Origin of the sequence: Microcoleus sp. T3_A4, from assembly GCF_036700465.1 — a bacterium.
Taxonomy (GTDB): Bacteria; Cyanobacteriota; Cyanobacteriia; order Cyanobacteriales; family Microcoleaceae; genus Microcoleus.
The window spans coordinates 1-57,671 of sequence record NZ_JAUBOY010000044.1 but is presented as its reverse complement, the minus strand read 5'-3'; the positions used below and the strand labels follow the sequence as shown (position 1 = coordinate 57,671).

The 57,671-nt window shown below is 46.2% G+C and carries 47 protein-coding genes (1 of these 47 running past the window's edge); 21 read left to right on the top strand and 26 right to left on the bottom strand.

Going from position 1 to position 57,671, the window contains the following annotated elements; all coding sequences use genetic code 11:
* Window positions 1-826: the 5' portion of an O-antigen ligase family protein gene (locus QUA07_RS22720; protein ID WP_333329539.1), read on the bottom strand. 653 nt of this gene lie to the left of the window's left edge; the window shows 826 of its 1,479 coding nt (coding positions 1-826); it begins with the start codon at window positions 824-826; the stop codon falls past the left edge of the window.
* 43 nt (window positions 827-869) lie between these two features.
* Window positions 870-1,715: a YaaW family protein gene (locus tag QUA07_RS22715; RefSeq protein ID WP_333329537.1), complete on the bottom strand. Its 846-nt coding sequence runs from the start codon at window positions 1,713-1,715 to the stop codon at window positions 870-872.
* A 469-nt stretch (window positions 1,716-2,184) separates the two neighbouring features.
* Between QUA07_RS22715 and QUA07_RS22710 the strand changes: the two genes are divergently transcribed.
* The 3 genes from QUA07_RS22710 (at window position 2,185) to QUA07_RS22700 (ending at window position 4,336) form a co-directional block, all read left to right on the top strand.
* A complete protein-coding gene (locus QUA07_RS22710; RefSeq protein WP_333329533.1) occupies window positions 2,185-2,937 on the top strand; it encodes a class I SAM-dependent methyltransferase in 753 nt (250 codons plus the stop codon).
* Window positions 2,938-3,001: 64 nt separating this feature from the next.
* Window positions 3,002-4,069 carry an FAD-dependent oxidoreductase gene (locus tag QUA07_RS22705; protein ID WP_333329530.1) on the top strand — a complete coding sequence of 356 codons (1,068 nt, stop codon included), beginning with the start codon at window positions 3,002-3,004 and terminating at the stop codon, window positions 4,067-4,069.
* Between the two features lie 39 nt (window positions 4,070-4,108).
* On the top strand, window positions 4,109-4,336 hold the full coding sequence (locus tag QUA07_RS22700; protein ID WP_333329527.1) for a Uma2 family endonuclease: 228 nt from the start codon (window positions 4,109-4,111) through the stop codon (window positions 4,334-4,336).
* A 20-nt stretch (window positions 4,337-4,356) separates the two neighbouring features.
* Here the strand turns inward: QUA07_RS22700 and QUA07_RS22695 are convergent, their stop codons facing one another.
* The 3 genes from QUA07_RS22695 to QUA07_RS22685 all read right to left on the bottom strand — a co-directional run bounded on the left by QUA07_RS22695 (window position 4,357) and on the right by QUA07_RS22685 (window position 8,696).
* Complete coding sequence (locus QUA07_RS22695; protein ID WP_333329524.1) at window positions 4,357-5,292, bottom strand: polysaccharide deacetylase family protein; 936 nt, start codon at window positions 5,290-5,292, stop codon at window positions 4,357-4,359.
* 492 nt (window positions 5,293-5,784) lie between these two features.
* On the bottom strand, window positions 5,785-7,401 hold the full coding sequence (locus tag QUA07_RS22690) for a bifunctional pantoate--beta-alanine ligase/(d)CMP kinase (protein WP_333329553.1): 1,617 nt from the start codon (window positions 7,399-7,401) through the stop codon (window positions 5,785-5,787).
* A gap of 194 nt (window positions 7,402-7,595) precedes the next feature.
* A complete protein-coding gene (locus tag QUA07_RS22685) occupies window positions 7,596-8,696 on the bottom strand; it encodes a septal ring lytic transglycosylase RlpA family protein (protein ID WP_333329521.1) in 1,101 nt (366 codons plus the stop codon).
* Window positions 8,697-9,167: 471 nt separating this feature from the next.
* On the opposite strand from QUA07_RS22685, the gene purM reads away from it, so the two are divergent.
* On the top strand, window positions 9,168-10,196 hold the full coding sequence (gene purM / locus QUA07_RS22680; protein ID WP_333329518.1) for a phosphoribosylformylglycinamidine cyclo-ligase: 1,029 nt from the start codon (window positions 9,168-9,170) through the stop codon (window positions 10,194-10,196).
* A gap of 779 nt (window positions 10,197-10,975) precedes the next feature.
* Here purM and QUA07_RS22675 read toward each other — a convergent pair.
* Both QUA07_RS22675 and QUA07_RS22670 read right to left on the bottom strand, forming a co-directional pair.
* Window positions 10,976-11,161 (bottom strand): Uma2 family endonuclease, encoded by a 186-nt coding sequence (locus QUA07_RS22675; RefSeq protein WP_333329515.1) that lies wholly within the window; start codon window positions 11,159-11,161, stop codon window positions 10,976-10,978.
* A gap of 298 nt (window positions 11,162-11,459) precedes the next feature.
* Window positions 11,460-12,083 (bottom strand): DedA family protein, encoded by a 624-nt coding sequence (locus tag QUA07_RS22670; protein ID WP_333329512.1) that lies wholly within the window; start codon window positions 12,081-12,083, stop codon window positions 11,460-11,462.
* Window positions 12,084-12,434: 351 nt separating this feature from the next.
* On the opposite strand from QUA07_RS22670, the gene QUA07_RS22665 reads away from it, so the two are divergent.
* On the top strand, window positions 12,435-12,779 hold the full coding sequence (locus tag QUA07_RS22665; protein ID WP_333082637.1) for an STAS domain-containing protein: 345 nt from the start codon (window positions 12,435-12,437) through the stop codon (window positions 12,777-12,779).
* Window positions 12,780-12,823: 44 nt separating this feature from the next.
* On the opposite strand, the gene QUA07_RS22660 is transcribed toward QUA07_RS22665, so the two are convergent.
* From QUA07_RS22660 to psbN, 7 genes are all read right to left on the bottom strand, one after another.
* Window positions 12,824-13,474 carry a hypothetical protein gene (locus tag QUA07_RS22660; protein ID WP_333329509.1) on the bottom strand — a complete coding sequence of 217 codons (651 nt, stop codon included), beginning with the start codon at window positions 13,472-13,474 and terminating at the stop codon, window positions 12,824-12,826.
* The gene (locus tag QUA07_RS22655; RefSeq protein ID WP_333032327.1) at window positions 13,467-14,021 is read right to left on the bottom strand and encodes an Npun_F5560 family protein; all 555 of its coding nucleotides are present in this window, start codon (window positions 14,019-14,021) and stop codon (window positions 13,467-13,469) included. The genes QUA07_RS22660 and QUA07_RS22655 overlap by 8 nt, the downstream gene beginning before the upstream one ends.
* A gap of 409 nt (window positions 14,022-14,430) precedes the next feature.
* A complete protein-coding gene (locus tag QUA07_RS22650) occupies window positions 14,431-15,030 on the bottom strand; it encodes a class II aldolase/adducin family protein (RefSeq protein ID WP_333329506.1) in 600 nt (199 codons plus the stop codon).
* Between the two features lie 866 nt (window positions 15,031-15,896).
* Entirely contained in the window at window positions 15,897-16,820 is a 924-nt protein-coding gene (locus QUA07_RS22645; RefSeq protein ID WP_333329504.1) for a hypothetical protein, read from the bottom strand.
* 633 nt (window positions 16,821-17,453) lie between these two features.
* Entirely contained in the window at window positions 17,454-18,365 is a 912-nt protein-coding gene (locus tag QUA07_RS22640; protein WP_333213683.1) for an MBL fold metallo-hydrolase, read from the bottom strand.
* 1 nt (window position 18,366) lies between these two features.
* On the bottom strand, window positions 18,367-19,467 hold the full coding sequence (aroC, locus tag QUA07_RS22635) for a chorismate synthase (protein WP_190659307.1): 1,101 nt from the start codon (window positions 19,465-19,467) through the stop codon (window positions 18,367-18,369).
* Between the two features lie 244 nt (window positions 19,468-19,711).
* Window positions 19,712-19,843, bottom strand: coding sequence for a photosystem II reaction center protein PsbN (gene psbN / locus QUA07_RS22630; protein ID WP_190742515.1), 132 nt, complete (start codon window positions 19,841-19,843; stop codon window positions 19,712-19,714).
* Window positions 19,844-20,055: 212 nt separating this feature from the next.
* On the opposite strand from psbN, the gene psbH reads away from it, so the two are divergent.
* The 4 genes from psbH to QUA07_RS22610 all read left to right on the top strand — a co-directional run bounded on the left by psbH (window position 20,056) and on the right by QUA07_RS22610 (window position 21,600).
* Window positions 20,056-20,259: a photosystem II reaction center phosphoprotein PsbH gene (gene psbH, locus QUA07_RS22625; protein WP_333082642.1), complete on the top strand. Its 204-nt coding sequence runs from the start codon at window positions 20,056-20,058 to the stop codon at window positions 20,257-20,259.
* Between the two features lie 151 nt (window positions 20,260-20,410).
* Window positions 20,411-20,674 carry a TatA/E family twin arginine-targeting protein translocase gene (locus tag QUA07_RS22620; protein WP_333213679.1) on the top strand — a complete coding sequence of 88 codons (264 nt, stop codon included), beginning with the start codon at window positions 20,411-20,413 and terminating at the stop codon, window positions 20,672-20,674.
* Window positions 20,675-21,337: an aminoacyl-tRNA hydrolase gene (gene pth, locus QUA07_RS22615; RefSeq protein ID WP_333329500.1), complete on the top strand. Its 663-nt coding sequence runs from the start codon at window positions 20,675-20,677 to the stop codon at window positions 21,335-21,337. It abuts the gene before it with no gap.
* Complete coding sequence (locus tag QUA07_RS22610; RefSeq protein WP_332958583.1) at window positions 21,334-21,600, top strand: DUF3146 family protein; 267 nt, start codon at window positions 21,334-21,336, stop codon at window positions 21,598-21,600. The genes pth and QUA07_RS22610 overlap by 4 nt, the downstream gene beginning before the upstream one ends.
* 81 nt (window positions 21,601-21,681) lie before the next feature.
* Here the strand turns inward: QUA07_RS22610 and QUA07_RS22605 are convergent, their stop codons facing one another.
* Together QUA07_RS22605 and QUA07_RS22600 are read right to left on the bottom strand one after the other, a co-directional pair.
* Complete coding sequence (locus QUA07_RS22605) at window positions 21,682-22,056, bottom strand: S-layer protein (RefSeq protein WP_333329497.1); 375 nt, start codon at window positions 22,054-22,056, stop codon at window positions 21,682-21,684.
* An 84-nt stretch (window positions 22,057-22,140) separates the two neighbouring features.
* Complete coding sequence (locus QUA07_RS22600) at window positions 22,141-22,971, bottom strand: CPBP family intramembrane glutamic endopeptidase (RefSeq protein WP_333329495.1); 831 nt, start codon at window positions 22,969-22,971, stop codon at window positions 22,141-22,143.
* Between the two features lie 215 nt (window positions 22,972-23,186).
* Between QUA07_RS22600 and QUA07_RS22595 the strand changes: the two genes are divergently transcribed.
* The 3 genes from QUA07_RS22595 to QUA07_RS22585 all read left to right on the top strand — a co-directional run bounded on the left by QUA07_RS22595 (window position 23,187) and on the right by QUA07_RS22585 (window position 27,481).
* Window positions 23,187-25,295: a hypothetical protein gene (locus QUA07_RS22595; protein ID WP_333329493.1), complete on the top strand. Its 2,109-nt coding sequence runs from the start codon at window positions 23,187-23,189 to the stop codon at window positions 25,293-25,295.
* Window positions 25,296-25,409: 114 nt separating this feature from the next.
* A complete protein-coding gene (locus tag QUA07_RS22590; RefSeq protein WP_333329490.1) occupies window positions 25,410-25,832 on the top strand; it encodes a hypothetical protein in 423 nt (140 codons plus the stop codon).
* Window positions 25,833-26,011: 179 nt separating this feature from the next.
* Window positions 26,012-27,481, top strand: coding sequence for a GTP-binding protein (locus tag QUA07_RS22585; RefSeq protein WP_333329487.1), 1,470 nt, complete (start codon window positions 26,012-26,014; stop codon window positions 27,479-27,481).
* 356 nt (window positions 27,482-27,837) lie between these two features.
* On the opposite strand, the gene QUA07_RS22580 is transcribed toward QUA07_RS22585, so the two are convergent.
* Window positions 27,838-29,046 (bottom strand): argininosuccinate synthase, encoded by a 1,209-nt coding sequence (locus QUA07_RS22580; protein ID WP_333329484.1) that lies wholly within the window; start codon window positions 29,044-29,046, stop codon window positions 27,838-27,840.
* Between the two features lie 566 nt (window positions 29,047-29,612).
* Between QUA07_RS22580 and QUA07_RS22575 the strand changes: the two genes are divergently transcribed.
* The 4 genes from QUA07_RS22575 to QUA07_RS22560 all read left to right on the top strand — a co-directional run bounded on the left by QUA07_RS22575 (window position 29,613) and on the right by QUA07_RS22560 (window position 37,448).
* The gene (locus QUA07_RS22575; RefSeq protein WP_333329481.1) at window positions 29,613-30,551 is read left to right on the top strand and encodes a glycosyltransferase; all 939 of its coding nucleotides are present in this window, start codon (window positions 29,613-29,615) and stop codon (window positions 30,549-30,551) included.
* Window positions 30,552-31,120: 569 nt separating this feature from the next.
* Window positions 31,121-34,273 (top strand): PAS domain-containing protein, encoded by a 3,153-nt coding sequence (locus QUA07_RS22570; protein WP_333329478.1) that lies wholly within the window; start codon window positions 31,121-31,123, stop codon window positions 34,271-34,273.
* Window positions 34,274-34,650: 377 nt separating this feature from the next.
* Window positions 34,651-36,765 carry a bifunctional arginine dihydrolase/ornithine cyclodeaminase gene (gene argZ / locus QUA07_RS22565; protein ID WP_333329475.1) on the top strand — a complete coding sequence of 705 codons (2,115 nt, stop codon included), beginning with the start codon at window positions 34,651-34,653 and terminating at the stop codon, window positions 36,763-36,765.
* A gap of 176 nt (window positions 36,766-36,941) precedes the next feature.
* A complete protein-coding gene (locus tag QUA07_RS22560; RefSeq protein WP_333329472.1) occupies window positions 36,942-37,448 on the top strand; it encodes a DUF29 family protein in 507 nt (168 codons plus the stop codon).
* Window positions 37,449-37,777: 329 nt separating this feature from the next.
* Here the strand turns inward: QUA07_RS22560 and QUA07_RS22555 are convergent, their stop codons facing one another.
* The 5 genes from QUA07_RS22555 to QUA07_RS22535 form a co-directional block, all read right to left on the bottom strand.
* The gene (locus QUA07_RS22555) at window positions 37,778-38,923 is read right to left on the bottom strand and encodes a citrate synthase (RefSeq protein ID WP_333082657.1); all 1,146 of its coding nucleotides are present in this window, start codon (window positions 38,921-38,923) and stop codon (window positions 37,778-37,780) included.
* Window positions 38,924-39,156: 233 nt separating this feature from the next.
* On the bottom strand, window positions 39,157-39,651 hold the full coding sequence (gene sixA, locus QUA07_RS22550; protein WP_333224681.1) for a phosphohistidine phosphatase SixA: 495 nt from the start codon (window positions 39,649-39,651) through the stop codon (window positions 39,157-39,159).
* Window positions 39,652-39,718: 67 nt separating this feature from the next.
* On the bottom strand, window positions 39,719-43,360 hold the full coding sequence (locus QUA07_RS22545; RefSeq protein WP_333329469.1) for a diguanylate cyclase domain-containing protein: 3,642 nt from the start codon (window positions 43,358-43,360) through the stop codon (window positions 39,719-39,721).
* An 871-nt stretch (window positions 43,361-44,231) separates the two neighbouring features.
* The gene (locus tag QUA07_RS22540) at window positions 44,232-45,506 is read right to left on the bottom strand and encodes a bifunctional oligoribonuclease/PAP phosphatase NrnA (protein WP_333329466.1); all 1,275 of its coding nucleotides are present in this window, start codon (window positions 45,504-45,506) and stop codon (window positions 44,232-44,234) included.
* 246 nt (window positions 45,507-45,752) lie between these two features.
* A complete protein-coding gene (locus QUA07_RS22535) occupies window positions 45,753-46,250 on the bottom strand; it encodes an HNH endonuclease (RefSeq protein ID WP_333082663.1) in 498 nt (165 codons plus the stop codon).
* A gap of 345 nt (window positions 46,251-46,595) precedes the next feature.
* On the opposite strand from QUA07_RS22535, the gene QUA07_RS22530 reads away from it, so the two are divergent.
* A complete protein-coding gene (locus QUA07_RS22530; RefSeq protein WP_333213399.1) occupies window positions 46,596-47,060 on the top strand; it encodes a COP23 domain-containing protein in 465 nt (154 codons plus the stop codon).
* Window positions 47,061-47,290: 230 nt separating this feature from the next.
* Here QUA07_RS22530 and QUA07_RS22525 read toward each other — a convergent pair whose 3' ends face one another.
* Window positions 47,291-50,065 carry an AAA-like domain-containing protein gene (locus QUA07_RS22525; RefSeq protein WP_333329462.1) on the bottom strand — a complete coding sequence of 925 codons (2,775 nt, stop codon included), beginning with the start codon at window positions 50,063-50,065 and terminating at the stop codon, window positions 47,291-47,293.
* A 114-nt stretch (window positions 50,066-50,179) separates the two neighbouring features.
* Here QUA07_RS22525 and QUA07_RS22520 point away from each other — a divergent pair, with 114 nt between their 5' ends.
* Entirely contained in the window at window positions 50,180-50,938 is a 759-nt protein-coding gene (locus QUA07_RS22520) for a 5-formyltetrahydrofolate cyclo-ligase (protein ID WP_333329459.1), read from the top strand.
* A gap of 13 nt (window positions 50,939-50,951) precedes the next feature.
* Here the strand turns inward: QUA07_RS22520 and QUA07_RS22515 are convergent, their stop codons facing one another.
* Both QUA07_RS22515 and QUA07_RS22510 read right to left on the bottom strand, forming a co-directional pair.
* Complete coding sequence (locus QUA07_RS22515) at window positions 50,952-51,548, bottom strand: Uma2 family endonuclease (protein WP_333329456.1); 597 nt, start codon at window positions 51,546-51,548, stop codon at window positions 50,952-50,954.
* A 298-nt stretch (window positions 51,549-51,846) separates the two neighbouring features.
* Entirely contained in the window at window positions 51,847-53,712 is a 1,866-nt protein-coding gene (locus tag QUA07_RS22510; protein WP_333329452.1) for an AAA-like domain-containing protein, read from the bottom strand.
* Between the two features lie 276 nt (window positions 53,713-53,988).
* Here QUA07_RS22510 and QUA07_RS22505 point away from each other — a divergent pair, with 276 nt between their 5' ends.
* From QUA07_RS22505 to QUA07_RS22495, 3 genes are all read left to right on the top strand, one after another.
* Entirely contained in the window at window positions 53,989-54,162 is a 174-nt protein-coding gene (locus QUA07_RS22505; RefSeq protein ID WP_333329449.1) for a hypothetical protein, read from the top strand.
* Window positions 54,163-54,193: 31 nt separating this feature from the next.
* Entirely contained in the window at window positions 54,194-54,526 is a 333-nt protein-coding gene (locus tag QUA07_RS22500; RefSeq protein ID WP_333329446.1) for a hypothetical protein, read from the top strand.
* 290 nt (window positions 54,527-54,816) lie between these two features.
* Complete coding sequence (locus QUA07_RS22495) at window positions 54,817-56,148, top strand: serine hydrolase (protein WP_333329443.1); 1,332 nt, start codon at window positions 54,817-54,819, stop codon at window positions 56,146-56,148.
* Window positions 56,149-56,234: 86 nt separating this feature from the next.
* On the opposite strand, the gene QUA07_RS22490 is transcribed toward QUA07_RS22495, so the two are convergent.
* Window positions 56,235-56,606, bottom strand: coding sequence for a DUF4342 domain-containing protein (locus QUA07_RS22490; RefSeq protein WP_333329440.1), 372 nt, complete (start codon window positions 56,604-56,606; stop codon window positions 56,235-56,237).
* Between the last annotated feature and the right edge of the window lie 1,065 nt (window positions 56,607-57,671).

Genomic DNA, 57,671 nt, shown 5'->3' with positions numbered 1-57,671 from the left:
CAGCTAATAATTTTTTATAACCCGCATAAAGTGCAAAAGCCAAAACTGCCAAAACTGCCAGTCCCCAAGCATTGCGAGAATTAGTATAAATCAAAGCAACAGCATTTCCGATCACTGCAAAACTTAAAAATAGGAATTGGGAATTGGGAATTGGGCATTGCGCATTGGGCATTGGTAAGTGGTGACGACTGACAACTGACAACTGACAACTGACTTCTGCCATCCACAGTCCCAGTGCTAAAATAAAAGCAATTGTCAGATAGCAAGCTAAAATATTAGCGTACATAAATACAGAAGCCATACGGCCGGGGGGATTGCCTTGGGATGCGAGTACCCAGCCAAAAACTGGCTGCAATTGATCGATGCCGCTCCAGCCTAAAAATTGCTGTCCCAGACCTAAAATTATCACTGGAATTGAACTAATTACAATCATCCAAGACAATTGCCATAATTGAGCCGAAGTTTGAATTAAACTGCTGAAAGCGGCAAACAATATAAAGAACGGCAAGAAATTGTACAACCCTATAAAAGCCTCGATGCGGTTGTGGGCAAAAACGGCTGTGATGACTAGCAGCACGCTCAGAATTGCGAATCCTCGATTCAACGGGCGGCGACTAATTTGACGGAACTTTTGTTTACAAGGGCCGGCCAATCCCAGGAATAAACCTAAGGCTCCCAAAATCGGAATTAAGGGAAAAATCAGCATCCCCACTTGGGCGAAATTCCAAGGGATTTGCAGGCGGGGATCTGGATGTTTTTGGAGACGAGACTTGAGATTTTCGGCTGTCTGTTTGGCAGCCAATTTCAAGCGATTTTTGATATTCACCCACACTCCCAATCTCAAATCTAAAATCTACAATTTACCATCGTTAAGCTAGTTCCCAAACGCATTCCGATCGCGTCAAGCGTATTTGAGCTAGGGCAAAAATGGTGGGGATAATGCGGCCGTAGTTCGTGGAAATCGATCGCCAACCCAAATCCGCTAAAAACCAAGTCCACATCACCGGGCCTATCAACGAAAATACGCTCCGCGTCGCACCGTAACGAGCTGCACTCACCGCCATACCACGCCGCGCGGTCTGAAGTGCGACATAATTTTGAAACTGGGTTGCTGCAGTTGCAGTGCCTGCAAGCAGTCCTTGTTTTGCCATTTGATAGGTGGCAAAATGCAGCGCAAATTGATTAGCCATTAGTTTGAGCAGCATTGGTTTTAAGATGGAACTAACAGCTAAAGCGCTGCCGCCTTTGAACAGTAAACCCAGCGGGTCTTTTTCAGCAGAAATTGGCAGGGGTTCTGAGAGTTTAGAATCAACGATCGCTCGCTGTACGCGCAGTGTCAGCGCTTGCTGTTCGTCTGCAGGTAAACGCTTCCACGCGCGACCCATTAAGTGCAGAAACACTTCTGCCTCTAAGTCGGTGGTTGACAACTGTCTGGGATAAGGGATTTTGAGATAGCGACAAACTTGAATTAGTGCTTGTCTGTAAGTTACTTGTTGGCTTCGCCCTCGGAGTACCGTCAACCCGTCCGCTGCAAGGTAGCGAAACCGCTGTTCTACGGCGTCGAGCCATGCTTCGCGATCGCGACTTTGTACATCTATCGGTGCGGGGGTTTGCACATAATCTAAAGGGTTAAACTTGCGGCTGAACAGAAGTTCTGTTAGTTGCTGCAATTCTTCTTCTGTTGTCAATTCGAGTGCTGCTCTGAGTTCGTCCAAAATTTTGCCCTCCCGTATTCGATTTTAGATTTTAGATTTTAGATTGCTGCTGATTGACAACCAGCGGGATTTAGTATTTACCTACAGTGGCTTTTTTTATTTTGTCTTAATCATGGATTCGTGCTGTCCCTTATTCTACTACCTGGCGCAGGACGATCGGCAGGATTGGCACAGAAGATCCGACTGCTAGAAGCTATAACCTCAGCAGCTACATTGATCGGCGGACGCGCATCTAAATTTTACAGTCAATTTTGGTGTCCCGCCGATCCTAAAAATACAATTTAGAGGCCCAACAGCAAACCCGGAAGCCCTCGGTACGTCTGCAACCCCGCAGCTTGAGGAGTCAAACCGTCGCCCTGAACCCCCACTATTTTATTCGCTATAAACAAAGGAAAAATAATTTAGTGTACTTCTGTTCAAAAATGTCAGTTAATCCTATAATGAGTTTGGTTTTTTTAGAACAAAGTAAATGATGTATTCTTCTGTCGCACCGTCTTTTTTGCAGGGATATTGGCAAGATACTTTCAATCTCAAGCAGCATCTACAGGATTTTTTAAACTTAGATTTAGAAACAATTGAACAAGAGCTGGCACTCGGTCAACAATCCCTAAAAGAAATAGGGCATCGGGATTTTGATTGGGAAAAAGCTAGCGAGTTTTATCGCGATCGAGTCGGACAAGCTTACCTATTTGACCTCGGAGCTTGGCATATGTCCAATCAGGATTACATAGGAGGCACTTTAACCTTAATATCAGATATGGCTGTCGGTCGAGTTTTAGATTTTGGCGGCGGTATTGGCACTCATGCTATTGCAGCAGCTCTTTGTCCTCACGTAGAACAAGTAGTCTATTGTGATCTTAACCCCATAAATTGCAATTTTGTTCAAAGCCGAGCTGCTAAGTTAGGATTGAGTGAGAAGATTTTGTGTAGTCTAGAAGTATCTCCTACAGAGGCTTTTGATACGATTATTTGTTTAGATGTGATGGAACATTTACTCAATCCCAGTCAGCAACTGATGGATTTTCACAAAATGCTAGCTCCGTCAGGGAAGATTATCCTTAACTGGTATTTCTTTAAAGGTTTTAATCAAGAATTTCCTTTTCATTTAGAAGATAAGCAAGAGATGAACACATTTTTTACTAAACTTCAGTCTAATTTTATGGAGGTTTTTCACCCTCATTTAATCACCGCTCGTTGCTATCGCAAATTAACTGCAAGTTAAAAAATCAGCTTAAGGCTTATTTCCTAGAAAAAGTCCGGTAAGTAATGTATCTGAAAGTCCAATTATGTTCGATGTTGCGGTGATTGGTGCGGGTATGGCGGGGCTCAGTTGCGCTCAACGGTTGCGTCAAGCTGGTTATTCTGTGGCGGTTGTTGAGAAATCTCGCGGCGCGGGGGGACGTGTTGCTACCCGCCGCGTACAGGGTACGAGGGCCGATCACGGGGCGCGGTATCTGGAACCGCAGGGGGATGCGGTGCAGGGGTTAATTGAGGTTTTGGTCGATCGCCACATCCTCAAACTCTGGACTGATAGTGTCTGGGAATTCAGACAGGGGAAACTTTCTGCTATTCCTAATTCTTGTTATGTCGCACCTGCGGGTATGAATGCTGTGGGTAAGTATCTAGCGGAGGGTTTAGAAATTTGGTTTGGCCGCCGCGTACAAGCTATTTCTACTACAGATAACCAAATGTGGCATCTTTCCCTTGAAGTCACTGATGACAATTTACAGAGGCCTCAAGAATTGATTGCTAAGGCTGTGGTTGTGGCAATTCCTGCACCTCAAGCTTTAATTTTTTTGGATGAAAAAATCGGTTTGTCGCCTGATTTTACGGACAAATTGCGTTCGGTCGAGTACGACCCTTGCATTAGCGTTATGGCTGGCTATCCTCCGTCAAAACAGCACGATTTGAGCAATCTAAATCCGCAGTGGAAATCTGTTTCTTTTTCCGATAATTCTGATTTAGCTTGGGTTGGTTTGGACAGCAGCAAGCGGCTCGATCCGCAGCAACCAGTGTTTGTGGTTCACAGCAGCGCAAATTTTGCAGAACGCCATCTAGAATCAATTGATTTGCCAACAGTCGGTCAAGAATTGCTCGATCGCACTTCTGGATATTTAATCCCTTGGCTGAAAGAGCCGGAATGGTTGCAGGTTCACCGCTGGCGCTATGCTTTTTGTCGAAATCCTTTGCCTGTTTCTTGTTTGGCTGCGGAGGGGACTTTGCCGCTGGTTTGTGCAGGAGATTTGTGCGGGGAAGGTCAAATAGAGGGGGCTTTGCGATCGGGTTTGGCGGCGGCTATTTGGGTGAATTCTCAGTTGCAAAATTTGCAGTTAGATTCAAGCCTAAATTGGTAATATGGCTACAATTAAGGTATCAATTTTGCCTCTAACGCTATGATTGCCATCCCGTCTGGGTTTAGCCCGGAAGATTACCTTGCCCTAGAACGTGATAATACCGTCCGGCATGAATATCGGCGCGGTTTGGTGTACGCGATGGCGGGAGGTAGCGATGACCACAGCCGTCTCTGTATTAATTTTATAACTGCGATTAACCTTCACCTGCGCGATAGAGTTATAAAAAATCCATCTAACGACTTACGAAAAAATGGAAAAATGGTGTAAATTCCCACTTTTCCAAATTGTTACTTTTGTGCTGTTTCCTGTTGTTGTAAGTCTTGTTCTTGCATCTGCAATAATTCGGGAACTGTTACGAAACTGTACCCTTCATTTCTCAATCGAGCAATAATATCAGGCAAAGCTTTTACAGTTCTTGCTCGATTGCCGCCGCCGTCGTGCATCAGCACAATGCCACCGGAATTGGCCTGCCTCATCACGTTGTCTATCAAAGATTCCGTAAGCGTGCGCCAATCAAAAGAATCAGCAGACCACATCACAACTGCATAATTTTTCTTTTGAGCATAAGCTGTCAATCCATTGTTTAAAATGCCTCCTGGCGGGCGGAACATCGATGTTTGGATGCCGGTCAAGTCCTCAATTAAGGATGAAGTGCGATCGATCTCGCGAGCGGCACCGTCTTCGTTATACTGAAGGTATTGATGGTTCCAAGTGTGATTGCCGATCGCGTGACCGGCTTCTGCGACCTGTTTGCCAATTTCGGGAGAATTTTGCAGGTATTTTCCTACCCAGAAGAATGTAGCCTTAATATTATTTTCCTTGAGAATATCTAGGATTTGTGTAGTTGTTTTTGGCCAGGGGCCGTCGTCAAATGTCAGGGCGATCGCCTTGTGCTGGGAGTCGAGTTTCGCGTGACGAATGGTTGTACCTTGAAACTGCGACGGTACGGCTGATTGAAATCGGATTGCCTGCAATTGGGTTAGAGCATTTTGGGAAAAGTCAACTCGATGGGCGATCGCCTCGGAGAACTTATTAATATTGGACATCGGCGGTTGTTCTTGCGACTGGGATACGGCCAAGACTTGCGCCTGAATCGGTTGCAATGGCTGACTGGCCCGCAAGTTAATCGGCCATGTCACACCCAGCAAAAAACTTCCTGTTGCTGCCATAAAAGCAACGATTAAAGTTTTTCGCCGCCTCCACAGCAGTTTCAATTTTGTCACGTCATTCTCTCCTTCACACCTTGCACAGTTAATTTGAGATTTTATGTTGATATCAAGTTAATCCACTTAAGAGGATAATCTTAAATTGGACAGTCCGTAAAAATGCTACTGGAAATAACCGATCGCGGGGAAGTCCGCCCGGATAAAAAAATTTAAGATTTGTGTGCCACAAATCCCCTAACCCATAAAAACGTGGGATGGGTGAACTTTTTCCCTAGCCAGGGGGACGGCCCTCAAGTCGGATTCATGGCACGATATTCTTAGGGAGTCAGCCCGCATCAGCCCGCGTCCCTACCGGACACTGCAAGTTGATTTAACCTGAGATGTTGCACCATTCTCAATAAGCTTTTTATGAACAGGCTTTTCGGCCTGTTCCACAAGAAAATTTACTCTTTGTGGAACAGCCATCTTGCCTGTTCTTGAGAATGGTGCAAGATGTGAGGTTAACCGGATTTGATATGAGGGCGATCTCGCGCCCCCAGCGTCGTAAAATTAACTTTTAGGGCCGATTCTCTCTTTGTACAAGCCGACAATCCGATCGATAACTTCAGCAACAGTCAGATTGTCTGTTTGAATTTCCACAGCATCGGCCGCTTTACGCAAAGGTGCAACCTCGCGGGTGCTGTCTTTTTCGTCCCGCAGGGCGATGTCTTGTTCCAATTGGGCCAAGCTAGTATTAGCCCGATCGGTATCTTTAAGTTCTAACAGCCGCCTGCGCGATCGCTCTTGTACCGAAGCCGTCAAAAAAATCTTTAGTTCCGCATCGGGAAAGACGTTAGTGCCGATATCGCGGCCTTCTGCTATAATTCCGCCTTTTGTGCCGCAGCGCCGCTGTTCCTCCACCAGAAACTGCCGCACGGCGGGAAGCGCCGCCATTTCCGACACGCGGGATGTCACTTCCAAACTGCGAATTGCCTCGGTTACGTCTTCGCCGTTAATCTTCAACATCTTTGATGCGGGATCGAGGTTGTATTCCAAATAACTGGCACTGATTAATTCGGCGATCGCACATTCGTCGGAAATTGGCGTGTCTGTTTTCAATGCCAGCCAAGTCAGCGCCCGATACATCGCACCGGTATCCAGATAAAATAAGTTCAAAGCAGTTGCGGCAAGGCGAGTTACGGTAGATTTGCCAGCTCCCGCCGGGCCGTCGATCGCCACAATGGGCCGGCGATTCCTGAGAATTATATTGTCAATCAAACGAGTAGAGCCAACTCTGGCGGCCACGGCTAAAAGTCCCGCTGTTTCCACAACCTGCAACGGCGTCAAAGTGTCGGGATGGACGAGTTCGGCGTATTCGAGCTTGACTGCGGGTTCTCCTGCGACTGCTGCGTGGGCGGCCGCGAGTGCGGCTGCTCCGGTGCGGTCGCCTGAAGAAAAAGTTTTCGAGGCTTGTTGCAGCGCGCGGTAGAGTACGGAGGCTTGCTGTTTTTGCTCTGCTGTTAAATACTGATTGCGAGAACTCATTGCCAGTCCCGACTCTTCGCGGACGATCGGACAAGCGACAATCTCTACAGGCAAGTTAAAATCCAAGACCAGCTTCCGAATAATTGCTAGCTGCTGGGCGTCTTTTTGACCGAAATAAGCTTTTGTCGGCTGCACCAAACTCAAAAGTTTAGTAACAATTGCCGCGACGCCCTGAAAATGACCGGGCCTTGCTTTGCCGCACAAAACCGATGTCATCGCCGATGGCGGCACTACTTGAGTTAAGGATGAAAGGTGAATCTCTATCTGTTTTTGGGCGGTTTGCTCTGTTTCTGTACGCGCGGCGAAGCTATCCCGTAGGGAATCGAGCGCTTGGTTGCCGAACATTTCCGTTGCTGAGGGAGCAAATATGGCATCAACCCCAACTTGTTCGCACAACAGCCGGTCTTGCTCGATATTCCGAGGATAATCTTGAAAATCTTCTGTCGGCCCAAATTGCAGCGGGTTGACAAAAATGCTGACCAGGGCGATCGCATTTTCTTGCCTTGCCCGCTGGATCAAGCTGAGATGCCCTGCGTGCAAAGCTCCCATCGTCGGCACCAAACCGACTGTCAAATGAGGTGCAGTAGATTTTTGTGAATTTAAGTAGCAGCGAAGTGCTGCAATGGTAGTAAACAGGGGCACCGGTAGAATCTCCTGAAGGCATTCTGCAGAAGGCAGAATTTGTTTGTCGGAATTTGTTCGACTTGACATCTTGCATCATCCTCAAGAACAGGTAAGATGCCTCTTCTACAAATAATGGTGCAAGATGTCAGTTTTATTCTACTTTCTGCCTTCTACACTTCGGATAACTTTTGTATTCGGCCTTAGACTACCGTTCAGCGTCCAACAGTTGTTTGCTGCGGCGGTTCGATCACTTCGATTTCCACTCTGGCTACGCCACTGCTGATCATTCCTAGCACGTTGGCGGCGCCGGCGGACAAGTCAATGAGCCGATCGCCCACATAGGGGCCGCGGTCATTAATACGGACGACTACGGTGCGGCCGTTGTCGAGATTTCTCACCATGACTCTAGTTCCAAAAGGCAAATTTGGGTGGGCTGCGGTCAAATCATTTTGGTTGAAACGCTCGCCGCTGGCGCTGAGGTTGCCGTCAAATCCCGGGCCGTACCAGGAAGCCCAGCCGCTGAGGCGCACTTGAATTGGGCCCAGAGACAGCACAGCGGGTTCTGGTTGGGGTTTGCCTGCGACTTCTTCCAGGGGTGGGGCGTTGCCCAGAAGCCGGCGGAGGCGATTGGTTGCTTGCAGGGCGTCTCGGCTAAAGTTGCTGGTGGTGTCGGGGAGGATTGTTTCGGCGTTGATGTTTACCAAGTCCTCGCCGTTTGCCTGGATAATGTAGCGATCGCCTTTTTCCCACTTAACGGTAATGCTGTTGGGATCGATGTTGTTGCGGGCTAGCTGATTGAGTCTTGCTGCTAAGCTTGATGCCCGCCAAACTGAATCAGGTTCTTGGTTGCTGTCGTTGCTGGCAATGTTTCCGACTTTGGGATTTTCTCTCGCGCCCGCTACTTTTGACGGACTGCTAGCACTGGGTTGGCTGTTGCCAGTTTCTCCCAAAGGCGTGTTTGTTTCCGGATTCGCGTTCAGAAAGGTGATGACTGGAATGTTTCGCACGTAGACTGTCGCTGCTTGTCGCCCGCCTAAGTCGTGGGGCTGAATTTTGGCGATCGAGTCTCGGGCAATTTCAGCTCTTGCTTGATACTGATACTGTCCGACTTTTTGCGCTTCGACCCGAGTAGCGTTTAACTGTCGGGACGGTTGGGTGGCAATTACTTGCTCGGAAACCTGAGAGTTTTGGTTGTCGGCACCTGTTGCTTGTGCGTGACAAGAGGATGCCGTTCCAACCATAGGAACTAACAGGACAGCGAGTAGACCACCAACAAATTTTTCCTTCATACGTCCATTTTTGTGAATAGCCATTGCCAACCGAGATTGGAGGATTGGCCATTTGGCGGCGGGCGTCAAGGATTTCTCTCTTGCCCGTCGCCATTCCCCCGTGAGTCAAAGCAAAGTATCCGGGTGCGTTTTTGCTTTAATGCTTCTACCCCAAAAAAAATTGGCGGAAACTTCCCTGACACTTGACAACTCATACTCGATTCGCAATTTGTGTTTTGTTCACGAACTGCAACAGACTACCACAAACTTTTGTGCTTGGGGATCGCTGGGATCGCGATTTTCACCCAATCTTCATCAAATTTTCTCAAAACCCTCTATCATAAAATCCTTTAGTGCCAGGGGTTACAGCCGTTTCAGCCATTACGGAAAACTTTACAAAACTTTACAAAACTTTAGTGTATTTTGTGAGCTACGGAATGGCTAGTCTTAAAAAAGCTGTTTGTCAACTGTTATGGGAATAAACTAAAAATTAGAAGAAATCGATTTGGCGGACTTATGGATTATCGAGAAGCAGGTGTGGATGTTGAGGCGGGCAGAGCTTTTGTCTCGCGCATCGGGAGTATGGTTAAGAGCACGCACAGATCGGGAGTTTTGGGCGGATTCGGCGGGTTTAGCGGGTTTTTCAGCGTTCCGGAGGGTTTAAAAGAACCGATTATGGTTTCCGGTACTGACGGCGTTGGGACTAAGTTGAAATTGGCCCACAATCTCGATCGGCACGACACGGTAGGTATCGACTTGGTGGCGATGTGCGTCAACGACGTGCTGACATCCGGGGCCGAACCCCTCTTTTTTCTCGATTATTTAGCCACGGGAAAGTTAAATCCCGAACAATTAGCTGCGGTGGTGGCCGGCATTGCTGACGGTTGCAAGCAAGCGGGCTGTGCTTTACTCGGAGGGGAAACGGCAGAAATGCCCGGTTTTTACCAAGCGGGTGAGTACGATTTGGCGGGGTTTTGTGTGGGAATTGTCGAAAAGAGCAAATTGTTGGACGGTTCGCGGGTGCAGGTGGGAGATGTGGCTGTGGGGCTGGCGAGTTCGGGCGTGCACAGCAACGGTTTTAGTTTGGTGAGAAAAATTGCGGGCGATTGCGGTTTTGACTGGCATTCCCAACCCGAAAAGTTAGGTGGCAAAACTTTAGGAGAAGTGCTGCTAACTCCGACTACAATTTATGTTAAACCAGTCCTCGAAGCAATTAAGAGCGGTCTAGAAATTCACGGCATGGCTCACATTACGGGCGGCGGTTTGCCGGAAAATTTGCCCCGCTGTTTGGGGGTTAATCAATCTGTGAAAATTGACAGCAATAGCTGGCCAAATTTGCCAATTTTCCAGTGGATTGCTGAAGCCGGCCAAGTTGCCACAGCAGATATGTTCAATACTTTTAATATGGGGATTGGCTTTGTGCTGTTGCTCGATTCCAGGGAAGTAGAACAGGCTGTTAAATGGTTTGAATCTCAGGGAATTGGTGCTTGGGCGATCGGGGAAGTGATTGAGGGGAAAGGAGAATTGATCATGGATAACGGTTAATGGGTAATTAATAAGAAGCAATCGCATGGGGTGAAGATTGCTTTGCTTTGTTTTATGCGTTAACAGACAATCTCAATCTGCATTCATCTGTGTATATCTGCGGTTAAATTTATACTTTTCAAAGTAACCGCAGAGGACGCAGAGGAGACAGAGGAAGAAAGATAAAAAGGAATTCACAACAGATGACTCGTTGCTTTAATTTTAAAGGAAATTGAAATCAGCTATTGTGCCTTTAAGTACGGTATAATTCCAGATTATTTCCGTCAATGAGTGCAAAACTAGCTTTTCAAAAGTCTCGGAATCCCAAACAAATATAGCAACTGCAATAAGCATTAAAATAAAAAAAAGGATATAATAGAGTAAAAATTATGATTTTGTTATTGCTAAATAACCGAAATAATCAAAAATTGGTGATTTTTTTGGTTATATCGTAAATAATGTGTTTCATTGGTGTATTCAGGGATATCCATAGAATCTAGACACTTACTACTATTTTCTGTCCGAAGAGAACCTAGTGAAGCAATCTCAAACCCTTGATTACGTAAGTCCTGAATATATTGCTAATGGACTGTTTAAAGTAATTGAAGAGCTAGAATATTTATTACATCGCCTTTCAGCGAACACGCTGATTATTGCGCTCGCACTTCTTCTCCTCTCTTGTTTGCAGCATTCTGTGAATTATAATTATAGCGATCGAGTTTTTGAAATCCTATTTCATTCAATCCAGGAACATCCTCATACTAAACAGAGATTGGACAGTGAAAATTCATACTAGCCAACTATACACATTCCCCCTCGCCGCAGCAAGAAAAAACCCAACGTTCGGTCACATCCCGACGGTAGCAATCCACATTTATCATTGGGTGACTGATGAATACATATTTTTGTATAGTTGAGAGCGATCGATAATCCGCAAATTTATCTCCTCTGTCAAACGCCTCAGTAGTCGGAGATAAGACTTCCACTTTATATGATGTTATTTTAATTACCAATAAAACAGGTTTGGAGTAAGGACTTTAGCCATCATTGAGTAATAGTTTCGCTATTCAGGACAGAATTACTCACTACCAAATTGATTGTTTTACGGGCATAAGTGAGCGCTACAAACTTGATGATTTTGAGGACAGAAGTCCTGACTTATTAATAGGCGATCGCCAATCATTAGACTTTTTGCAAAAATAGATGATATCTGCGTTTATTTGCGTTTATCTGCGGTTAAAAACAGAAAATCCAGAACTCTTGCAAAAAGTCTAACCACTAATCTTACTTAGTCTTGTCCAAACTCCGCGCTTCCAACCAAATAGGAATTGCAATCCAAGCAATTGCTAACAGCAAAGCAAATACCGCAAATTGAGCAGCCCAAGCTACCAATTTCTCTAAAGACACAACTTGTCCCAAGAAGTAGGATAAACTCACCATTACAGATGCCCAACTGGCAGCACCCAGAACATTGAACAGCGAAAATTTCCAAAAAGGCATTTCTGCAATACCTGCTAGGGGGCTAGCAAAAATTCGCAGCAATGCGATGAAACGGCCCAAAAATACGGCTTTAGCTGCATTTTTGCTAAACTGTTCTTTTAAGTCAAACAGTTGTTCTTCTCGAAAGCGGAAAAATTGTCCCAGCTTCAGCAGCAGCGGCCAGCCGCCGTACCTGCCGATCGCATAACCAAAATTTCCCCCCAATGTAGCACCGGCGATCGCACTGCCGAGCACAAACCAGTAATTCAGTTCCCCGCTGCCAGCTAAAAACCCGCCAGCAATCGTAATTGTCTCCCCTGGAAGAGGAACTCCCAGATTTTCCAGCAAAATTCCCAGAAATACTGCCCAGTAGCCGTAATCACGCGCAAACTGCTGAATAGTCTCTAACGATAAAAACTCAAAAGACATTCGATACTGCCTTCGTAAACTTTTGCAAAGCTCAATACATTTATATATTGGCTCGATTCAGCCAATAGTGCAATCTTTCGCTGTGATGAAGAACACACTGTTGTCGCGATCGCTGGCCCACCTAAAAATTAAGCTTTCAGGCATACTAGATGATATAGAGAATTGTTGCGGTTGCGTTCCGCGCGATCGCTAGCCAGTTTTCCTACTAAAATTTATCACAACGGCTCTCCCCACCAATTCCCACAAGGGCGATCGCCAATCCTAAAACATACGCTGAAATTCCCTGAGTCTCTCAACAGAGTCAGCAACTAAACTAACTTATTTATACTTTACGCTCGTAGGATAACTGCTATGGAATTTCCCAACTTCAACCAACCCATCGTCCTTCAACCTCACAACTGCCTCGACTCCCAAGCCGGCAGCCTCCTCCAGCAACAGCTAGCCGAGATTGTTCCCGATCGCCACAAACTCTGGGTAATAGACATGGCCGCCGTAGATTTCATCGACAGTTCCGGGATCTGCGCCTTAGTCGGCGGACTCAACGCCGCCCGCCACCGGGGATGCCGCCTCGTCATCTGCAACCTCTCAGCCACAGTCAAGCTAATTTTTGAAATTACTCAACTCGACCAACTCTTTGAAATCTTCGACAGTTTCGACCAAATAGTCTCCCCTGAAACTCCCGCTTTAGTTGCTTGATTAAAATGAGATCCCCAGTTTAAATCTCAAGTTTGCAACAGACTTCAAGCAACCCCAGAGTTAATTTGTATATCATAAATAGGTTTATTTGTCAAGCAATACCAATGACAAACAAATAAATCCGGCACTTGAACGCCGACAGAAGCGATCGCAGGTGCAGCCGGAAAAGGCCAAAGTCGATCGAAACAAATCCTTTCCCCCACAAACCCGAACTGCATCAAATAAGTCGCCGGCGGCGCATTTAAAAGATTCAGCAAGCGGTAAGCCAACTCATACAACTGCTGTCGCCAAACATCCGACAAATGCACCGGTTGAGAGTAACTCAACTCGCCAGACTGCTTATCAGGTTCGCCACCGATCACCTCAGCATACAGTGGGCCCTTTGCAGTCAACACCACAGGCAGCCAAAAATTGCCACCCCCGACGGGACAAAGCAACTCCTGAGCCACTCGATCGCGCGCCCCCGAAACATTGGCACAAAATCGAAACACATCTTGAGCCGGAAAAACCAGATTTTCTGGTACATCCAGCGTCAAAGGACAAACGATCGCCCCACCCGGAGCGATCACGCCCGAATCGAGTTCAGAAACCCCACAAATATTGACTTCAGTTAAAGGATGAGATTGAGCGATCGCCGCCTTGAGACTTGCCGCCGGACTTTGCTCACCACCCGCCACAATCAAAACCTTAGACATTGCCAAAGCTCGGCATTTGAATTCCCCGATCGTCCGTTTCATCGACGCTCGGCAGATCCAAGCCCTTAGCCTTGCGGCTCCGCACAGCGAGACGGTAAGTGACGCTTTGCAACTCAGTGTGCAACTGGCGGTTTTCTTTTTGCAGTTGATCCAATTTTTCCTTAATTGGCTCGATCCGCTCGGCAAACTTCTGGCGGTAAACCCCCGGCAATTCCTGAACCACCTGTTCCAGCATCCGAGAGCGATCGGTCAATTCTTGCACCGATTGCCGCAGTTGGTAAACCTCAGCATCCCGCTCGGCGATTTGTTCCTGATAAAAACCCACCTGTTCTTCAACAGCTTGGAGTTGTTCCCGCATTGCCTGCATTTGAGCTTGGTGGCGATCGGAAACTTCCGGCGCCGGCACAAAACTAGAATTGCCCTTCACCAGCCTGAAAAGTTCTTGAGACAACTGCTGCACCAATTGGTCACGCATTTGCAGCTCTTCGGTGAGACGAGATACCTCTGATTGCAATTCTTTTGAGCTTACAAGTTTAGTTTGATTCACGATGACTCTCAGCTTTTGTTATATAATCTGTTTCTATTTAAAAATATCTTTCCCTTACCGCAGAGGCAAGAGGTACTTCAAAAGTTTTGAACCCATTAGGCTAAATCGAGCCAGCGGCCCGAGGTCAAGGGTAAAACTCAGTCTAACTCAAATCAGGCATCCACGTCATCACCTTAGTTTCTTGTCACTGAGATGTTGCACCATTTTCTCTTAACAGGCTTTCCGGCCTGTCCCACAAAGAATTAATTTGTTGTGGGGAGTAGGGGTTGAGCAGGAGAACCCGCCCAAAAAAGGATTAAGGACTATTGATATTGGTGCAACATCTCAGTTCCCATAGACACAGGTAAAATCCTAGGTTTTTTGTCAATAAACCAAGTTTATTAGCTTTTTTTGAGAATAGTTCAATATCTCATGTGTAACCAATTACAGCAGAAAGCACTTTGCCAGCTTCGTCCACTGTGCTGCCAAAACAGATAATCCCGTCCTCGTGACCGGCCATGGCCAGAATTTTGCGCTCGGCCAACTTCTCCTCCTCAAAAAGTCTAAACATTTCTAAGGCCATCTGGGGAGTGCCGTAAGGTATTTCTTTTCTAGTAGTAGGAATCTTAAACAGCAGTTGCTGCCATAGTTTAGGATGGTGGACATGAATTATCGCGCCCACATCCTGTCTCTGAAAGTAGAGGGCCCCGTGAGTCAGGGACTCCGACGAAGCTTGTACGGGGCCCCGGCAGCCGAGGTAATTTTTTTCTAAGTTAAATTCGGTAACAGTACAGTAGAATTCTGGTCCCAGAGTCTTCAAGTGTGCAGTCTGGGTTCCCGAAATCACGAATTGGCCGGAATTGCCGAGTCTGACGCTGGCGTTGCCAAACCCTATGCCATTTTCGTAGACGCCAATTAATCCCCAAGAGTGGAGCCGATCGCGCCAGTCCATCAAATCTGCTATGTTCCGGGCAGCTACAGGGTCTGCTTTTTCCCAGTCACAGCGGTACTTAACGACTCCTTCATCCATTTTTTTGTTTGATCAGACACGACTCTGACACGACAGACCTTGCCGAAGCTGAGACTTAATCGAAGTTGTCAAGAAGTTGTCAAACAACTTTTTTTGGCTGCTGCCTTCTGTCTCCGTGCATCAGTGCCTTAACTAATCTACATTCCAGTGTCGCCGTAATTAGCGACCGACATTAGCAAAAAGTAAGCTAGGAAAGAAGAACCAATTATTCCAAAAATCATGATTTAGCCTCTAGGTGATTACAAAAGTTCAATATGAATATGTACGCTTTCAGTCGGGGAGTTTAATTTCAGGCTATTGCCCGATCGAGTTTCTGATGTGAAACTACATAACATCCTTGAATCGCTTATTGTCCTATACTACAGCATTTCTACTGAGGTGAGCTCTACCTTAATAAATATTTAAGGATAAAGTACCCTTAATTCGGTAACTCCGGCAAAAAGCAACCGTACATTTACTGATTTTTTATCATTATACATATAATGAAGCAAAAAGCAAGCGGAACACAAAAAATATTTTTTCGCCAGTCTGGGAGGAACTGGCACAATCTTCGGGTGATCTACGTTAGTCCACACCTCTGTCGATCGAGCAATTTTTAGCTCCGGGGCATCCTACAAGCTAAGAAAGCGGGTTGAGGGTAATATCATGTCGAGTAAAATCACCGCCACGCCAGCTCGCGTCGGCGGGTTCACCAAAATCTGTAGTATTAGTATAAGTTATACATCCCCTCAACCCGCGCCTGCCTAAAGGGGGATAGTCGATCGACCGAACCTGATATAAATCCTATTAAGAAACAAACAAGCCGATCGAGCAGTGAGGGCCCGATCGGCTAAATTTTTCTGTGAAGCGCGATCGCCCCCAGCCCTTTAAATGTGGAAGTGATACAAGATGCTGCCGTCGTCTTTAATTTCGCAATTGGCATTAAAGACTTCAGCTTGTTGGTTCAAAAAACGCTGAGCCACATCCGGCGACAGCCGCGTTTCCATCGCAAACCGCACCAGAGTTATTTCGCCGCGGCCTTCTTTGATCAGTCGGTACAAAGCACTTTGGAGCCTTTCGCTCTCTTCTCGCTGAAAAGCTGCTTTGTACTTCCAATCGGCCACCGAAGGAATCAAACCCCGGCTGACCAAAATCGCCAACAGCAAGCCAATTCCCAAAATCAGAGGTACTGTCGGATCGCTCGTGGGCGTCGCCACAATTTGCGGCACTGTAGCGGCGGCCAAACTGCTAACCATTTCTTTTTCCGAAGCTTGCGTATCCGCCATTGCAAGCTGAGTTTTGTTGTAAAAGTCTTGCTGAAGCTTCATTTGCTGCAACAGGCGAGCGCGTTCTCTTTCGTATTGGTCGAGTTTTTGCTGAGCTTGTTTCAGGTCTTGAGTGACTTGTGCCAAGCGTTGGTTGAGCGACTGATTGACTGATTGCCACCGATATCTGTTAATCAGGCGGCTTTTTTCAACCATGCCCTTCATCAACATATCCGCCGTTTGGATTGCTTGCTCCTGATCGAGCGAGCGATACCCAACCACAATTTCTAGGGGTTGTTCCGGCTTAGAAATTTTGACACTCGCATTTTGTCGAACTTGCTGGGGCGACAGCTTAACTGCATCTGCCACTGCTTTGACAACATTATCTGCTAGGAGAACCTCCGGGGTGAGTTGCTCTCCCTGCTTGAGAATTGTCGTGCCGGTGGTCGAAAATTTGACTGGCGGATTATTAGAAGTGAGAGTGCCTTGAGCCATGAATCCGGGGGGCGGGGCGAGGCGGTAGGCCAGGGCGCCTGAAATACCCATAATTACAGCAAAACTGCCTAACGCAATCCATCTGTATTGATGTGCTGAAGATCTAAAACGTAAATTTCCCATTTTGATAGTCAAGTCATAACATTCGCTTGCCGCAGCTACTGCCAAACGCCAGAGCGATCGTTTCTTTCTGGTTAGTCAAATTGACTGCTGAAAATTTTCTCAGTTTGTACCTAAAAGCTATTAGCTTTTGAGAGTTGTCAATATTCATGATCCCAAAAAACCGATCGCGCTTTTATTTGATCCGAGCTATAACTTCAGTTTTTGTCCTTAATAATTAATCTGTAACAAGGCTTCTGGAAGTCTACTCGCATCAGACTAGCACTCAGGCGTGCGATATCCTCGCCTCCCCGTGTTTGTTGACATTCAAAAGAGTCACCTTTTCACCCTTGGCAATCCTCCAATTATCTTACGTCTTGGCGTCTTGCGGACGCGGTTGAAGAATAAAAAAAACCTTAAATAATTTGCCTAAAAACTTAACAAGCAAGAATTATACCATGCAGTTAAGAGTTTGCTGCGTATTAAAAAAAATTGTGGATCGGGGCGCGAGACCAGATCCACATATTCACATAACAATTATGGTTCGATCAGTTGATGGTTCGATCGAGCCTCAGAGGCGAATGTTCACAAGCCGATCGGCAAAATAAGACCCTCGCGGGCCATGACAGCCTTCGGAAAAGCGATTTGCACATCTTCGGCGATGCGATCGAGAAAATCGTCAGTATGAGCCGGATCATGGTGAAAAATCACCACTCGTTTCACCCGCGCCTCCTTAGCCATTCTCACCGCTTCCTGCCAAGTCGAGTGTCCCCAACCCACCTTCGGAGATTTGGGGTTGTGATATTCCTCGTCTGTGTACATCGCATCGTAAATCAGCACATCAGCGTCGAGGGCTAAATTGTAGACATTCTCATCTAGGCGATCGGGAAAATGTTCAGTATCGGAACAATAAACAACAGATCGTCCCTGCCAAGTCACCCGATATCCCATAGCAGTATTCGGGTGATTCAGAGAACCCGTCCTAATCTCAATATCGTCCAGCATCATCGTCTGGTTGTGATTGAGTTCGTAGAAATTCAAATCTGCCTGCAAACCCATCAGCGGCACCGGCGAATTCGAGTGGAGCACCCGTTCAACAAAGTGCCTTTTCATGCAATCTCCATCCGGCGGAGTCGCCCCATAAATATCAAAGCTATTGCCGCGGATGAAAGCTGGGGCGAACAGCGGGAAACCTTGAATGTGATCCCAGTGATAGTGAGTAAAAAACATATAAGCTTGCACAGGCATTTCTTGCACCAACTGGTCTCCCAGCATCCGCAAGCCTGTTCCGCCGTCAAAAATCAAGCGTTTGCCAGCGACTCGCATTTCCAAACAAGAAGTATTGCCGCCGTAGCGAACAGTTTCCTGTCCGGGTGTCGGAACACTGCCCCGCACGCCCCAGAACTGTACTACAAAATCATCTATGCCTTTTATTGATTCGGAGGGTTGAGGGCAATCAACGGGAGTTGCCGCTACAGAGGACAAGCTGATTTCCATTTTAAAATTCAGGCTTTAAGGTTCCACATTGTCCGTGATGGCGCAGCAGATGATCGCACAACACTAAAGCTACCATCGCTTCCACCATTGGCACAGCTCTTGGCAAAACGCAAGGGTCGTGCCGTCCTTTGGCAGCCAGCAGCGTTTCTTCGCCTTCTCGGGTAACGGTGCGCTGCTGCTGGCGAATTGTCGCAGTCGGCTTGAATGCCGCCCGCAAAATGATATTTTCGCCGTTAGCAATCCCACCCTGAATTCCGCCAGAGCGATTCGTCACTGTACGAATTACACCCTTATCATCAGTATAGTATTCATCATTATGTTCGCTGCCCTTGAGCAGAGTCCCGGCAAACCCGGAACCAATTTCAAAGCCTTTGCTGGCGGGCAAGGACATGATGGCTTTGGCCAAGTCGGCTTCGAGTTTGTCGAATACGGGCATTCCCAGACCTTTGGGTACATTGCGGGCGACGCATTCGACTACACCGCCGATTGAATCTCCGCTGTCACGAACTTTTTCGATCAGTTCAATCATTCTTTCGGCACATTCGGCATCTGGACAGCGGACGATGTTGCTTTCTACTTGTTCTAAGGTAACAGTGTCCGGATCGGCGACACATTCTAAGTCTTTGATGCGTTTGACGTAGCCGACTATTTCGACTCCTGCTGCTTGTTTGAGAATTTTTTTAGCGATCGCCCCTGCTGCTACTCTACCAATTGTCTCTCTCGCCGAACTGCGACCTCCGCCTTGCCAGTTACGAATTCCGTACTTAGCATCGTAGGTAGCATCAGCGTGGGAAGGGCGGTAGGTAGTCGCCATTTCGCCGTAATCTTGGGGGCGAGTGTCTTGATTGCGGACTAAAATTGCGATCGGCGTTCCCAAAGTTTTGCCTTCAAACACCCCGGACAGAATTTCGCAGGTATCTGCTTCTTTGCGGGGCGTAGTAATTTTGCTTTGGCCGGGGCGACGGCGATCGAGTTCTGCTTGAATTTCCGATGCGTCGATCGACACTAGGGGCGGGCAACCGTCAATTACTACTCCCACACCGCCGCCGTGAGATTCCCCAAATGTCGATATCCGAAATAAATGCCCAAATGTGTTCCCCATAATGCTTTAGCCTGACACCTAATAATTTTTAGCTTAAATGGAATAGAGATTTACTGTATTTATGAAAAATATACCATTGACGAGTAGGCGACAGGCGATCGCCTCACAGCATCACTCCCTTCCCACCCCTAGAAGAATATCTACCAGGGAGAGAGGGAGAGACAGAGAATAGGAGATATCTGGAAACACACTTAAATTCATCCGTATATCCGTGTCCGAATCCGTGTTGTGCCTTCCTTCTTCTTTAGTCTTCGTGTTCTTCAAAAGGATCTCTCAATTCCTTAGCGGGAGGGCCGAAAGCCGTGTAGATCGAGAAACCGGTGATGGCCACCAGACACACACCGAGAGAAATGCCGAGAACTGCTGCGGGTTCCATATTTGTGATCGATTATGAGTGCTCCACTCTATAATATTACAAAAAATAACAATCCGTCTGAAAGTCTCGTGATTTTAGGCGCTGTACGGTATGGCAGCCAACCGCCACTCCCCGTTTTCCGAGTACCCCGGCAGCATTTCTGAGAAATTGCGATCGCAATTAGCGGTAGAAATATGTCAAACTTTTCTGTAGAGATTCATTGCAGGTGACTTATGGCACAACGGACTTGGTTAGGAGATATACTCAAACCCCTTAACTCGGAATACGGCAAGGTAGCCCCCGGCTGGGGAACCACGCTGTTGATGAGCGTGTTCATTGGACTGTTTTTCGTGTTCTTGTTGATTATTTTGCAAATCTACAACTCTTCTCTGATTCTGGAGAGTGTGGATATGGATTGGTCGAGTCTCGACCGCTAAAAATTGATCGCAAAACAGTAAGGCTAAAAGTAAAAGCTGAGGGTTGAGGAGAAAGGGTAAAAGCTAAGTTTTCCCGTTTTTCCTTACCCTTTCCGATTACTTTTGCCATAAATAAACAAAAAGTAACTAAACAAATTGCAGGAGAAAAACCATGAATATTTTTGGCATTGGTTTGCCCGAAATGGCAGTTATTTTTACGATCGCCCTCTTGGTATTTGGTCCGAAAAAATTACCTGAAATCGGTCGGAGTATGGGGAAAGCAATTCGGGGCTTTCAAGACGCTTCGCGGGATTTTGAGTCGGAGTTCACGCGGGAAGCTAAACAGTTAGAAGAAGCAGTAGCAACTAGCAGCAAACAGGAAACTGAAAAACTCGCAGCGGCTACTCCTAAGAAGGAAGATAGCACAGACAGTTAAATGAACAACCCTCAGAAGTCGGAAACACCAGCGGAGTTAGTGATTCCCCAGCTAATAGTTGGGTTAGGCAATCCCGAACCTAAATACGATCGCACCCGACACAACATCGGCTTTAATGCTATCGATGCCTTGGCTAAATCTTGGCAGATTTCGCTGTCGGAAAATCGCAAATTTCAAGGCATATTTGGCGAGGGAAACCGGCCGCGGGGACAGAAAATCCGCTTGCTGAAACCGCTTACTTACATGAATCTGTCGGGTCAAGCGATTCGGGCGGCGGCGGATTGGTACAAAATACCTGCGGAGTCGGTATTAATAGTATACGATGATATGGATTTGCCGATCGGGAAATTGAGAATGCGGCTTGCCGGTTCAGCCGGCGGACACAACGGCATGAAATCCACAATTTCTCATTTGGGTACAGACAAGTTTCCCCGCTTGCGGATTGGCATCGGCAAACCTCAAAACGATGCTGCTAAAAATGAGAAAGATACGATTTCCTTCGTGTTAGGAAAGTTTTCCTCAGAGGAAAGTCAGTTAGTAGAAAAAGTGCTTAAACTGGTTGTAGAAGCTGTGGAACTAAGTCTACATCAAGGAGTAGAAAAAGCCATGAGCCTTTACAATAGTCGCACAATTGCAGAAACAAACGCGGAAACAAAAAGGTGAGTTCGAGACGTTTGCCTGAAACAACTGCATATGTCCGAGTTACTGGTCAATCTTGGCAAAAAGGCACGATTGAGGGTGAAGTGACTGCCGGCAATTTTGAGTGGCAGTTTCAGTGGCGTTTCACGTCAGAAAAAACACTGATACTTGAGCCTTCTCAGGGTAGGGCATTGATTCAGGAACCGCTGCACCGCTTTCTGGAAAAATGGGATTATCAATTAGAACCCGGTGGCGATTATTCGTTTACGGTTCGGGCTGAATTTTAAAATCTTGGTAATGGGAAATTGGGAAAAGGTAATCGGGAATAAAAACTTCCTTTAGTAGGATATCCCGATTCCAGTAATTCTTTAATTAATTATGGGGAATGGCTGTAATGGGAAATTGGGAAAGGGCGATCGGGAAGGCAAACTTTCTCTAGTAGGAGGTCTCGATTCCAGTGATTCTTTAATTAAAGCAGGGTTCATCCCTTCTCGGTAAGCCCCGCAATAATACATTGTCAAAACAGCTTTGTAAGCCCAGTGATTGGAAGGTACATCGCTAAAAGGATTTGGCAGGGTTTCAGCCTGATTCTGCACGCAAGCAGTGAGAATTTGTTCTCGCAATTGCTGCACTTGAACTAAAGAATTATTTGGCTTGAATTGTGCGGTATTTTGTGCCTTTGCAGGAGCTAAAAAGCCTGTATAAATTAACAGTGTAGCAGTGGCAAAGAGGCTGAGTTTCATAAGTTTATAAATTTCTGAATAAGTTGATTGGTAGTGAGGACTTTAGTCCTCAAAGCTGTGGCAAATAAGGTCTCTTCGTCCTTACTACAAACCTTTGGAATGTTCGGACATTTTTTGCATTCGCAAAGCCAATACACTCAAAAACAACAGCCCCACTGCGCCAGCTAGCGGATTGCCGTTAACTCCTGTCACCCAGTCGGGTACAGATCCCGAATATCGCACTAACTGCCCGATGTTAATCATGTAATATCCCCAGACTAAACCTGCATGAAGCCCGATCGACAAACCGAGGCGATTTTGGCGCGATCTTTTTCCCCAAACCAGAATCAAACCCAGCAACAACAACCCCGGAAACTGCGGCCAACTCCCCAGCATTGCCGCGACAGGTTTGATAAAATGAGATAGGGCAAACACCAGGCTATTCGCCCACAGAGATATTTTATAATTGTAATCCCGCTGCAACTCGTCCAGCAACCAACCACGGAATACCAACTCCTCCGCAAAACCGACTCCAAGGGCGCTTAAAAGCCCTTCTGCGATGATTCTAGGCAAATTATCAGAATTTTGCCACGCGACTAAGCCGAACAGCCCTTGCACCGCAAATAAGCTGAAAGTGAGCAAAAGCCCGATCGCCAATCCAATTAAAAGCTCAAAACCGTTTTTTCGCGTATTGGCTAAACCGTAACTTTTGAGTAATTGGGTTTGTCCGTAAACCTGTTTTCCCCAGCGCGGCACTAGGAACAGAAACTCAGTAAACAACAATCCCATTGTCAGAATAGTTGCTAGGTTACTATCTTTAACTAACAGATAAATTGGTGCTGCTAGCGGCAGCCAAATTGCTAGCAAAATTAATAGGAAAATTATCACACGTAAAGGAAATGGATAAGTGGCTATTATTTGGCAGCGGTTAATCATTGGTTACAATTTACTTGCTGAGAGATTTTAATTTTTAGTAAAAATAAACATAACACGGGTCGGACGCATGAGTGAAATAGTCAACAACACTGTCGCTTAAATGAGTGACACTCAAATGGTGTAGCACAAATAAGTGTCACTCCAAAAAGCGACTGTAAACTCCCCAATACTGCCACTTATATATGGAGTATCACAATATGAAAGGATAAATAAAAATGTCTCAGCAAGATCCTACAAGTATCGATTTAACCAGTAGTGATTTTTCGTTTGGAGAAATGTCAGTCGATGACATAGCTGCGATCGCAGCAATAGAGGCTGGAATTAGCGATCCAACACATCCAATCGAGGGCGAAACTGCACCAATACCTAGCATCCCACCGCTACCGATCGCACCGACCGCAATTCCGATCGCCAAACGGCCCGTCAGTGGGCGCTACCGCGGTACATTAGGCAGCTTTCAACTCGAACTCCGGGTTGACGTTGATCGCACTCGACCAATGAAGCGGTTAAGCGGCGACTTCTTCCAAGTCAGCGGCGGTACGACTACCTATTTTGGCTCCTTTATCGTCGATGCGCCGACGATAAAGGTAACAGCTTCTCAAGTCGTCATCAAGGGCCTCGGAAGCTTTACCTTTGCCGCCGGATCTCCCGTAATACAGGTGACAATCCAGCGCAAGTTCATCTTCCAGCCGCAGGCGCCAGCAACGGTGGAATTTTTCACAAAGGGCGGAGTCGCCGGAGCAACTTACACTTGTGTCTTCGAGTCTGTCTATTTCCGCAGTCTGCGACTAGAAACAGACCAGGTTTCCGATGTTGTCACTCCCATATTCAGCAGCTACAACACGGGTTCCCTGCCGTCGGGGGGGCCAGCGCGCAACCTCAGCGTCGTCAGTTCCTATGCAGAAGCTGGGATCGAGATGATCGCAACAGCAGGAAACAACGTCATCAATATCGATGAAGCTGGTGCGGGCGCTAAATGGAGCAACTCAGAACTGCACGCTTCGATGCAGAAACACTTCACCTTGTGGCAGGATTTGCCGCAGTGGGCTGTTTGGCAGGTAGTTGCTCAACTTCACGACCTGGGCCCTGGGCTCTACGGCATCATGTTTGACCAGCAAGGGAAGCAGCGGCAAGGCTGCGCCGTTTTTCATCAAGGTATAGGCGGCGAAACTGCCGAAAAGCTGCGATTGCAGCTCTACACTTATGTTCACGAGCTGGGGCATAGTTTTAACTTGCTGCACTCGTGGCAAAAGTCCTTGGCGACGCCCCCTGGTACGAATCGCCCGCTGGCGCTGTCTTGGATGAACTATCCCTTTAATTATCCAGGACCGGGTGGCGAGGCTACCTACTGGAGCCAGTTTGCGTTTCAGTTTGACAATGAGGAGGTCATCCATCTCCGCCATGCGTTCCGCAACAATATTATTGTGGGTGGAAACGACTTTGCGATCGGCTCTGGTCTGGGCCAGGAAGTGATGGCCGATCCGATTCGCGATGAGTCGGGACTGACTTTCAGTATCTCTACCAACCAAAAGAGCTTCGCGCTAGGTGAGCCTGTGGTACTGCAATTAATGCTGGGAACGACGGCTGCGGGTGGGCGCCGGGTGCATACTTGGCTGCATCCGAATTGCGGCTTGGTCAAAATCGTGATTCGCAAGCCTAGCGGCGCAGTTGTGGTTTATGAACCGCTAATCGATCATTTAGTTGGTCAGCGAGAAAGCACGATCGCGCGCGATGATGTAATTCCAGAAAGCGCATATATCGGCTATGGCAAAGACGGATTTTATTTCGATCAACCCGGAAATTACCGGGTACGGGCGGTCTATGGGGCTTTGGACGGTTCAGAGGTATTCTCGGATATCATCACTATTCGCGTTCGCTATCCTGTGACGCCAATTGAGGAAGAATTGGCCGCTCTGTTTATCGGCGACGAACAGGGTTCTTTGCTCTATTTGCTGGGTTCGGATGATGAGTCTTTGCGAAGCGGTAACGATGCTTTTGAGGAAGTTCTAGCAAAATATCCGAAACACGCGATGGCAAACTATGTTCGGATGGTGAAGGGTATCAACGCTAGCCGTGACTTTAAAACGATTACCGACGATCGTGAAACCCGGGTGATTGTACGCCCTGCGGAGTTGGATGAAAGCGCCAAGTTGCTGACAGCAGTCGCCGATTCCAATATTCTCGACCCTGTTTCGGCACAGATGTCCCTTTCCTGTTTAGCTGAGGTTCAGGCTAAAACCGGCGATGAGGATGCTGTTAGCAAAACCTTTAGCAAAATCTCAGCAATGGAAGTCAAGACATTGCGATCGGCAGCCAAGAAGTAAAAAGTGAATTGGTGAATTACCCAGAAGATTGCTTTACTTTATTTTAAACTAAATAAGTAAAGCAATTTTTGTTAGTTTGTACAAAACACTGCTAGCAACAACTTCACAGCATTAATGATAAGTCTGTTGTTGGTTCGACACCTGATAATTCTGTTGGCACTTTTGGCGATCGGGTCTAGCTGCGTACCCGATCGCCCCCAAGCCGATTTTTTTACCCCTTACCATTACCAAGCGAGTACCACTATGCGTTTATCGATCAAACTTCGCGACGGTTTCAGCAATAGTACGGTCATTATAGAAGTCAACGGACAGCAAGTCTATCGCAAGTCAGGCGTGACTACAGATTTGACGATTTCCTTCGCGGATGCGGTGGAAGTTCCTGTTGAAGAATCCACAGTTAAATTGAAGGTGGCGGTGGAGGGTGGCGAGACGCAAACCAAGGAAATCCGAGTGCAAGATACTCCTTTTGTTGATGTCTGGATTCTTAACGGAAAAATGGAGTTGCGAGCATCCAAGGAAGAGATGCCGATGCTTTAGCAACTAGCCGATTCCACGGGAAATTAAACATTGACATCTTGCGGTTATTTCATAATTGTGCAAAGCCGATTTTTGGGCGCTGCGAACTGGTGCGGGCTGTACGCAGCAGACAGAAACAGGTACAATAGCATTGTATCTGTTGCAACTTTAGGTAAAATAAGTTAAAAAGCCAGGTGACAATGACTGAAGCCTCCGATTTTTCCAATGTCGATCGAGAATTAGATGACACAATTTTAAGCTTCGCAGACATTCAGGCAGAACTCAACCTGCGCCACGCTAAAGATGCTCTGCGAGATATAGTAGAAAATCTCGACTTGACAGTTCAAGAGCGAACTGGACTGGAACCGGAAATTGGCGGGTTAGAGAAAATGCTCGACAAGCTAGAGCGCGCTTGCGTGCAAATAGCTGTGTTTGGGATGGTGGGAAGGGGAAAATCTTCGGTTTTGAACGCGCTGCTAGGTCAAAATGTGTTTGAAACTGGCCCGACTCACGGGGTGACTCGCACGACGACTATCGGCCAGTGGGATGTCGGAGAGGGAATTGATGAGAATTTGCCCGATGGCTTACGCCCCGCTACGCTACGACTTTCGCCAGTTATTTACCGTTTGTCGCAAGTTGAATTAGTCGATACTCCGGGAATAGATGAAGTTGACGGCGAAACTCGCGAACTTTTAGCCCGCCGCGTTGCTCAACAAGCAGATTTGATTTTGTTTGTGGTTGCTGGCGACATTACGAAGGTGGAATACGCAGCACTTTCGCAGTTGCGGGAAGCCGGAAAACCGATGTTATTAGTGTTTAATAAAATTGACCAGTATCCTGATGCAGACAGGCTGGCAATTTATCATAAAATTCGAGACGATCGCGTCAGAGAATTATTGTCTCCCGATGAAATTGTGATGGCGGCGGCTTCGCCTTTGACAGCGAGGGCGGTGCGCCGTCCCGACGGCAGTATGGGTGTGCAAATGACTCGCAGTTTGCCACAAGTGCAAGATTTAAAATTAAAGATTTTGGAGATTTTAGACCGAGAAGGCAAGTCTTTGGTGGCGCTGAATACGATGCTGTGTGCGGGGGATATTAACGAGCAGTTGGTGCAGCGAAAAATGGAGATTCGAGATGACGCGGCTAATCGAATTATCTGGAACGGGGTAATGACGAAAGCGGTAGCGATCGCACTTAATCCAATTACTGTAGTTGATCTTCTTAGCGGTGCGGTAATTGATGTGGTGATGATCTTAACTTTATCTAAAGTTTACGGCATTGCGATGACGGAAGCGGGCGCGGTGGAATTGCTGCAAAAGATTGCGATTAGTATGGGGGGAATTACTGCGGGGGAATTGTTGGCTAATTTTGGTTTGAGTTCTTTGAAAGGATTGTTGGGTTTGGCGACGCCGGCGACGGGGGGTTTGGCTTTAGGGCCTTATTTGTCTGTGGCGGTGACGCAAGCTGCGATCGCGGGGGTTTCTTCCTATGGTATCGGTCAAGTTACTAAGGCTTATTTGGCTAATGGTGCTTCTTGGGGAGATGATGGGCCAAAGGCTGTGGTGAGCAAGATTTTGTCTTCTTTGGATGAGGATTCTATTTTAAATCGGATTAAGGAGGAGTTGCGGGCTAAGTTGGATTTGGGAAGTGTGGAAAAACAGAAATCTTAGCGATCGGCTGTTTTACGTTGACCCAGCAATTATGGCGCAGCCCTGGCGCAATCCGGCAGGGGTTTAAACCCCTGCCTCAAAGCTAAATTTGTGTGAAGACAATTTAACAAATTATTAGGATAACAACCTGTTACCAATTAGCAATTATTACTATATCTTACTAACTCAAAACTTATGCAACTGGCACAGGTGGGGCGATTACGGCAAATAAGGTGTGCTGTGCACACCCTACTCTAATTCCGCGAAGGCGAACTTTGTTTGTGTAGCCGCCAATTCGATTCGGCGGGTTAAGATCGAATTTTTAATCCTAATCCGAGTCAGCGGCTTAACATCGGGTTTTCAACCCTAATTCGCTCCTATTTATAACCCCTATTTTTCTCCGACCAAATGCGGGTTGGTAGTCCCCAAACATAGACAAATCCTTCGGCAGCTTTGTGATCGAATTCGTCCTCTGCGCCGTAGGTTGCTAAGTCGAAACTGTACAGTGAATTGTCAGATTTGCGGCCGACAATCGTCGCATTTCCTTTGAATAGTTTGAGCCGCACGGTTCCAGTGACTCGCTTTTGCGTGTCCTGAATAAATGCGTCTAAAGCGGTTTTCAAAGGATTGTACCAAAGACCGTTGTAAATCATTTGGCTGTAAGTTTCTTCGATGCCGCGCTTGTATCGCGTGACATCTGCTGTCAGGGTCAAACTTTCTAAGTCTTGGTGCGCGTGCATCAAAACTAAAATCGCTGGTGTTTCGTAAATTTCCCGCGATTTAATCCCGACTAAGCGGTTTTCAATCATGTCGATGCGCCCTACTCCGTGATTTCCAACTATTTCGTTGAGTTGGGAAATTAAGGCAACTGGTGATAAATCTTTGCCGTTTAAAGTGACAGGATTCCCGCAATCAAAACCGATTTCTAGGTATTCGGGTGTGTCGGGAGTTTGCTCGATCGCCTTTGTCATCAAATACACCTCTTCCGGCGGTTCCGCCCAAGGATCTTCGAGGATTCCGGCTTCAATTGCCATTCCCAATAAGTTGCGATCGATACTGTAAGGCGAAGACTTTTTCACTGGCGACGGAATGCCACATCTTTCGCCGTAGGCGATCGTTTCCTCGCGGCTCATTTTCCACTCCCGCGCCGGTGCTAAGATTTTAATCTTGGGGTTGAGCGCGCCGATCGACACATCGAACCGCACCTGATCGTTTCCTTTACCTGTGCAACCGTGGGCGATCGCATCTGCACCGTATTTTTCCGCAGCTTCTACTAACAATTTAGCAATCAGCGGGCGAGCCAGGGCAGTCGAAAGGGGATAACGGTTTTCGTAAAGTGCGTTAGCTTGAATTGCTGGAAACGCATAGTCTTTGACAAATTCTTCGGTAGCATCAATAACTAAAGATTCCGAAGCACCGGATGCTAAAGCTTTTTTGCGGATCGGTTCTAATTCGTCTCCCTGTCCCAAATCCGCAGCCAGAGTAATTACTTCTTCAACACCCCACTCGTTTTTGAGGTAAGGAATGCAGACGGAGGTATCGACTCCGCCGGAATATGCTAGGACAACTTTTTTAGCGCGACTCATGAAAATACTCGGTAAGTGGGAAACTCAGCGGCTTTGGCCCTGAGAGGGAAACGACACGAGCGGTTTTAACCGCCTACCCCTTTCGGGGCTAGACAAGTAGAGGAATGGTACTTGTCTAATCCCTGTATTGCCGGGAGCGCCTTGCCATTCCAGTAAAGTGAGCTTCGCCAATGTTTAAAGAGCTTTTTAGACTTGCAACACTGTTCCAGTGACCTTAGAACTGTTTAATTGCAAATGACAGAGCAGGAAACTAGCTACGCATTTCCGGGTGTCGTGACTCAACAAACATAGTCAGTTAAGACTTAGGCTGGTCAGTACGGCTTGCAGGAATTGCTCTTACAAGCCCAGTATCTTTTAGACCTGGGTTACTGACTGCTATTTACATCCTGAATTTAGATGTGATATTTAACCAACTTTGTATTATGCACCTAATTGAGATCGATTCTTGTCATAAATAGTACAGATTTATATATTCTTTTTTTGCTAAACTTGGCTATTTACCGGGGGAGTTGCTGCGAAAAATCTGCTACCGTGGGATACGGTAACTGTGGCGATGGGGAAAAAGCGTGTTTTTTAGTGTTGTGATTCCGACGTATAATCGTAAACCGATTTTGGCAAAATGTCTACTGGCTTTGGAAAATCAGCAGTTCGGTGAGATTGTCAGAGAGTATGAAGTAATTGTCGTGGATGACGGATCGACGGACGGGACGCTGGAGTGGTTGGTGGCAAATGCTGACTTGTTGCCCCATGTGCGATCGATCTGTCAATCTCATCAGGGCCCGGCGGCGGCGCGGAATTTGGGCGTTGAAGATGCTAAGGGCGATACGATTATTTTTATTGACAGCGATTTGGTGGTAACAGAGCATTTTTTGCAAGCACACGCCGATGCTTTACTACAGGGTTACAAAGATACTGATGCTGTTTTTACTTACGGCAGCGTGATTAATACTTGCAATTTCGACAATCCTACCTCAGAACCTTACAAAATAACCGATTTTTCAGCCGCTTATTTTGCTACGGGAAATGTGGCGATCGCCCGCCACTGGCTGCTGGCTGCTGGACTGTTTGACAATCGCTTTCAACTGTACGGATGGGAAGATCTAGAGTTGGGAGTTAGGTTAAAAAAATTAGGTTTGAAACTCATTAAATGTCCGGCTGCTGTCGGCTATCACTGGCATCCACCTTTTAGTTTAGAGCAAATTCCGGGCATGATTGACCGAGAAATTCAGCGCGGTAGAATGGGAGTTTTGTTTTATCAAAAACACCCAATTTGGGAAGTACGGATGATGATTCAAATGACTTTTTTGCACCAAATCCTATGGGGAGTTTTATCATTAGGTGGGATGCTGAACGAGCGAACTATGACTCCTTTTTTGCAGTGGTTGATTGACCAAGGCAAGCCGCAGTTAGCTCTAGAAATTGCTCGGATTTTTCTGAATTGGTATAACGTGAAAGCCGTGTACGCCGCTTGCGGGGAATTGCAGACCGAGACAAAGATACCATAAATCAGCCCGACAGCGCAAATAAAATATAAGATATTGTAGGAGTATTTCAGGGCCCATTGGTGTCAACTTAAGCTCAAATATAGTAAAGGCTTACTGTTTGACAATTATGCCTACACTGCCCTAGCGCTGCTAAAAATGGGGATTTAGGGAACTCAAGACTTGGATACAAACCAGAAAAACAAATAATTTTAGTCTTAAGTTGACACCCATGTTCCGGCCGATTTGAATTAACCTTTCCCGTGAGGATATCTACTGAAAAAGACACAAAAAAAGCCACCAGATAAAGGCAAGCAAAATCGGTTTATAGAAAGTGTACAAGCTTTACCTTTAATCAAAATTGCTTGCTTACCTGTGATTTGAGCAAGATAGGCTGTTTTCTCACTCGGCTCCGATAATTTTATCTACCAACATTTTCCAACGAGCATTAGTTTTGATATAATGACAGATAATTTAGGAGTGTGCTAGAGAGTCAATAGTTGTGCTGGTTTATCTGAGAGTGTTAGCTACAAGCGGTTAATGACTTTAAAAATATTCCCACATATACAACTTGAATAGTTTGAGGGTCTGCTGTGAATACAACTGACAATAAAAATCCAAGACTAGAAACACTTAGACTTCAAAACACTGTCTTACAAGAAAATATTTTAATGGTGGACGACCATCCAGAAAGCTTGCGGCTTTTATCCCAGCTTTTGTCTAAGCGGGGATATAAAGTGCGGCCGACACGAGATGGCAAATTGGCTCTTAACTTTGCTCTGTCGAGTCCACCAGACTTGATTTTGCTGGACATCATGATGCCCGGTATGGATGGCTATCAAGTCTGCGAACAGCTAAAAGCTTGTCCGCAAACCAAAGATATTCCTGTGATTTTTATTAGCTGTTTCGATGAAGTTTTTGATAAAGTCAAAGCTTTTTCACTGGGGGCGGCAGACTACATTACTAAACCCTTTCAAACAGAAGAAGTGGTGAGTCGCGTCGAAAATCAACTGCTTCTGAGCCGTCTTTATAAACAAACTTTAGCACAAAATGCGCGGCTGCAAGCAGAAATAGAAGAACGCAAGCGGATCGAAGCAGAACTCCGAGACAGCCAACGCTGGCTGTCGGCAATAATTCAAACACATCCTAATCTTTTGTACGTTTCCGATTTGATTGAACAGCGAACTCTGTATATCAACCGCGAAATCTATAGCGATATTGGCTACACCCTAGAAGAAATCCAGCAGATGGCAGGAGGATTTCTTCCTAAGTTAATACACCCTGAAGATTTGCCAGGATTCTCAGAACATCTGAGGAGGATTGAGGCAGCAAAAGACGGTGAAAGCTTTGAGTTTGAGTACCGAATTCAGCACAAAAATGGTGAATATCGCTGGTTTGTTAGCGTGGATACCGTGTTTGCCAGAACAGCCGACGACAAACCTTGGAAAATTTTGGGGACGGCTACTGAAATTAGCGATCGCAAACAAGCAGAACTCGAACTTAAAACAGCTTTAGCTGCTTTGGAACGGCAAATTAAGCAAAGATTTCTGCTAGAAACAATTACTCTGGAAATTCGCTACAGCTTAAAGCAGGAGCAAGTTTTTCAAACAGCGACGGCCCAAATTGGTCGTATTTTTAATGCGGATTGCTGCTTGTTTCACACCTACACAGAACACCCTATTCCCAGAATTGTTAATGTCGCTGAGTACAGAAAGTCCGCATCCAAATCCCTTTTAGATTTAGAAATACCCATAGATGGCAATCCTCACGTTCAGTTTTTATTGTCCCAAGATCAAGCTGTAGTTTCTGACGATGTTTTTTCCGAACCGCTGCTAGAAAACGTCCGAGATTTGTGCGGTCAAATAGGTTTGAAGTCGATGATATCCATCCGCACTTCCTACCAGGGAAAAGCCAACGGAATGATATGCTTGCACCAGTACGATCGCCCGCGCCACTGGACACCAGATGAGATCGGATTATTGAAAACTGTGGCGGCACAAATGGGAATTGCGATCGCTCAAGCCAATCTTCTCGAACAAGATAAACAACAGCGACTTAAACTTCAACAAAGCGAAGCTAGTCTAGCAGCAGCCCAGAAAATTGCCCATATCGGCAGTTGGGAATTTGATTTGGTCACAAATAAAATCACTTGGTCAGAAGAAGTATTCCGCATTTTTGGTCTTGACTCAAGTGCAACTGAACCGACATCTGCCAAACTTTTAAAGATGTGTCATCCCGACGACAGAGAATTATTTCAACAAACAGTTAGCCTGACTATCTCACAAGGAATTTCCTACAAAAGAGAGTTCCGCTTTTTGCATCCTAGCGGTCAAATTATATACGTGGAAGGAAGGGGAGAAGCGGTTTTTAGCGAGACTGGGGAAGTAATCAAACTGTTGGGAACAGTGATGGATATTAGCGATCGCAAACAAGCCGAAGCAGCTTTGCAAATTAGCGAAGAACGTTTTTATCTGGCATTTGAAGGCAGTGCGATGGGATTGTGGGACTGGAATCTGGCCACGGGAGAAGTCTATTTTAATCCGCGGTGGAAAATGATGCTGGGATATGAAGTAGAGGAAATAGCAAATAGTTTTGCATCCTGGGAGAAACTGGTACATCCAGAGGATTTGTCTCCGGCTAAAGCAGCGCTAAATGCTCACCTCGAAGGCCAAAATCCTACTTACGAAGTGGAATTTAGGATGCTGACAAAATCCGGCGAGTGGAAGTGGATTTTAGCTCAAGCGAAGGTGATGGAACGCGACGCTTCGGGAAATCCTTTGCGGATGACGGGCACGCATATTGATATTAGCGATCGCAAACAAGCCGAAGTAGATTTGCAATTTAGTGAACAGCGAGAACGAGAAAAAGCGCAACAGTTAGAAAAAACTTTGGCTGACTTGAAAAAAGCTCAATCTCAGCTTATTCAATCAGAAAAAATGTCAAGTATTGGGCAAATGGTAGCGGGAGTAGCCCACGAAATTAATAACCCCATCAGCTTCATCTATGGCAATATTATTCCCGCCGCACAGTACGCTCGCGATTTGGTAAAATTGATCCATCTCTACCAGCAATACTATCCCGAACAAGTTCCAGAAATAGCCCAAGAATTGGCAGAAGTCGAGGTAGATTTCATTGCTGATGATTTCCCAAAAATCATGTCTTCAATGCAAGAAGGTGCTAACCGAATTAAGCAGATAGTGCTGTCTTTGAGAAACTTTTCGAGACTAGACGAAACAGAGCGCAAAGTAATAGACATTCATGAAGGGATAGAGAGCACTTTGGTGATTTTGCAGCACCGATTCCAGTCACAGCCAAAACGTCGGGAGATTCAAGTTATTAAAAATTACGGGAACCTGCCCAAAGTCGAGTGTTATCCGGCTCAATTAAACCAAGTATTTATGAATTTGCTGGTGAATGCGATCGACGCTGTGGAAGAGTCATCAGCAAACTGTACTTGCAAAGTTAACCAGATTCGCATTGTTACTGAAGTCAGCAGCGAAAATCAAGTGCGTGTGCGGATTTCTGACACCGGGCCCGGTATCCCTCCCGAAATTCAGTCAAGGATGTTTGACCCATTTTTTACTACCAAACCGATCGGCACCGGCACTGGTTTGGGGTTGTCGATTAGTTACCAAATTGTGAAAGACACCCACGGCGGTAAGTTGGAGTGTCATTCAGAAGTTGGCCGGGGAACAGAATTTGCGATCGAACTGCCAATTTCGCAAAAGTTAAAAGTTAAAAGTTAGGATAAGCTGTTAAATCAGGGGCGGTAAATTAACCATAATTTTTGTAGGGGCCAGTTCACCAACCATCTATAATATCAGCCAGAGATGAGCCTAAACCCACCCCGACCGTCAGATGGGGGGGAATTCAACGGATATTATATGAATCGTCTATCAGAACCTATTTTAGAGTGCGTCATAACCTGAGATTTTCTCCCGTATTTGCTGCGAACGGTCTGTCATTTAGTTTAATCTTATCTTAAACATGATATAATAAAAAGTTAGCCTTTTGAGGCTCCAGACGTGGAGCTGCTAAAATTAGTAGTGAATATTACAGTTGCTATTATACAAACTCTGTCAACATACGTCTGCTGTAGCGTCTACCACATTTTAACTGAATTATGACTGACTCAATTCGCTTCCTCATGTGTGCTCCCGACCACTACGATGTGGATTACGTGATTAATCCGTGGATGGAGGGAAATGTCCACAAATCATCGCGCGATCGCGCCGTCGAACAGTGGGAAAAACTTTACCACGTCCTCAAAGAAAACGCCGTGGTAGACCTCGTACCGCCCGCAAAAGGCTGGCCGGATATGGTTTTCACCGCCAACGCAGGCTTACTTTTAGGCAATACCTTCGTCCTCAGCCGTTTCTATCACAAAGAACGCCAAGGCGAAGAACCCTATTTCAAAGCATGGTTTGAAAGCAAAGGTTTCACCGTGCACGAACTCCCGAAAGACTTGCCGTTTGAGGGTGCGGGCGATGCTTTACTCGATCGCGAAGGACGCTGGTTGTGGGCCGGATACGGCTTCCGTTCCGAACTCGACTCGCACCCGTTACTAGCAAAATGGCTCAACATAGAAGTGCTTTCGCTGCGTTTAGTTGACGAACGTTTCTATCACCTAGACACCTGTTTTTGTCCTCTGACAGGCGGATATTTGCTCTACTATCCAGCAGCATTTGACTCGTATTCCAACCGCTTAATCGAAATGCGAGTTGCGCCGGAAAAACGCATTGCTATTGAAGAAGCAGATGCCGCAAATTTTGCCTGCAATGCGGTCAATATTGACAAAGTTGTGGTAATGAACAAGGTTAGCGAAGCCTTGAAAACGCGCATTACTCAGGCCGGTTTTCAAGTAATTGAAACGCCGATGAGCGAATTTCTGAAAGCGGGCGGCGCCTGTAAGTGTTTGACGCTGCGGGTAACGGAACCGGTGCAAGAAGATCGCTCGGCAAACGTGATGGTAGAAAGCCGCACAATTCGCATGGAAGGTCACTTGCTGGATGCTGGTTTAATTAGTCGTGCTTTGGACTTAATTGTCGATCTCGGTGGCAGTTTCCAAGTGCTCAATTTCAATCTGGGAGAGCAGCGGCAAAGTACATCATCTGCCGACGTTAAAGTTTCGGCTCCTTCCCACGATGTGATGGAAGAAATGATGGGAATGCTGATTGACTTGGGTGCAGTGCCGCCACCACAAGAGATTTGCGACGCTATTTTAGAACCGGTAGTCCAAGATGGTGTCGGCCCAGACGACTTTTATGTAAGTACAATTTATCCCACGGAAGTGCGGGTAAATGGTCAGTGGGTGAAAGCGCAAAATCAGCGGATGGATGGAGCAGTTGCTATTACTGAAACCGCTGATGGCCCAGTGGCTAAATGCAAATTACTGCGAGATTTAAAAGTAGGAGAAAAAGTCGTTGTTGATGTGGTCGGCATCCGCACCATCCGCAAAACAGAATCGCGGGAACAGCGCAATTCGCAAGAATTTAGCTTTATGTCGGGCAGCGTTTCTAGCGAGCGGCGCGTAGAATTGGTCGTGGAACAAGTAGCGTGGGAATTGCGCCAAATTCGCGATCGGGGTGGCAAAGTTGTAGTTACTGCAGGGCCTGTTGTTATCCATACTGGCGGTGGCGAACATTTAGCGCATTTGATTCGCGAAGGTTACGTGCAAGCGCTGTTAGGTGGAAATGCGATCGCAGTTCACGACATGGAACAATCGAATATGGGAACCTCTTTAGGGGTTGACATGAAACGCGGTATTGCTGTGCGCGGCGGACACCGACATCACTTGAAAATAATTAACAGTGTGCGGCGCTACGGGAGTATTGCTAAAGCTGTTGAAGCAGGCCTGGTTACTAACGGTGTGATGTACGAATGCGTGAAGAACAATATACCGTTTTCGCTGGCTGGTTCGATCCGCGATGATGGCCCACTTCCCGACACGCAAATGGATTTAGTTAAGGCTCAAGAAGAATATACTGAGCTGTTACGTGGTGCGGATATGGTGTTAATGCTGTCGTCTATGCTGCACTCAATTGGTGTGGGAAATATGACGCCTGCGGGTGTGAAGATGGTCTGTGTGGACATTAATCCGGCGGTGGTGACGAAATTGAGCGATCGGGGGTCGATCGAGTCTATTGGAGTTGTTACCGATGTGGGATTGTTCCTAAGTTTGTTGGTTAATCAATTGGATAAATTGACCAGCCGCCATCATGTAGCTCAATCTGTTTAGATTTAGCGAGTAGGGTGTGTTTTGAAACCCGGAGATCCCCCCTAGCCCCCCTTAATAAGGGGGGGACTGGAAGCACTCTTTCGTCCCCCTTTTTAAGGGGGATTTAGGGGGATTGAGACTAGGCTACAACCCTGAGTTAGAGTACGAAATTCCTATAAATGTTGAGGCAAACAGCAATGGTACAGGAATTAATAGACCTCAGAAATTGTATTTTAGAAGGCAGGAAGGAAGATGCTCTAGCAATTGTCGATGAATTAGAGGGCATGAGCAAACAAGCAACTCTGCGGAATATCGGGTCTTTTTTATTGATTCTGCTAATCCACCTCATTAAAAATCAAGTAGAACAGCGTTTAACAAATTCTTGGGCCGCTTCTATTGCAAATTCTGTCCGAGGTATTAAAAAGCTCAATCTCAAAGATAATAAAACATCCTACTATATCAATTCCTCAGAGTGGTGGTCTTTTATAGAAGATGAACTAGAAGCGGCTATTCGTGAGGCTAGCCGGGAAGTGTTGGAAGGAAAGTTAAGCCGTGCTCAACTCAATCAAAGAGTGGACAGAGAGCAAATTATGGCGATCGCAACTGGGCTACTGTCTCTGACATACACTTATTCTAGAGGTGAATTCGAGGATGCGATCGATGAGCATTTAGCTGACTTGCCTGGTGGTGAAGACTGGAATTAAGAGATTTAACCGCAGAGGGCGCAGAGAACGCAGAGGGAGATCCCAGAGAGATGAATAATTCCGATGAAGCGCGGATTTGATATTGATATTCCAATAAAAAACCTCAGACCCGCAAGTCTGAGGACCGGAGTTCCTGAAAATCGTCACTTCTTACTATTGTCGCTAACAAACACCCGAACATACAAGAGGGGTGCAACCCAGCAGGACAGCTTGTGGCAGATAGAGATTGCTTCGTGACTCGGAAGGCGAAAGCAATTTTTAACTCAACACTTCACAAAAGCAAAACAATTCTTCTCGCCATTTTCAGATCTGAGTTGATAATTATTGCTTTAGGATGGCAGTCTGTCCTCGATCGCAATATAAGGCTCACCGTGAGTGCCCGTATATATTTGAGTCGGGCGGTAAATGCGGTTTGCCTCTAGCTGTTCCTTCCAGTGGGCCAACCAGCCAGCAACGCGGGCGATGGCAAAAACTGGTGTAAATAAGTCGATCGGAATTCCCATTTTTCGGTAAACTAGACCCGAATAGAAATCTACATTTGCATAAATTCCTTTGTGACCCAATTTCTCCTCAACCACTTCTTCCAACTCGACAGCAATGTCGTAATAATCGTCGTGACCGAAGTTCTCAAATAACTGTTCTGCTAACCCTTGGAGAATAGTTGCTCTCGGATCTTTCACCTTGTAAACTCGGTGACCGAAGCCCATGATTTTGTCCTTATTTGCAACGCACTTCTCGACAAAAGGCCGCACATTTTCTACCGAACCAATTTGCTCCAACATATCAATCACTTCTTCATTAGCTCCCCCGTGCAGCGGCCCCGCCAAAGTGCCAACTGCTGAAGCAATTACCCCGTAAGGGTCTGTCAGCGTCGAAGCTGTTACCATTGCCGAAAATGTAGAGGCATTAATTGTATGTTCAGCGTGGAGAGTCAGACAAGTGTCAAAAATGCTAGCTAACAGTGGATCGGGTTCTTGCTCGTTGAGCATATAAAGAAAGTTAGCCGAGTAGTCCAAGTCATCCCTCGGCCGCACCGGGTCATTTCCCCGTCGCATTTGCTGGAACGCTGCTACCATTGTGGGAATCTTAGCTAGCAGTCGCACTACAGCTTCTCGAATGTATGCTGGGTTAGCCAGGGCTCTGCGAGAGTAGAACAAGCCCAAGGCGGCCGCTGAAGCTTGCAGGGCGTCCATGGGATGTCCTCTTTCTGGAAAGCATTTCATCATGTCCCGGATGCGATATTTGATCCGGCGGTGATAGCGAATTTCATGCTCGAAAGCTTCTAGTTCTTCCTTTGTCGGAAGTACCCCCCAGATTAATAAATATGAAGTTTCGAGAAAGGAGCTTTTGAGTGCCAGTTCCTCGATGCTAATCCCGCGATATTCCAGCAACCCTTTTTGTCCATCGACGTAGCTAATGCTGGACAAGGTGGCGGGAACACCTTCTAAACCTGGTTTGAATTCGCCGACGACCATTGCGATACCGTTTTATGTGAGTTCAATCTACTAAAAGTACATTACCAGAAACGAAGATAGTGTCACAGTCTTGACAAATAATCATTTAATTGGGGTTCAGAAACCGGGTTTTTCAACAGATAGCCCGATCGCCCCGCTGCGTATTGTCGCCCCTCAAACCCGGTTTCGCCGTGCCAGAATGCGGTTTTAAGAGGGCTGGCGCGTCCTGTTAATGTCGGGGCGGTTCGCTGTTTCTAGGGGAGCAAAAACTTGGGCGCAGTTAGCCAAAACATTTGGCTGCGGCCCACTGGGGAGCCTGTTTCGGGGAGGATTAAGCCGATGATACCTGCTTTTTTGAGAATCAGGGCATCTTGCGATCGAGCCCAAAGCAAAGTTTCTGCCCAGTTGCCCAAATCGGGTTGGTGGCCCACCAGGGCCAAGCTGCGGCTACCTATTTCCTGCCACTGTTTGTACCACTCCAGCCAGTTCCCGATGTCTCCTGAAGGTGCGAGGGTGGCGGATTCTTCTATTTGGGAACTCAAACCGACTGTTTGCAGGATTTGGGCGGTTTGCTGGGCCCGCAGTAGGGGACTGGTGAGAATCAGGTCAAACTGAATTTCGAGTTCGTACAGCCGTTGGGCAATTTTCCTGGTTTTACGATCGCCCTCTTTAGTCAGGGGGCGTTCTGAGTCTGTATCATATTCTTCGGGTGCGGCGGCGATACCGTGCCGGATCAGATAAATAACCATATATCAATACTTCCAGGCATTGGGTCCCGTTTTTCTAGGAGCTGTCTAGGATATACCTACCTTTTGCCTATTCTACAACTGTATTGAAATCTGGCGCTGTCATCTGGTTGGCGCTTGTGTAGCGATCGCGCCCTTGTCGTTTCGCATCATATAATGCTCGATCGGCGAGGGCAATGAGTTCATCCGGTGATGTTTCCGCAGTGGGAATCACAGTTGCAATTCCCATGCTAACAGTCACGATCGAGCTCACCTCAGATTGCTCGTGAGGGATTCCCAAATCTCGGATTGCCTCTCGGATCGACTCAGCAACCGCAATCGCGCCATCTGCATCCGTATTCGGTAGGATAGCAGCGAATTCTTCGCCCCCGTAACGTGCAAACAGATCCGATGAACGTTTAACCGCTTGTGCAGCCGATGAAGCCACTTTTACTAAACAAATATCCCCAGCTTGATGTCCGTAGCAATCGTTATATCGCTTGAAATAATCTACATCCAACATAATCAACGAAAGCTGTTGTTTCCCCTGCATCAGCCGGTGCCATTCCGACTGCAATTGCTCATCGAAACAGCGACGGTTTGCTACTTGTGTTAACCCATCTGTCGTAGCAATTAATCTTTCTTGTTCCGCCCGGTGTCTGAGCATCTCCTCGGCCCGCTTGCGTTCTGTAATATCAGCAAAAGTTGTTACTACCCCATAGGGTTGAGACTGATTCATCTGGAACAGCGGTTGCGAATTAATCGAAATCCAAGTCAGCGTTTTATCCGATTTCTGAATGCCCATCACCACATTTGATACGGGTTTTCCCGTCCGTAGGGTAATCATTGCCGGATGCTGTTGGCAGGGGAAAGGAGAGCCATCTTCGTGAACGGTTCGCCAGTCTAAATCTATGGATGTACGCCCCATCAGTTGTTCGGGGGTCAGTCCGAGAATCCTTCCGGCACTAGCATTACAGGTAGTAATTTGTCCGTCTGCTAGCTGAAGTACGACGCCTTCAGTCATGCTTGTAATCACAGAACGATACCGTTCCTCGCTCTCCTGTAATTGACTCAGGAGAATGTTTTTAGCCTCAAACTCTGAAGCCAGATGCAGGCTACCCGCCAAAAACCCGGCCATCAGTTGTAAGGTATGAATATCTGACTCTGTAAAGGCACAGGGTCTAGCGGAAACAACTTTTAAGACGCCAACCCGATCGTCCTGATAGAACAAGGGAACAACCACCAGTGACCGGATACCAATGCGCTGACAGACAGACTGCTCCACCCGTGCATCGGTTTGTGAATCATCACAAAGCATAATTTGGCCGGTCGCAATACATTGTCCCGATAAACTTGTCCCTACTTTCATCCGTAATCCAACATAGGTGCTGGCGATACCGCTGGCTGCCCGATACACCAACTCATCCCCTTCCAAGATTTCAATCACGGCCCCATCGGCACCGATCAATTTTTGAGTTCGATCGTTAATCACCGCCATCACTGCATCCAGGTTAGGATTGCGGATGGCGATTTCCTGTTGGGTGGCAATCACCACAGCCAGACGCCCGAACTCTTGCTGTAATGCTGCTTCTGCTTGCTTGCGATCGGTGATATCCTTCATAAAGCAGTGATGCCCGATCGATCGCTCCTGCGAGTCGTAGGCTGCCAACATCACCACCTGCTTGTAAAAAATCGAACCATCTTTCCTGATACCCCGGGCCTCAACTTCCACTCGGCCCTCGGCTAGCATTTTTTGATAAGCCGTCATCATCCTGTGGCAGTCGTCGGGATGAACTGTTTTCTGCCAATTCATACCAACCATTTCTTCAGGCTGATAACCCGCTATATTGGCGTAGGCTTGATTAACGGTGAGGTAGCGTCCGAAAACATCCAGTCGCGAGATGCCTTCCACAGCATTAGCAAGAGCTGTACTCATTTCTCTGAGTTCTGTTTCCGCCTGGACAATATCCGTAATGTCTTGAGATGTACCAAACAACCGAATGACTTTTCCCTCTGCATTGAGTTGAACCTGTCCTCTGGCTTCGGTATGGCGGATAGAACCATTCGGGCCCACGATTCTAAGGCGCAATAGATAAGGCTCTCCGTGAGTGAGCGCTCGTTGAACTACCCGGTGTAGCTGTTTGGCACTTTCGGGATGGTAAAGCCGCAAGTTTTCTTCATAAGTAGGTTCGCCTAGGGCCCTAGATCGTCCCAAAATCTCGAATAGTTCGGGAGACCAGGTAATTTTACCCGTAATCACGTCCCACTCCCAGTTACCGATGTGGGCAACCCGCTGGGCTTCTGACAACCGGGTTTCACTCTTTTGCAGGGCTGTTTCTGTCTGCTGGCGGTCGGTAATGTCCTTTTCGTTCACGAGCAACATCGGGTTGCCTGTTACCGGGTCGTTGGTACACCGCACGTCCATCCCATGCCAGCGAATTCCCGCCAGAGTAATCACTTGAGCCTCCGTGCTAAATACCTCACCGGACTGAAGAACTGCCATTGCTCGCTCTGCTACCTGAGAGTCAACAAAGTGACTCACAAAAGCATTATCTGTCGCAGAGCCACGGTGCAGCGCCTCCCCGTAACAGCGCAAGGCCGCCGGGTTTTGCAGCAGCGGCACACCTTCGAGGGTGTATAGCGAAACCATCAGTGTGGTGTGTCGGATTGCCTCGATCGATCGCAGGGTTTCTGGTTCGATTTGAGGAGCGGTTTCGACCTTACCCTCGACCAGGATTGCCAAACGCCCGCTATCAATCCTGATGCCAGAGCACCGACAGCCGACAGAAACAGCCTCACCTGCCGGGTAAAACGTCCACTGCTCGGACAAGGTTTGGCCTTGCTCAAACTGCTGCAGATAGCTCTGCAAGCGAATCCGAGTAGACTCTGACAACATATCCCTAAAGTTGCGGATCGCGAGTTGCTGGCGCGTGGAAGCATTCCACAGGTACAAGGAAGCTTGGTTTGCCCACCGCATTTGCCAATCCTCAATATCAAATATCCAGATCGGGTTTTGCAACAAGTCAAAGGCTTTGAGGTGGACAATATCGCCGCTCAGGGAACAGGCCAAGTCTGGTGGTAGACAATTTTGATGATTGACTCTGGGCGCGCTTTCTGTATTGGGAGCAGTTTGATTTGGTTCTGTTTCGAGTTCCGGCGGTTGGTTTAGCCCCAGCACCGGGGGGTGAGATTCCAGATGCCGCATCCTCAACCCAATGTGCACTGCAACCTGTTGCAGGATCTGAATGTCGAGAGGTTCCCACTGACGCGGACTTCGGCATTGATGAGCAATCAACAGTCCCCAAAGCTTCGGAGATTGCTGTTGTTGGCCATCTAGCAAGATTGGCGCAACTAAATTTGCCTGAACTTGGATGCGATCGAGCAATTCGACATCACAAGCTTGAAGATCACCAGCGTGAATATCAGAAATGCTGCTCGTTTGTCCCTGGCTGTAACGATCTACCCAGGTGGCTTCTAAGCAAGGATCATAAATCTGTTTTCCTAGGGTTGGCGGCCACTTAGCATCAACCGATTCTGCAAATACTACGCCATCTCTATGCGATAGGAAGCGATAAATAATTACGCGATCGGTTTGCAGCAGCACCCTGGTTTCTTCTAGCGCACATTGCAAAATTGTCTCCAGAGCCACGAACTCGTTGATTTTAAGTGCAATTTCTGAAACTTTTTCTAGGCTTTTCTCTAACGACCAAGAGAAAGTCTGTTTTGTAGACATCTCCGTGTTCCTTGTTTTTTTAAGCTATTTTCTACTATCCTAACCCGCGGCAAATAAATATAATAATTTGTTTGAAATTGTAGGAATCGCTACATGGGCTTAGGAAAAAAACCATATTTATGTGAAAAGCAAAACTTTTTTTGACTGCTACAATTCCTTTTTTCATATCATTTAGCCAATGGCTTAGGTTGTTGGGTATCTATTTTGATTTTTTTCAAGGTTTTTTTTACTAATTATTATCGAAACTTTCCTGCACCAACTATAACAAATTGTGATTGATTTAGCGAACAAACACTAAAATATCAAAAAATCAACCTTGCATAATTGTTAAAAAGTAAGAATTATTGTGACTTTAGTAAACTCGATAAAACTAAATTGGCTCCGCAACCTGGTTTTTTTGAGCAAAATACTTCGTTGCCTCCCTTGACAATAGTTAAAATACCCAGTTTATTTGGTGTGTATTTTGGGGACATGGGGATAAAATTTATTAGGGTTAGTCCTGGAGAAGTCAACAGGGTTTTTTAACCTCCTTACTTCGTTAAAAGTGGCATCTTGCAGGATTTTCAATAAACTTTTTATGGGCGGATTCTCCTGCCCAACCCCTACTCCCCACAAGAAAATACAGTTGTTGTGGAACAGGCCGGAAAGCCTGTTGATGGCAGAAGCGCACTAGACGTGAGTTCAAACCCTCAATAAAACTTAAAAAAGCCGGTTGACTAGAGTTAGAGTGCGGGCAGGACTGATTATCAAGTTAAGATTTTGCCCGGACTGAGAAAAAAACACGGCAACACCTGGTAGCAAGCGGAGGTCAAAAAGCGATCGCATTCCCAGGCTGTTGCTGGAATTAAGACCGCACCTAAAAACTCCAGAGTTAATGATCGTAAACAGGATTGTCTTTAGGACTAATTAAATTCAGCAATTTTTGCTTAATCTGAGCATCAAATACTTCCCATTTCAGCCTTGCATAATCGCTCTTCTCATTCCCGCCGGAAAGAAATCCCACCGGAATTTCAAAACCTCCAGCTTGACTTCTGCCGCCCCCAAAAAAGCGTCCTTGAGCATCTTGACCGAAGGCTTCTTTAATAAATTCGTCGGGGTCGAGAGTAAGTTTATTAGTTCGCAGGGAGCCAATTACTACTTCAATTTCTTCGTCTTTGTCGTGAACAATTGCGTAGACAACTGCTGTGTGTACGTTCTCTTCTGTTACTAAAAAGTCCGCCGCTTGGGGAATAGAATCCCGATCGTCATAGCGGAGGTAGCCGATGCCGGCGATCGAAAAATTGTTCTGGACAGTGCGGTGTTTGAGCGATCGCTCGATCGCGTCCATCACCCACTTAGAACGAGACGACTGTAACACTGCATTCAGCAACTGCGGGTCGTAAAACCGGCTCAAATAAGCCGCAGCTAAAAAGTCCTCTTCCTGAGCTTGTCTGAGGGCGATCGTATCCGATCGCAAACCGTGCATCAAAGCTGTAGCACACTTGATGTGCAGACTGACGCTGGCGTCGAGAGCTAACATTCCAGACTGTAAATACTCGGCAAAAATGGTGGCTGTAGCGCGGATTTGAGGGCGCAAATCGGTAAATTCTGCGTTCATTTCCCCCTGCAAATTGTGATGATCGATGACAGCAGCGATCGGAACTCCAGCCGCTAAAATATACTGGGTTAAGTTACAAGTCGTCCCTTGATTGTCAATGAAAGCGCAGCCCTGAAACACCGACAAATCCTTAGTCTTTACTGTTTCCAGCGTCCACCGCTGCAACGGCAACCCTGTCAATTTAACTAAGGCAATATTTTCTTGGTGGCTGAGGGCGCCGGCGTAGATAATCTCGCATTGGATATCGTATTGTTCGGCAATTAATTTGTAAGTCCAAGCGCTGGAAAGTGCGTCGGGATCGGGAAAATCTTGCAGCAAGATTAACTGGCGAGTGCCTTTGTGCCGATCGAACATTTGGCGCAATTGCTCGACTTTGCGATCGTGCAATTCCTCGCGGAGACGGCCGCGGTTTTCCTCGGAAACAACTTCGGCTTTGCTGCGCCGTTTCCCAGGCGCATTCACTTCGGCTACAACCTCGCTGCTGGGCTCAAGCTCAACTTTGCGGTTGCCGGATGTTTCATCGGAATTGTTAGGGGGATGGTCTTTCATCGTTAAAAATTAACAATTTAACTATTTCAGGATTTGCGCGACATTCTATCTTAAACCCGGTTTCTTTGTAGATGCCTTGTTGTCAAAGCCCATACTTCTTACTAGAAACCCGATTTAAGAGCGTAAATTCTCTCTTTAACTGTTTAACTTTTTAACTCATGCAGAGAGTGTGCGTTCCCAGGAACGAAGCAATCTCAGGACTCAGAACTTCCGCAAAAAACCCCCGCGCTTGCGCTGACAGGGGTTTTAAAGGCCAATTACATATTTTTGCCATTCTTTGTGCATACCGCTCTTAACGTGTTTAGTCACTTCAAAATAAAGACCGCTGTGAGGTTTCCTAGGTGGATAGCGCAGCGACATTCCCGCTTCTTTTGGCGTGCGGCTGCCTTTATTGACATTGCAGCGGACACAAGCGGTGACGAGGTTTTCCCAACTGTCGCCTCCTCCGCGCGATCGGGGAATCACATGATCGAGGGTTAAATCGTCCCCCGCATAACTACAGTATTGACAAGAGTGTGCGTCCCGGTGCAAGATGTTCCGGCGGGTCAGCGGAATATCCTTATAGGGAACTCGGACGTAATGCCGCAGTCGGATCACAGTTGGTAGCGGGAAGTTTGGCGCAATAAATTTCCCGTTGTGTTCTACCTGTTCTGCTTTTCCTTTTAGCAACAAAACTACCGCCCTTCGCCAATTGGTGATGTTAAGGGGTTCGTAGGAGGCGTTCAGCACCAGAACATTGCCCATTGTTGATTATTAAAGAGAATATTTTTTTCGATGTTAACACAGGTTCCCCTTTAGGTGGGACAACCTCAGAAAGAGCGAGGGGAGCGCAAAAAACGGTGCAAAACCACTCCTTTACCCTATACCTTTGCGCTTGCGCCCCCTGTGGCTGCACCTGTTTTCTGCTTTTGGTGTTTGTCAGCGAGCTTTTTTCCCTAAGTTTTGGCTTAGATGAGGCCAGTGTGTGCGATCGCAAAAATTTGCAGAATAAACTTTATTTTTTTCTCTAAATGCCTAATCTTCCCGGCAACAAACAGTTTAACTTTTTAGACTATTAGTAACCTTAAATGAAAAAGCTTATTACTGCTCATGAAATTTCGGCTCTTAAAGTCAGCTTTTAGCGCGTCAATTATTGCCCTTGTTGCTCCGATTTTAGCAAACAGTCCAGCCTTTGCTCAAACGCCTTCATTCTTCTGTGGCGCTGCTGGCGGTCGCCCAGCTACAATTGCTGTCCAACAAGGCAAAAATATTCCCGTTATTTTGTGGCTAGCTGATAACTATTTCAATGAATCAGGAGAAGACGCGATTACTCGGTGCACCAGAGTCTCAGGAATTCTCAACAACTCACAACCGCAAGGAACTTGGGAGAATATTGTCACAGCAGGTGCATCGCCCACCGGTCAACTAATTATTTGTGCAGCTAATCCTCAAGACGGTTCCTGTAGATTATTATATCAAGTACCCAAAGGCCAAAATCCAGAACAAGCTCGACAAGAACTCTTAAGAAGAGTCACAAATCCTAATGTAAGTGTTTCGCCTGTTAAGGTAAATTGATAGTCATTAGTAGGGACATGGCAATGCCCATAGGTGTCAACTTAAGGTACAACCAATAGTCCGGCAGGGGTTGAAACCCCTGCCTCAAAGCTAAAGTCCTCTAAAAGAGGACTAATGAGTTGAGATTCTTCTCTTCAGTCCTCTTTGAGAGGACTTTCGCTATTAGACAGGGGTTTCAACCCCTGGCGGACTTGATGGATGACTAACGGACTAATGGGCATTGCCGTGTCCTACTTGCAGAGAGTTGAAACTCTGGTAAAATACTTCGGTTGAGTGGCGAAAAAATTGCAGCTTTGCTTCAGCAATTCTTCTAAACCTTCAACCTGCCTCAACCATACAGTGCCGTTGCTTCCAGCTACAGCAATTTGTTTTCCGTCTCGACTCCAACTGACACTAACAACATTCTCCTCGAACTCAAATTGAGCAACCTGCCGCCCCGCTAAATTCCACAGCCGTACAGTCTTGTCAATTCCCACTGTAGCCAGCCGTTCTCCGTCGGGGCTAAAACTAATTGATTTCGCATCAAAATGCAAGGTTTGAAATTCCTTAACTAATTCTTTTTCTGACAGATTCCACAGCCCAACTTTGCCATTCAATGTTACTGTAGCAAAGCGATACTGGTGTTGAGCCGGAGTGAAACTGATCCCAATTGCCTGAACAGGCAGTGTTTTTTTTAGCTTGCCCGACAAATTCCAAAGTCGCACTGTAGATTTGCCATCTAAAGTCGTTATGAAATCGCCCTTTGGGCTAAAATTTACGCTTCTCACTAAGCCGTTGTGACCTGGGAGTTTCTGGCTAGGTGATACTAATTGTGGCAGTTTAGACAAATCCCAAATTGCAGCATAGCTGTCTATCCCTGCCGCGGCTAATAACTTTCCTTCGGGACTAAAACTGATGCTGGTAACAGAGCCTTGGATTCCTTTCAAAGTAGAAATATTTTTACCTGATAAATTCCATATTTTAACCGTGTTATCCCTTCCGGCTGTCGCTAAAAAATTACCGTTTGGGCTAAAATTTACCATATTAACTGACCGCTGTAAAGCTTTCCATTCAGCAATTTTTTTCCCGGAAAAGTTCCACATCCTAACTGTATCGTCTATTCCTGCGGTTGCTAAAATTTGCCTAGTTGGGCTAAAAGTGACGCTGGTAACTGCACCTTTATGAGCTTGCCACTGGATCTTTATTTGCGGACTTGATGAGGCTTTTACCTCCTGTGTTTCACTAATTTCATCGAGAATTATTTGTAAGGCTAACAGCGGTCTAGTTGCTGGGTATTGTTCTAGCTTAGGTTTGTTTTCAACCAATGTTTTTAATTTTTTACCGGAGGCGATCGCCCTCAGTAAAGCTTCTGATAAAGCTTCCGTGTTTTCGGTTTTTTGAGATACCGCTAACAATAAAGCATCGCTGCCATTTTGTTCGATTTCAATACTTGCTTGTGCTAATTTAAACCGCTGGTAAGCAAGAGTTGAAAAGCCGATCGCTGCCAGTAACGATGCTGCCAGTACCGCAGAACCGATGCCGATCCACTGTTTGGCTTTTTGTTTGGCAGAGTGAGCTTCACTCAAAGCTTTTTCGGCATCACAGACAGCTTTTTTAGTTTCTAGTGTAGCTGAACGCAGCAGTTGATTTTGGTCGCTCAAAATAACTTTCTGGCTGGCTGTCAAAAATTGAAAATCTTCGTTTCTCAAACTTTTCCCTGTCGCCCAAACTAATGCTGACTGCAAATCATCTCCTCGCAACAGTTGGGAATCATCTTCACAGCTAGAATTGAGCCAGAGTTTGATGGCTTCGGAGTAAGGCGAGAGTTTTTCTAATTTTTGTTCAATTAAGTCTTGGTTAAATACAGCTTGATAAATAGGATTAGAAATTGTTAATTTTTCCCTACGCTTAACGATTAATCCGCTTAATCGTAATTCCATTTGTTCGGCACTACCATCGGGGACAATTTCAGCTTGTTCTAAAATTTGCTGATACAATCCGAGTCTCCTGACAATCCGTTGGTTTTCTCTGAAAAGCCGATCGCGAATTGTGGACAAATGTTCGGGCACATCTTGAGTTTCCCAATTCTCCACGATTTTCAAGCGCACTACTTTCTCCACCCACTCTTGAGAAGTGTGAATTTTATCTTTCTCCCCCTCTTGGCAAGCGGTGGCAGCATCTTTCTCCCCCCCTTGGCAAGGGGGGGCTGGGGGGGGTAAATTCGGGATTAATTGTGGATTTTCCAGCAGAAGTTTGCACAGCTTTTGAGTCAAAAAAGGTTGCCCGCCCGTCCAATACAAAACCTCTCTCAAAACTTCATGAGGGCTATCTGTCAGGTCTGCCAACCCTGCTGCTAGCGGTTGAGCTTCTGTTTCGTCAAAACCAGTTAATTCGATCGCCTTGCCAATATTAAAAGGGGTATTGCTGCTGGCATTTTGCTCGCGGCACAAATCCGTCGGCGATGCTACACCTAAGAGGGCCCAAGTTAGGCGATCGAACTCTGAATTGTTGGCGCGCTTGTTGTAGCACGATCGGATTAAGGCTAAAAAATCGTCGGCGGGAAAATCTAGGGCGAGAATGCTGTCGATTTCGTCAATAAAAATGACAATATTGCTGGTAATGTTGGGTAAAAGTACGGTTTCGATGAATTCGCTCAATCTTTGAACCGGGGTTAAAAAATTGCGATCGCGCCACCAAGTACGCACGTTGACAATATCCGACAGGTTAAAGTTATTTTCGAGAATGCGTAGCAAACCAGCATACCACTGTTCGGGAGTAACGCCGCGGTTGCCAATTTCCGAAATGTCGATCGCAGCACAAGCAATTCCTTCATTTCTCAGCCGCTGAATTGTCCGCACCTGCAAGCTAGATTTGCCCATTTGCCTGGAATTCAAAACATAGCAAAATTCTCCGGCTTTCAATCCGTTATAAAGGTCGTCGTCGGCTTGCCGCTTCACATAATTCGGAGCGTTATTGGTGAGACTGCCGCCGACTTGATAGTAACTGGGCTTCGTGGTAGAATTCATATAAGTTATTCGGTTGAAACCGTTACTACAAAAACAAAATCCGCCTTCGCGGACTGAAGAAGTGAGGCGGTATTAAAGCATAATTATGTATGATTAATTGTAACACAATACAGTATGAAAACTGATTGGACGGGATATAACGACGACAAAGACAAGTTAAGAGCTGAAATTTGGTCTTTGCTGAAGCAGCAAGCCGCATCTATTGGCGATGCGTTCGGTCATATTCCCAACTTTGTCGGTGCACAGGTGGCTGCCGAAAGATTGGCAACTTTACCAATATGGCAACAAGCAAAAACGATTAAGTGCAATCCAGATTCGCCACAAATTCCGGTGCGGATGCAAGCTTTGCAAGATGGGAAACGCCTGTATATGGCAGTACCGCGATTGACAGACGATCGCTGTTTTGTTGAGTTGACTGCTGAGGATTTGCAGAGACAAAATATATCTATTGCCGAAAGTGCGATCGCCCGCAAAGCACTGAGTTGCGGAAAATTGGTAAGTTTTGCAGAAATGGAGCCGATTGATTTAGTAATAGTCGGCTGCGTAGCCGCGGGTCCCAACGGTGGAAGAACCGGGAAAGGTGCAGGATTTGCGGATTTGGAATTGGCTATGTTGAAGGAATTCGGGTTAGTACAAATCGATACGCCAATTGTAACAACAGTGCATCCTTTGCAAATAGTCGCAGATTCGCGTTTACCAATGCAAGCTCACGATTGGGCGCTGAATTGGATTGTTACTGCCCAGGAGGTAATTGAAACTAATACAACTTATCCGCGTCCAATTGGGTTAGACTGGGATAGTATACGGCCGGAACAGTTGGCACAAATTCCAATTTTGCGAAAGTTTAGAGAGCAATTAACCACTAACAAATAGCTTTCAATCAAAATTAAGGCAAAAGAGAATTCACAGCGATCGCCCCAATTTCTATCCCTTCAATAATCGGTATAACAGCCGATCGCCCGAAATCTAATCTTTGACTGTAATCTGGCTGCTCAACTTCAGCAATTGGTTGAGAGTACACCTCAACCTGTTCTTCCACAAGATTCACAATCCAATAAATGGAAATTCCAGCGCGGGCATAAATCCGTTTTTTGACAGTGCGATCGCGTTGAAGCGTCGTATCGGATACTTCAATAATCAGGGCAATATCTTCCGCACCCGGATGCCGATCGAGATACTGTCGCGTATCTCCTCGGACAACCACTAGATCAGGTTCAGGTTCGCTATTGGATAGCGTGATGGGTTCTTGAGAATCGACATACCAACCAGGGGGTAAAATATTCTCTAAAGCTGTTCTGACAAGACGAGTTGTTGCTCGATGCGGTGGATTTTTTGGCATTTTGAAAACCAGCCAACCTTCCAGCAATTCTACAGAGTCATCATCCGTGAGAATACCAGCTTGAATTATCGCATGATACTGCTCGATGCTCAAGCGGAAAATCAGATCGTTCGGAATTGCTGCAACACTTTCGACGGGCGACATAACTGTATAGCCGAGTTAATTGTTGTCTTATTTTAGTTTTTATTTAACGAACCGTGAAGACGCGTTACGCGAAGCGGCGCGTAAGCGCTAGGACGCGAAGTAAGAAAGAAAAAAAGGAAGAAGGTAACTTCATAATATATCTACTTTGTGGTGAACACGCGCCATGCAATGAAAGCTGTAAAAGCTAGATAACCAAATACGGCTATCCAATCTAGCCAATTATCGGAAGTTATCAAAAAAATATCGTTCATGGCTATCATTCACCTGATTATTACTTACCGCAGTTACTGACCAAATTTTACCCGATCGCGCTCAAGTGCGATCGAAAATATTGTCGATACAGTTCGCACCTCGGAATGCACTCGTTCCCCTGCAATCTCACCAACCCCAAACTGTCCAACTTAAAAGCCTGCATTGCCTTTAATTGCACCGGAGAGTCCGCAGCCACAATCTCTCTCATCCCCTGCGCCAACTCAGGATATTCTTCCAAATTCCACAACTGCCGGCGCAAATGGTCGCTGTAAATTCCCGCATCTGCGATCGCAGTTTCTTTTAATTCATCGAGTGTCAAATGCGATCGCGAAATGTGATATAATGCAACTCGCACTAAATACGGATGTCCGCCGACAATTGCCATTAATTCTTCAACTTCTGCATTAGACCAATTTAAGTTGTGGCGCGCTGATAAATCTTGTATTTGCTGAGAGTTGAATTCGGGCAAATCTACGGGCAGTCCGACGTTGAAAGGCGATTGATTGATGTTCATTGGGATGTAAACTTCGGTGGAGTGAACTACAATTAATCGCAGTTTTTTCCAGATGTCGCGCCGCTTGGATTCTTCGTGCCACGCCCGCAGCAGTCCTAAAAAGTCTTCGGCAATGTCGGGATATTGAAAAACGCGATCGATCTCGTCTAATCCTAAAATTAAAGGACTATCGATTTGTGGTAAAATGTATTTTTCAAAGTAATCTTTGCAGTTGACTTTGCTGCCAAATATCTCGTCCCAATAATCATCTAATTGATTGGGTAAGTGCAACTCGCGGCCGACGTAAGCGCAAAACCACTTTAAGAATTTATCTAAGTTGGCGAATACGGCTTTATCTACTAACTGAAAAGTTAGTGGCACTGTGCAATACCCTTGACGGGCTCCGTGATGCAAAATTCTTGCCATCAAGGAAGTTTTGCCCATTTGTCTTGGTGCTTTGATTCTAATTAAGGCGCTGGGCTGCACAATAGTTTGATAACAGCGTTCTTCGATGGGCGGGCGTTCTACATAAAATTGAGAAGCGACATCCACTTGTCCTCCCGGTAATTCCGGTTCAGCGGCGGGTAGAGGTATTTCGTCGCTGCTAATTTCTAATAGCTGTTTTTGTGTTAAACTTTCCGTTTCTTCGGTAACTGGTGCGGGTTCTTCTGCTAGTAAATTCAGGACTTCTTCGATAATAATTGGAGTGTCGGCGGTGGTTTTCCATTCCCTCTGTTTGATGCGGTACAGATAGCCCCGCAAGTCGTGATTTAGAGGCGCATTCAGCGGAAAACCGACGCGGATGGGGAGAATTATTGGTTTCTTGTCAGGGCGGGAGTCTTGCAGTTCTTTTGCTTGCTGAACTTGATATGTTAGCAGTTCGCTTTGATTTCCCGTTGGTGGCAACAGTAGCAGCAAATAATCGCATTCTTGGAGGAATGAATTAATGCGATCGAACCAATTATCTCCTAATCTAATGTTATTTTCTGCTGTAAAAACTGTATGCCCGATCGCGCTTAAAGCCATTTCCAACTGTTTTCCTAACTCGCGATCGGGTTCGGCGCTGCGATAACTGACAAATACTTTAACAATTCTGTTGCTGGCTGTATCTTCCCCTGCCGGCGAATTGTCCAGCTCGTCTAAATTTGTCGGTTCCTCAAGTTTAGCCGATCGATGGTCGCTAGCAGCCAGAGTCATCTCAAAAGCCGCGAACAACTGGCGAATTTTACTCAAATCCGCACCTTCTCTACCCTGCTTAATTTTGCTGACTGTATCCGCACCGACGCCAGATTCAGCCTCGATTTCAGTCAGAGTACCTCTAATGTTATATCGGTCAGACCATTCTTGGAGCGCCTCGTTAAGTTTCTTTAAGCCAGAGGCAGTGAGAATGCGACCGCGATCGCGTGTTGACTTGAGCACTTCGCTTGCAGTGAAAGGGGAACGAATCTAGAAATTTTAACCCCTTAAGTTCCTATTTTGGGCGATTTTAAGGAAGATAATCAGCCAGCCGGAATTTAAGGAATTTTACTTGGGGAGGTTTTTTTGGCGCTCGACTCCTCAAACTCTGTCCTGATAACGGCTTCAACAGTTGAATATATTTGATGAGAAAAAGTTTTTCTTAACTCCCCAATCTCCGCCGCTACTCACCACTTAACTTTTTAGAGTAGATACACCAAGCAAAAAAGGAGCAGCCAAATGAGCAAAATCTTACACAGACTGGCAATGGCCGCTTTGGGAACCGCCGCCATTTTCACAATTAATACACTTAATAATTTAACAGAAGCATCAGCCGCTGGTAAATTTGACGAACCAGAAATTTATCAAAACACAGTTTTTCCACTTGGTATACCGGGCCAGTTGCATAAATAGGCAAATTCATTCATTTAATTAAGGAGAAATTATGAAGTCTACACTGTGTTCGCCGCAACCTATAGCTACCAAATTTGACTCCGTTGATGCTGAGGCGATCGATGCCTGCACTGCAATTGCATGGATGGAATTGGTAGCATTAGATGCCAGCGCTCTCACGGGGGATGATTGGCTGGCTTTGTGCGATGATATAGATAGCGGGGAAATCTACCGCTGCTGGTTTTTGTGGCGAGATCGCGAAGTTAGCGGTAATTGGGAAGCTTACGATCCTTTGAGCGATCGCCGATTTGTTGCGAAAGGAAAAGTTTTTCTCAAAGCTGCGATCGACTCACTCGAAGATGCTAGAAATCGGGAAGTCGCCTAACTTGAATTCATCTCATGTGAATAAAATTTGTGCCTACAAAACAAGAATTCTGCCCAGAGAATTCGCGACAGTACAAACTTTCGTCCGCCTGCGCGAGACAAGAAGAAAAAGGGGTAATAGAACCGGATCTGATATCAGTCCCGGAAACGCAATACTCTCAAAGCAAATAAAAAACTTACGGCTGCGGGCAAGATTTGACTGTATGATGCTATGTGCTTCGTCTCGAAAGCGGTTGATCAGGTTTTTTCAGCCGCTTTCTCGTTGCAGCCGTAAACTCTTTCTCTTCAAACATGACTCTAAAACTGCGATGGCTGTTGCCGGCCGCCCTTAGTCTTTTCTCGATCGCCCTGCCCGCAAAAGCTGATACACTAACATCTTGGCACTTCGATCCCAAGGAAAACCAACTCAATTTAACCACAGATTCAGGAGTGCAGCCGGAAGTTAAACTCATTGCTAATCCCACCCGCTTAGTAATTGATTTGCCGGGAATAGTCTTGGAGTATCCCGAAAGTCCTCAAAGCTACAATTCAGCTATTCAACAGATTAGAGTCGGGCAGTTTGACACGGAAACTACCAGGTTAGTGATACAATTAACTCCCGGTTATAAGTTAGACCCGCAAAAAGTCCGAGTCATTAGAGAATCTGCCACGCGCTGGTCGTTTCAGTTGCCAAATCCAGAGCAAATAGCGGGGAACGAGTCTTTTATACCAACAGCTATTACCCGGATAGAACAAACAACAGCTCAAGTTACGCCCTCTGTTTCGCCGGGAAATCAGAGAAACTATTCGGCTGATTTGGGGCTGTCAACAGGCTCGGAAATGACAGCCATCAAGCCTCAAATCGAAAGTGCGATCGAACAGTATAGATCCCTGAGCGCCGGAATGTTTTTTCTGGATTTAGATACAGGAAACTATTTGGATATCAAAGGCGATCGAGTATTTCCGGCCGCGAGTACCATCAAATTACCTATTCTGATAGCCTTTTATCAAGATGTAGACGCAGGCAAAGTTAGCCTAGACGAAACATTAGTTATGAAGTCCGACTTAGTTGCCAGCGGTTCTGGAACTATGCAAGACGAACCAAATGGCACTCGGTTTAGCATCAGAGAAACCGTAGATAAAATGATTACCATCAGCGACAATACAGCCACCAACATGATTATTGAACGTTTGGGGGGAATTGCTAAACTCAACGAGCGTTTTCGCAGTTGGGGATTAACTGACACCAGAATTCGCAATTGGCTCGGCGATTTTCAAGGAACAAATACCACAAGTTCTGTGGATATGGTAAAGTTGCTGGCGATGCTGTCTGGCGATAAATTAGTCTCTGAATCGAGTCGCGAACAAGCTTTAGAATTACTGCGGCACACCACAACTAGAACGCTTTTGCCTTCCGGTTTGGGCCCCGGCGCCGTGATTGCCGACAAAACCGGAGATATTGGCTTTGTAGTTGGCGATGCGGGAATTATTGATATGCCCAACGGTAAGCGTTATTTAGCGGCAATTTTTGTAAAACGTCCTTACAATGACCCGATTGTGAGAGATTTGGTGCGCCGGATTTCCCGGATTGTTTACAATTATTTAGACCAACCTGCGGCGAGAGTACCGGATAATTTGCGTTGATCAGACAATTCGGCGATTGAAATCGCTACTAAACAAACAAAGTCCGCCTTCGCGGACTTGAAGAGAAGATTTTTAATTACTAATGACTATTCTTTGCGCTCGATGGCTACAGTCAAATGAGCCACAACTGCTCCCACTGTAGCAAGTACAGCAGCAATTGGAAAGACTACTGAGCCTGCAACGCCACCCACCAATCCAGCCATCAGCGGAATGTCTGCCAAAGTCCGCCCTTGCGAGTTTTTGATGACAAGGCGGCGGAGTTTTCCTTGCTGAATTAGTTCTTTGACTTTACCAATTAGGCTGTCACCGCTAATCTTAAATTCTTCCACTCTGACTTTTTCCTCTGTTGCAAATTCTGAGGCGAATACATGACTTTCAACTGTTGGGTTGGCTGAATTTCCAGTCGCTGCTGTTTCGTCTTGTAGAATTGTTACTTGTTGTTCTTTTTGTAAGTTCATTTTGTGTAAGGGCGGGTGAAAACCAGCCGTTTAATTTCTATACTCTTATCTTCGGCGATCGCACTTGGGAATGACAGGCAAGGAAACCCTACAATCTGCATTCGTACTTTCCACCCCCGCCTTTTTACTCAAAACATTATTTTTTTGGCGTTAGATCAGGGCAGGTTTATCTCTTCCTAAAGGTAGAGAAGATATTGTTGAAACAACCCGTCTCTAGATACAAGTAAGGTGCGTATTGCCAGCCCGGTCAAGGTGGCGGCTGTCTGTTGAATCTTTAAGTTGGACACCAAGCGAAGTAAAGTCAGGGAAAATTATTAATATTAAAACTTTATATTTTTACAATGACTTCAAAAGAGATTGCTATCTAGGCACAATTAAGCTATGGCTTGCAATGCCAGTTCTCAAAAGCATCCCAGAGATAGCGATCGCACTGGCGAAGTACAATAAAATCAGAAACGCAAACCGAGTACATCAACCAACATCTGAATCAAGATATTAAGCTTGCAGATTTAGCTCAATTGCTGGGCATGGGTCAATTTCATTTCAGCCATCTGTTGAAGTAGTTGATAGGCACATCTCCCTAACCATAATCGATCGCCCAACGAGTAGAACGGGCAAAGCAGTTGTTGAAATTTTCGAGATCAATTATGGACATTGCCGTATTGGTGTGGCTTCAACTGCCACAGCCATTCGCAGCACACAGTTTCGGCAATTTACGGGGATGACACCGAGAGGCGGAGCGATCGAATTAAATAACCTTGCTTTCGTACAGTACGCAGGATAAAGGCATAGTCTATCGTGGCAGATAGGCTCCAACTCAACATCAGCGACTTGCGGCTGTCCGCTGCATTTGAATTGTTAGACTTCCTTGCTTAGTGCGTCGAAGCGGCGTGGAGACGGATGAATTTTACCTTACAACGTGAAAGCTGAGATGCATCACATCAGGCTATTCTAATATGAATCAAGGGAATTTTCAACATCTTTACACTTACAATACTCCGGACAGTTTTTAAGCAGCCAGAGTACCATAAGACAAGACTGAAGGAAGGTTAGGGTGATTTAAAA

Excerpts from the sequence above, each read along its gene's own strand:
- QUA07_RS22585 (WP_333329487.1), top strand. The coding sequence starts at position 26,012 with ATGACTGAAGCCTCCGATTTTTCCAATGTCGATCGAGAATTAGATGAC.
- QUA07_RS22640 (WP_333213683.1), bottom strand. The coding sequence starts at position 18,365 with ATGGAAATCAGCTTGTCCTCTGTAGCGGCAACTCCCGTTGATTGCCCT.
- QUA07_RS22505 (WP_333329449.1), top strand. The coding sequence starts at position 53,989 with ATGAGCAAAATCTTACACAGACTGGCAATGGCCGCTTTGGGAACCGCC.
- QUA07_RS22685 (WP_333329521.1), bottom strand. The coding sequence starts at position 8,696 with ATGGCTATTCACAAAAATGGACGTATGAAGGAAAAATTTGTTGGTGGT.
- QUA07_RS22535 (WP_333082663.1), bottom strand. The coding sequence starts at position 46,250 with ATGGGCAATGTTCTGGTGCTGAACGCCTCCTACGAACCCCTTAACATC.
- sixA (WP_333224681.1), bottom strand. The coding sequence starts at position 39,651 with ATGGTTATTTATCTGATCCGGCACGGTATCGCCGCCGCACCCGAAGAA.
- QUA07_RS22665 (WP_333082637.1), top strand. The coding sequence starts at position 12,435 with ATGGAATTTCCCAACTTCAACCAACCCATCGTCCTTCAACCTCACAAC.
- purM (WP_333329518.1), top strand. The coding sequence starts at position 9,168 with ATGGATTATCGAGAAGCAGGTGTGGATGTTGAGGCGGGCAGAGCTTTT.
- QUA07_RS22620 (WP_333213679.1), top strand. The coding sequence starts at position 20,411 with ATGAATATTTTTGGCATTGGTTTGCCCGAAATGGCAGTTATTTTTACG.
- QUA07_RS22490 (WP_333329440.1), bottom strand. The coding sequence starts at position 56,606 with ATGAACTTACAAAAAGAACAACAAGTAACAATTCTACAAGACGAAACA.
- QUA07_RS22520 (WP_333329459.1), top strand. The coding sequence starts at position 50,180 with ATGAAAACTGATTGGACGGGATATAACGACGACAAAGACAAGTTAAGA.
- QUA07_RS22560 (WP_333329472.1), top strand. The coding sequence starts at position 36,942 with ATGGTACAGGAATTAATAGACCTCAGAAATTGTATTTTAGAAGGCAGG.
- QUA07_RS22555 (WP_333082657.1), bottom strand. The coding sequence starts at position 38,923 with ATGGTCGTCGGCGAATTCAAACCAGGTTTAGAAGGTGTTCCCGCCACC.
- argZ (WP_333329475.1), top strand. The coding sequence starts at position 34,651 with ATGACTGACTCAATTCGCTTCCTCATGTGTGCTCCCGACCACTACGAT.
- aroC (WP_190659307.1), bottom strand. The coding sequence starts at position 19,467 with ATGGGGAACACATTTGGGCATTTATTTCGGATATCGACATTTGGGGAA.
- QUA07_RS22605 (WP_333329497.1), bottom strand. The coding sequence starts at position 22,056 with ATGAAACTCAGCCTCTTTGCCACTGCTACACTGTTAATTTATACAGGC.
- QUA07_RS22500 (WP_333329446.1), top strand. The coding sequence starts at position 54,194 with ATGAAGTCTACACTGTGTTCGCCGCAACCTATAGCTACCAAATTTGAC.
- QUA07_RS22595 (WP_333329493.1), top strand. The coding sequence starts at position 23,187 with ATGTCTCAGCAAGATCCTACAAGTATCGATTTAACCAGTAGTGATTTT.
- QUA07_RS22540 (WP_333329466.1), bottom strand. The coding sequence starts at position 45,506 with ATGAAAGACCATCCCCCTAACAATTCCGATGAAACATCCGGCAACCGC.
- QUA07_RS22700 (WP_333329527.1), top strand. The coding sequence starts at position 4,109 with ATGATTGCCATCCCGTCTGGGTTTAGCCCGGAAGATTACCTTGCCCTA.
- QUA07_RS22705 (WP_333329530.1), top strand. The coding sequence starts at position 3,002 with ATGTTCGATGTTGCGGTGATTGGTGCGGGTATGGCGGGGCTCAGTTGC.
- QUA07_RS22530 (WP_333213399.1), top strand. The coding sequence starts at position 46,596 with ATGAAATTTCGGCTCTTAAAGTCAGCTTTTAGCGCGTCAATTATTGCC.
- QUA07_RS22670 (WP_333329512.1), bottom strand. The coding sequence starts at position 12,083 with ATGTCTTTTGAGTTTTTATCGTTAGAGACTATTCAGCAGTTTGCGCGT.
- psbH (WP_333082642.1), top strand. The coding sequence starts at position 20,056 with ATGGCACAACGGACTTGGTTAGGAGATATACTCAAACCCCTTAACTCG.
- QUA07_RS22545 (WP_333329469.1), bottom strand. The coding sequence starts at position 43,360 with ATGTCTACAAAACAGACTTTCTCTTGGTCGTTAGAGAAAAGCCTAGAA.
- QUA07_RS22710 (WP_333329533.1), top strand. The coding sequence starts at position 2,185 with ATGATGTATTCTTCTGTCGCACCGTCTTTTTTGCAGGGATATTGGCAA.
- QUA07_RS22525 (WP_333329462.1), bottom strand. The coding sequence starts at position 50,065 with ATGAATTCTACCACGAAGCCCAGTTACTATCAAGTCGGCGGCAGTCTC.
- QUA07_RS22580 (WP_333329484.1), bottom strand. The coding sequence starts at position 29,046 with ATGAGTCGCGCTAAAAAAGTTGTCCTAGCATATTCCGGCGGAGTCGAT.
- QUA07_RS22660 (WP_333329509.1), bottom strand. The coding sequence starts at position 13,474 with ATGTCTAAGGTTTTGATTGTGGCGGGTGGTGAGCAAAGTCCGGCGGCA.
- QUA07_RS22495 (WP_333329443.1), top strand. The coding sequence starts at position 54,817 with ATGACTCTAAAACTGCGATGGCTGTTGCCGGCCGCCCTTAGTCTTTTC.
- QUA07_RS22590 (WP_333329490.1), top strand. The coding sequence starts at position 25,410 with ATGATAAGTCTGTTGTTGGTTCGACACCTGATAATTCTGTTGGCACTT.
- QUA07_RS22600 (WP_333329495.1), bottom strand. The coding sequence starts at position 22,971 with ATGATTAACCGCTGCCAAATAATAGCCACTTATCCATTTCCTTTACGT.
- pth (WP_333329500.1), top strand. The coding sequence starts at position 20,675 with ATGAACAACCCTCAGAAGTCGGAAACACCAGCGGAGTTAGTGATTCCC.
- QUA07_RS22645 (WP_333329504.1), bottom strand. The coding sequence starts at position 16,820 with ATGGGTATTTCAGGCGCCCTGGCCTACCGCCTCGCCCCGCCCCCCGGA.
- QUA07_RS22650 (WP_333329506.1), bottom strand. The coding sequence starts at position 15,030 with ATGGATGAAGGAGTCGTTAAGTACCGCTGTGACTGGGAAAAAGCAGAC.
- psbN (WP_190742515.1), bottom strand. The coding sequence starts at position 19,843 with ATGGAACCCGCAGCAGTTCTCGGCATTTCTCTCGGTGTGTGTCTGGTG.
- QUA07_RS22515 (WP_333329456.1), bottom strand. The coding sequence starts at position 51,548 with ATGTCGCCCGTCGAAAGTGTTGCAGCAATTCCGAACGATCTGATTTTC.